This window comes from Pseudomonas sp. SWRI179 (genome assembly GCF_014268705.1).
In the GTDB taxonomy this organism is placed as follows: domain Bacteria; phylum Pseudomonadota; class Gammaproteobacteria; order Pseudomonadales; family Pseudomonadaceae; genus Aquipseudomonas; species Aquipseudomonas zanjanensis.
In genome coordinates this window covers 1-57,671 of record NZ_JABWRA010000015.1, presented here as the reverse complement: position 1 = coordinate 57,671, position 57,671 = coordinate 1, and the positions used below count along the sequence as shown (strand labels likewise).

Annotated in this window: 44 protein-coding genes, 2 tRNA genes and 2 pseudogenes; 29 read left to right on the top strand and 19 right to left on the bottom strand. The window is 61.5% G+C overall.

Going from position 1 to position 57,671, the window contains the following annotated elements; all coding sequences use genetic code 11:
• Positions 1–28 precede the first annotated feature (28 nt).
• From HU767_RS10925 to HU767_RS10885, 9 genes are all read left to right on the top strand, one after another.
• A tRNA-Met gene (locus HU767_RS10925) sits at positions 29–105 on the top strand.
• 140 nt (positions 106–245) lie between these two features.
• Complete coding sequence (gene rimP / locus HU767_RS10920) at positions 246–704, top strand: ribosome maturation factor RimP (RefSeq protein ID WP_053118762.1); 459 nt, start codon at positions 246–248, stop codon at positions 702–704.
• A gap of 59 nt (positions 705–763) precedes the next feature.
• Positions 764–2,245 carry a transcription termination factor NusA gene (gene nusA, locus HU767_RS10915; protein WP_003177868.1) on the top strand — a complete coding sequence of 494 codons (1,482 nt, stop codon included), beginning with the start codon at positions 764–766 and terminating at the stop codon, positions 2,243–2,245.
• A gap of 27 nt (positions 2,246–2,272) precedes the next feature.
• On the top strand, positions 2,273–4,792 hold the full coding sequence (gene infB / locus HU767_RS10910; protein WP_186705986.1) for a translation initiation factor IF-2: 2,520 nt from the start codon (positions 2,273–2,275) through the stop codon (positions 4,790–4,792).
• A 160-nt stretch (positions 4,793–4,952) separates the two neighbouring features.
• Complete coding sequence (rbfA, locus tag HU767_RS10905; protein ID WP_053118363.1) at positions 4,953–5,354, top strand: 30S ribosome-binding factor RbfA; 402 nt, start codon at positions 4,953–4,955, stop codon at positions 5,352–5,354.
• Between the two features lie 3 nt (positions 5,355–5,357).
• Positions 5,358–6,275, top strand: a complete 918-nt coding sequence (gene truB, locus HU767_RS10900; protein WP_186705987.1) for a tRNA pseudouridine(55) synthase TruB — start codon at positions 5,358–5,360, stop codon at positions 6,273–6,275.
• A 142-nt stretch (positions 6,276–6,417) separates the two neighbouring features.
• On the top strand, positions 6,418–6,687 hold the full coding sequence (gene rpsO / locus HU767_RS10895; protein WP_011332409.1) for a 30S ribosomal protein S15: 270 nt from the start codon (positions 6,418–6,420) through the stop codon (positions 6,685–6,687).
• A 195-nt stretch (positions 6,688–6,882) separates the two neighbouring features.
• Entirely contained in the window at positions 6,883–8,988 is a 2,106-nt protein-coding gene (gene pnp / locus HU767_RS10890) for a polyribonucleotide nucleotidyltransferase (protein ID WP_186729522.1), read from the top strand.
• 125 nt (positions 8,989–9,113) lie between these two features.
• Positions 9,114–9,189: transfer RNA gene (locus HU767_RS10885), tRNA-Thr, on the top strand.
• Between the two features lie 10 nt (positions 9,190–9,199).
• Here the strand turns inward: HU767_RS10885 and HU767_RS10880 are convergent.
• Complete coding sequence (locus tag HU767_RS10880; RefSeq protein ID WP_186729521.1) at positions 9,200–9,748, bottom strand: hypothetical protein; 549 nt, start codon at positions 9,746–9,748, stop codon at positions 9,200–9,202.
• Positions 9,749–10,052: 304 nt separating this feature from the next.
• Between HU767_RS10880 and HU767_RS10875 the strand changes: the two genes are divergently transcribed.
• Positions 10,053–10,358 (top strand): DUF6388 family protein, encoded by a 306-nt coding sequence (locus HU767_RS10875; protein ID WP_186729520.1) that lies wholly within the window; start codon positions 10,053–10,055, stop codon positions 10,356–10,358.
• 152 nt (positions 10,359–10,510) lie between these two features.
• On the opposite strand, the gene nadC is transcribed toward HU767_RS10875, so the two are convergent.
• Positions 10,511–11,359, bottom strand: a complete 849-nt coding sequence (gene nadC, locus HU767_RS10870) for a carboxylating nicotinate-nucleotide diphosphorylase (RefSeq protein WP_186705990.1) — start codon at positions 11,357–11,359, stop codon at positions 10,511–10,513.
• Positions 11,360–11,584: 225 nt separating this feature from the next.
• On the opposite strand from nadC, the gene HU767_RS10865 reads away from it, so the two are divergent.
• From HU767_RS10865 to HU767_RS29175, 5 genes and pseudogenes are all read left to right on the top strand, one after another.
• Positions 11,585–13,798, top strand: coding sequence for a DUF1631 domain-containing protein (locus HU767_RS10865; protein WP_186705991.1), 2,214 nt, complete (start codon positions 11,585–11,587; stop codon positions 13,796–13,798).
• 64 nt (positions 13,799–13,862) lie between these two features.
• Positions 13,863–14,423, top strand: coding sequence for a 1,6-anhydro-N-acetylmuramyl-L-alanine amidase AmpD (ampD, locus tag HU767_RS10860; RefSeq protein WP_186729519.1), 561 nt, complete (start codon positions 13,863–13,865; stop codon positions 14,421–14,423).
• Positions 14,420–15,256 carry a regulatory signaling modulator protein AmpE gene (ampE, locus tag HU767_RS10855; protein ID WP_186705993.1) on the top strand — a complete coding sequence of 279 codons (837 nt, stop codon included), beginning with the start codon at positions 14,420–14,422 and terminating at the stop codon, positions 15,254–15,256. Before ampD ends, ampE begins: the two co-directional genes overlap by 4 nt.
• A gap of 302 nt (positions 15,257–15,558) precedes the next feature.
• A complete protein-coding gene (locus tag HU767_RS10850) occupies positions 15,559–17,589 on the top strand; it encodes a methyl-accepting chemotaxis protein (protein WP_186729518.1) in 2,031 nt (676 codons plus the stop codon).
• A 2-nt stretch (positions 17,590–17,591) separates the two neighbouring features.
• Positions 17,592–17,699: pseudogene (locus HU767_RS29175) on the top strand (metal ABC transporter ATP-binding protein); the annotation flags it as partial.
• Positions 17,700–17,705: 6 nt separating this feature from the next.
• On the opposite strand, the gene HU767_RS10845 reads toward HU767_RS29175, so the two are convergent.
• Together HU767_RS10845 and cra are read right to left on the bottom strand one after the other, a co-directional pair.
• The gene (locus HU767_RS10845; protein ID WP_186729517.1) at positions 17,706–18,482 is read right to left on the bottom strand and encodes a TatD family hydrolase; all 777 of its coding nucleotides are present in this window, start codon (positions 18,480–18,482) and stop codon (positions 17,706–17,708) included.
• Positions 18,483–18,502: 20 nt separating this feature from the next.
• On the bottom strand, positions 18,503–19,498 hold the full coding sequence (gene cra / locus HU767_RS10840) for a catabolite repressor/activator (protein WP_186729516.1): 996 nt from the start codon (positions 19,496–19,498) through the stop codon (positions 18,503–18,505).
• 288 nt (positions 19,499–19,786) lie between these two features.
• On the opposite strand from cra, the gene ptsP reads away from it, so the two are divergent.
• From ptsP to HU767_RS10820, 5 genes and pseudogenes are all read left to right on the top strand, one after another.
• Positions 19,787–22,651, top strand: a complete 2,865-nt coding sequence (ptsP, locus tag HU767_RS10835) for a phosphoenolpyruvate--protein phosphotransferase (protein WP_186705997.1) — start codon at positions 19,787–19,789, stop codon at positions 22,649–22,651.
• On the top strand, positions 22,651–23,592 hold the full coding sequence (gene pfkB, locus HU767_RS10830) for a 1-phosphofructokinase (RefSeq protein WP_186705998.1): 942 nt from the start codon (positions 22,651–22,653) through the stop codon (positions 23,590–23,592). Before ptsP ends, pfkB begins: the two co-directional genes overlap by 1 nt.
• 13 nt (positions 23,593–23,605) lie before the next feature.
• A complete protein-coding gene (locus HU767_RS10825; RefSeq protein ID WP_186729515.1) occupies positions 23,606–25,351 on the top strand; it encodes a PTS fructose-like transporter subunit IIB in 1,746 nt (581 codons plus the stop codon).
• A 22-nt stretch (positions 25,352–25,373) separates the two neighbouring features.
• Positions 25,374–25,463 (top strand): annotated as a pseudogene (locus HU767_RS29170) (metal ABC transporter ATP-binding protein); the annotation flags it as partial.
• A gap of 84 nt (positions 25,464–25,547) precedes the next feature.
• Entirely contained in the window at positions 25,548–27,089 is a 1,542-nt protein-coding gene (locus HU767_RS10820; RefSeq protein ID WP_186706000.1) for an alkaline phosphatase D family protein, read from the top strand.
• A gap of 137 nt (positions 27,090–27,226) precedes the next feature.
• On the opposite strand, the gene HU767_RS10815 is transcribed toward HU767_RS10820, so the two are convergent.
• The 6 genes from HU767_RS10815 to HU767_RS10790 form a co-directional block, all read right to left on the bottom strand.
• Positions 27,227–29,752, bottom strand: a complete 2,526-nt coding sequence (locus tag HU767_RS10815; protein ID WP_186729543.1) for a PepSY domain-containing protein — start codon at positions 29,750–29,752, stop codon at positions 27,227–27,229.
• 457 nt (positions 29,753–30,209) lie between these two features.
• Positions 30,210–31,373 carry a type III PLP-dependent enzyme gene (locus HU767_RS10810; protein ID WP_186706001.1) on the bottom strand — a complete coding sequence of 388 codons (1,164 nt, stop codon included), beginning with the start codon at positions 31,371–31,373 and terminating at the stop codon, positions 30,210–30,212.
• 485 nt (positions 31,374–31,858) lie between these two features.
• Positions 31,859–33,016, bottom strand: a complete 1,158-nt coding sequence (locus HU767_RS10805; RefSeq protein WP_186729514.1) for an ABC transporter ATP-binding protein — start codon at positions 33,014–33,016, stop codon at positions 31,859–31,861.
• Positions 33,013–33,666: an ABC transporter permease gene (locus tag HU767_RS10800; protein ID WP_030139812.1), complete on the bottom strand. Its 654-nt coding sequence runs from the start codon at positions 33,664–33,666 to the stop codon at positions 33,013–33,015. Before HU767_RS10800 ends, HU767_RS10805 begins: the two co-directional genes overlap by 4 nt.
• A 15-nt stretch (positions 33,667–33,681) precedes the next feature.
• Positions 33,682–34,584 (bottom strand): glycine betaine ABC transporter substrate-binding protein, encoded by a 903-nt coding sequence (locus HU767_RS10795; protein ID WP_186729513.1) that lies wholly within the window; start codon positions 34,582–34,584, stop codon positions 33,682–33,684.
• Between the two features lie 24 nt (positions 34,585–34,608).
• Complete coding sequence (locus HU767_RS10790; RefSeq protein WP_186729542.1) at positions 34,609–35,298, bottom strand: ABC transporter permease; 690 nt, start codon at positions 35,296–35,298, stop codon at positions 34,609–34,611.
• 381 nt (positions 35,299–35,679) lie between these two features.
• Between HU767_RS10790 and HU767_RS10785 the strand changes: the two genes are divergently transcribed.
• The 4 genes from HU767_RS10785 to HU767_RS10770 all read left to right on the top strand — a co-directional run bounded on the left by HU767_RS10785 (position 35,680) and on the right by HU767_RS10770 (position 38,825).
• A complete protein-coding gene (locus tag HU767_RS10785; RefSeq protein ID WP_346343464.1) occupies positions 35,680–35,901 on the top strand; it encodes a type II toxin-antitoxin system RelE/ParE family toxin in 222 nt (73 codons plus the stop codon).
• 4 nt (positions 35,902–35,905) lie between these two features.
• Positions 35,906–36,235, top strand: coding sequence for an XRE family transcriptional regulator (locus HU767_RS10780; protein ID WP_186729511.1), 330 nt, complete (start codon positions 35,906–35,908; stop codon positions 36,233–36,235).
• A gap of 214 nt (positions 36,236–36,449) precedes the next feature.
• On the top strand, positions 36,450–38,039 hold the full coding sequence (locus tag HU767_RS10775) for a peptide chain release factor 3 (RefSeq protein ID WP_186729510.1): 1,590 nt from the start codon (positions 36,450–36,452) through the stop codon (positions 38,037–38,039).
• Positions 38,040–38,573: 534 nt separating this feature from the next.
• Positions 38,574–38,825 carry a hypothetical protein gene (locus tag HU767_RS10770; protein WP_186729509.1) on the top strand — a complete coding sequence of 84 codons (252 nt, stop codon included), beginning with the start codon at positions 38,574–38,576 and terminating at the stop codon, positions 38,823–38,825.
• Between the two features lie 223 nt (positions 38,826–39,048).
• Here the strand turns inward: HU767_RS10770 and HU767_RS10765 are convergent, their stop codons facing one another.
• The 8 genes from HU767_RS10765 to HU767_RS10730 all read right to left on the bottom strand — a co-directional run bounded on the left by HU767_RS10765 (position 39,049) and on the right by HU767_RS10730 (position 49,895).
• Entirely contained in the window at positions 39,049–40,029 is a 981-nt protein-coding gene (locus tag HU767_RS10765) for a peptide ABC transporter ATP-binding protein (protein ID WP_030139820.1), read from the bottom strand.
• Entirely contained in the window at positions 40,029–40,997 is a 969-nt protein-coding gene (locus HU767_RS10760) for an ABC transporter ATP-binding protein (RefSeq protein ID WP_186729508.1), read from the bottom strand. The genes HU767_RS10765 and HU767_RS10760 overlap by 1 nt, the downstream gene beginning before the upstream one ends.
• 10 nt (positions 40,998–41,007) lie before the next feature.
• Complete coding sequence (locus HU767_RS10755) at positions 41,008–41,919, bottom strand: ABC transporter permease subunit (RefSeq protein ID WP_186706009.1); 912 nt, start codon at positions 41,917–41,919, stop codon at positions 41,008–41,010.
• Positions 41,920–41,929: 10 nt separating this feature from the next.
• Positions 41,930–42,940: an ABC transporter permease subunit gene (locus tag HU767_RS10750; protein WP_030139822.1), complete on the bottom strand. Its 1,011-nt coding sequence runs from the start codon at positions 42,938–42,940 to the stop codon at positions 41,930–41,932.
• Between the two features lie 75 nt (positions 42,941–43,015).
• A complete protein-coding gene (locus HU767_RS10745) occupies positions 43,016–44,611 on the bottom strand; it encodes an ABC transporter substrate-binding protein (RefSeq protein ID WP_186729507.1) in 1,596 nt (531 codons plus the stop codon).
• A gap of 75 nt (positions 44,612–44,686) precedes the next feature.
• Positions 44,687–46,102, bottom strand: a complete 1,416-nt coding sequence (locus tag HU767_RS10740) for an OprD family porin (RefSeq protein ID WP_186729506.1) — start codon at positions 46,100–46,102, stop codon at positions 44,687–44,689.
• Positions 46,103–46,272: 170 nt separating this feature from the next.
• On the bottom strand, positions 46,273–47,874 hold the full coding sequence (locus tag HU767_RS10735) for an ABC transporter substrate-binding protein (RefSeq protein WP_186706012.1): 1,602 nt from the start codon (positions 47,872–47,874) through the stop codon (positions 46,273–46,275).
• Positions 47,875–48,269: 395 nt separating this feature from the next.
• Positions 48,270–49,895, bottom strand: coding sequence for an ABC transporter substrate-binding protein (locus HU767_RS10730; RefSeq protein WP_186729505.1), 1,626 nt, complete (start codon positions 49,893–49,895; stop codon positions 48,270–48,272).
• A gap of 1,374 nt (positions 49,896–51,269) precedes the next feature.
• Here HU767_RS10730 and HU767_RS10725 point away from each other — a divergent pair.
• A complete protein-coding gene (locus HU767_RS10725) occupies positions 51,270–51,653 on the top strand; it encodes a DUF6124 family protein (RefSeq protein ID WP_186710780.1) in 384 nt (127 codons plus the stop codon).
• Positions 51,654–51,839: 186 nt separating this feature from the next.
• Here the strand turns inward: HU767_RS10725 and HU767_RS10720 are convergent, their stop codons facing one another.
• Positions 51,840–52,556 carry an SIMPL domain-containing protein gene (locus HU767_RS10720; RefSeq protein ID WP_186729504.1) on the bottom strand — a complete coding sequence of 239 codons (717 nt, stop codon included), beginning with the start codon at positions 52,554–52,556 and terminating at the stop codon, positions 51,840–51,842.
• 332 nt (positions 52,557–52,888) lie between these two features.
• Here HU767_RS10720 and HU767_RS10715 point away from each other — a divergent pair, with 332 nt between their 5' ends.
• From HU767_RS10715 to HU767_RS10700, 4 genes are all read left to right on the top strand, one after another.
• Positions 52,889–54,148, top strand: coding sequence for an ATP-binding protein (locus HU767_RS10715; protein ID WP_186710791.1), 1,260 nt, complete (start codon positions 52,889–52,891; stop codon positions 54,146–54,148).
• Complete coding sequence (locus HU767_RS10710; protein WP_003177957.1) at positions 54,145–54,705, top strand: response regulator transcription factor; 561 nt, start codon at positions 54,145–54,147, stop codon at positions 54,703–54,705. The genes HU767_RS10715 and HU767_RS10710 overlap by 4 nt, the downstream gene beginning before the upstream one ends.
• A 91-nt stretch (positions 54,706–54,796) precedes the next feature.
• Positions 54,797–56,524 carry an ABC transporter ATP-binding protein/permease gene (locus tag HU767_RS10705; protein WP_186729503.1) on the top strand — a complete coding sequence of 576 codons (1,728 nt, stop codon included), beginning with the start codon at positions 54,797–54,799 and terminating at the stop codon, positions 56,522–56,524.
• Between the two features lie 277 nt (positions 56,525–56,801).
• Positions 56,802–57,548 (top strand): FadR/GntR family transcriptional regulator, encoded by a 747-nt coding sequence (locus HU767_RS10700; protein WP_186710795.1) that lies wholly within the window; start codon positions 56,802–56,804, stop codon positions 57,546–57,548.
• The last annotated feature ends 123 nt before the right edge of the window (positions 57,549–57,671 follow it).

Genomic DNA, 57,671 nt, shown 5'->3' with positions numbered 1-57,671 from the left:
CGGTCGTATACTTCCGCCCCAGCTTTGTCGCGGGATGGAGCAGTCTGGTAGCTCGTCGGGCTCATAACCCGAAGGTCGTCGGTTCAAATCCGGCTCCCGCAACCAGTTTCAGGGGCCCCTTCCAAGGGGCTTTTTGTTAGCTGGACACTTTATAACGCCGCTATTCGACGGCGTTTCAGGGATGGGCGATTCGCCCATTTTTTTTTATTTGCACAGCATGCACAAACATGCACGAGGGGGTTCAGGTGTCGAGCAAGCTAGAACAGTTGCAGGCCTTGTTGGCCCCGGTGGTCGTGGCCCTTGGCTATGAATGCTGGGGTATTGAGTTTTCGGCTCAAGGTCGCCACTCACTGTTGCGCGTTTATATCGATAAGGAAGGCGGCGTGTTGGTGGACGATTGCGCCATCGTCAGCCGTCAGATCAGCGGTGTACTGGATGTTGAAGATCCAATCACCTCCGAGTACACCCTTGAAGTTTCCTCGCCTGGCATGGAGCGCCCCCTGTTCACACTTGAACAGTTCGCTTTGTTTGCCGGTGAACAAGTGAAGATCAAGCTGCGCTCGCCTTTCGAAGGTCGACGCAACTTCCAAGGCCTTCTGCGCGGTGTAGAAGAGCAGGACGTCGTGGTGCAGGTAGATGACCATGAGTTCCTGTTGCCGATCGATATGATCGACAAGGCCAACATTATTCCCAGTTTTGACTGATACGTGCCAGATACTGCGGATCCCGCGGATCCAATGGCTTGCGAAAGGCGAGGCGTACGATGAGCAAAGAAGTACTGCTGGTTGTTGAGTCGGTATCCAATGAAAAGGGCGTACCGGCTAACGTTATTTTTGAAGCGCTGGAGCTGGCTCTGGCCACTGCTACCAAGAAGCGGTTCGAAGACGAAGTTGATTTGCGTGTGGAGATCAATCGCCACACCGGTGCCTACGAGACTTTCCGTCGCTGGACGGTGGTCGAGGAAGCCGACCTGGACGATCCAGCTATCGAAACCTGGCCGAGCAAGGTTGCGGAAACGCACCCGGGCGCCAAGGTCGGTGATGTCGTCGAAGAAAAAATCGAGTCCATCGAATTCGGTCGCATCGCTGCACAGACTGCCAAGCAGGTCATTGTGCAGAAGGTTCGCGAAGCCGAGCGCGCGCAAGTCGTCGACGCTTATCGCGAGCGCCTGGGGGAAATCATCTCCGGCACCGTGAAAAAAGTCACCCGCGACAACGTGATCGTCGACCTGGGCAACAACGCCGAAGCGTTGCTGGCTCGCGAAGACATCATTTCTCGCGAAACTTTCCGGGTTGGCGTGCGTTTGCGTGCGCTGCTCAAGGAAATCCGCACCGAGAACCGGGGCCCGCAGCTGATCCTGTCGCGTACAGCGCCGGAAATGCTGATCGAGTTGTTCCGCATCGAAGTGCCGGAAATTGCTGAAGGCCTGATCGAAGTCATGGCCGCTTCCCGTGATCCGGGTTCGCGCGCCAAGATCGCGGTCCGCTCCAAGGACAAGCGTATCGACCCACAAGGTGCCTGCATCGGCATGCGTGGTTCGCGTGTCCAGGCCGTATCCGGCGAGTTGGGCGGCGAGCGCGTGGACATCGTCCTGTGGGACGACAACCCGGCTCAGTTCGTGATCAATGCCATGTCGCCTGCTGAAGTGGCGGCAATTATCGTCGACGAAGATGCCCACGCCATGGACATCGCCGTTGGCGCAGACAATCTGGCTCAGGCCATCGGTCGCGGTGGTCAGAACGTGCGTCTGGCCAGCCAATTGACTGGCTGGACCCTGAACGTGATGACCGAATCGGACATCCAGGCTAAGCAGCAAGCTGAAACCGGCGACATCCTGCGCAACTTCATCGAAGAGCTTGAAGTCGATGAAGAGCTGGCGCAGGTGCTGGTGGATGAAGGCTTTACCAGCCTGGAAGAGATTGCCTACGTACCGGTGGAGGAAATGCTCAACATCGACGGCTTTGACGAGGAAATCGTCAACGAGCTTCGCGCTCGGGCCAAGGATCGTTTGTTGACCAAAGCCATCGCTACTGAGGAAAAGCTGGCAGACGCCCATCCGGCCGAAGACCTGCTCTCGCTTGAGGGCATGGACAAGGATTTGGCGATGGAACTGGCGGTGCGCGGCGTAATTACCCGCGAAGACCTGGCCGAGCAGTCTATTGACGATCTGCTCGACATCGACGGCATTGACGATGATCGTGCCGGCAAGTTGATCATGGCCGCCCGAGCCCACTGGTTCGAGTAATTAGGCGCGGCCTGAGGAGAGAAGTGCATGACGCAAGTCACGGTGAAACAACTGGCCGATGAGGTCAAAACACCGGTAGAGCGCCTGTTGCAGCAGATGCGTGAGGCAGGTCTGCCGCACACCGCCGCCGAGGAACATGTGACCGACAGTGAAAAGCAGTCCCTGCTGACTCACTTGAAGAGCAGTCACAAGGCAAAAGTGGAAGAACCGCGCAAGATCACTCTGCAGCGTAAAACCACCAGCACCCTGCGTGTTGCCGGTAGCAAAAGCATCAGCGTTGAAGTACGCAAGAAGAAAGTCTTCGTACAGCGCAGCCCGGAAGAAATCGAAGCCGAGCGCAAACGCGAACAGGAAGAACGTCGCGCAGTAGAAAATGCTGCTCGCCAGAAGGCTGAAGAAGAAGCCAAGCGTCGCGCCGAAGAAGAAGCGCGCCGCCAGCCTGCTGCTGCGCAGACCGCTCCGGTAGAAGCCGTCGAGGCTGTTGCCCCGGCCGCCGAACCTGTGCGCGAAGCGGCGCCAGTCGTGGCTGCTGCCCCGGCTCCAGCCGACACTCGCAAGCGCGACGAACAGCGTCGTCCGGACAAGCCACGTGCCGACGACAACCGTCGTGGCAGCGGCGATGGTGAGCGCAAGAACGCGCCTCATCGTGCTTCGGTCAAGGAAAAGGCGCCAGCACCTCGTGTTGCGCCACGTACCACCGACGAAGAAAGCGACGGCTTCCGTCGTGGCGGTCGCGGCAAGGCCAAGCTGAAGAAACGCAACGCCCACGGTTTCCAGAGCCCTACCGGCCCTGTCGTGCGTGAAGTGAAGATCGGCGAGACCATCACTGTGGGCGATCTGGCCCAGCAGATGTCGGTCAAGGCTGCTGAAATCATCAAGTTCATGTTCAAGCTGGGTACGCCAGCCACCATCAACCAGGTACTGGACCAGGAAACTGCCCAACTGGTTGCTGAAGAGCTGGGCCACAAAGTGACCCTGGTCAGCGACACCGCCCTGGAAGATTCCCTGGCCGAGTCCCTGAAGTTCGAAGGCGAGGCGGTTTCCCGTGCTCCGGTCGTGACCGTCATGGGCCACGTCGACCACGGTAAAACGTCCCTGCTCGACTACATTCGTCGCGCCAAGGTGGCGGCCGGTGAAGCGGGTGGTATTACCCAGCACATCGGTGCGTACCACGTTGAAACCGACCGCGGCATGGTGACGTTCCTCGACACCCCGGGTCACGCCGCGTTTACCGCGATGCGTGCCCGTGGTGCCAAGGCGACCGACATCGTGATCCTGGTGGTTGCAGCGGACGACGGCGTGATGCCACAAACCATCGAAGCCGTTCAGCATGCCAAGGCTGCTGGCGTGCCGCTGGTGGTTGCGGTGAACAAGATCGACAAGCCGGGCGCCGATCTCGATCGCATCCGCAGCGAACTGTCGGTCCACGGCGTGACCTCCGAAGAGTGGGGTGGCGACACTCCATTCGTTCCGGTCTCGGCGAAGATGGGTACTGGTGTTGACGAACTGCTCGAAGCCGTTCTGTTGCAAGCCGAGGTTCTCGAACTGACCGCTACGCCTTCGGCACCTGGCCGTGGTGTTGTGGTTGAATCGCGCCTCGACAAGGGCCGTGGCCCGGTTGCAACGGTCCTGGTCCAGGACGGTACGCTGCGTCAAGGCGACATGGTGCTGGTCGGCTCGAACTATGGCCGCGTGCGCGCCATGCTCGACGAGAACGGCAAGCCTATCAAGGAAGCCGGTCCGGCTATCCCGGTCGAGATCCTCGGCCTGGATGGTACCCCGGACGCTGGCGACGAGATGAGCGTTGTGGCTGACGAGAAGAAAGCCCGTGAAGTGGCTCTGTTCCGTCAAGGCAAGTTCCGCGAAGTCAAACTGGCTCGTGCTCACGCTGGCAAGCTGGAAAACATCTTCGAGAACATGGGCCAGGAAGAGAAGAAGACGCTCAACATCGTCCTCAAATCCGACGTCCGTGGTTCCCTGGAAGCGTTGAACGGCGCCTTGAATGGCCTGGGTAACGACGAAGTGCAAGTGCGTGTGGTCGGTGGCGGCGTCGGTGGTATCACCGAGTCCGATGCCAATCTGGCACTGGCTTCCAACGCTGTACTGTTCGGCTTCAACGTGCGTGCCGATGCCGGCGCTCGCAAGATCGTCGAGCAGGAAGGCCTGGATATGCGTTACTACAACGTGATCTACGACATCATCGAAGACGTCAAGAAAGCGTTGACCGGTATGCTGGGCAGCGACGTCCGGGAGAACATCCTGGGCGTGGCCGAAGTTCGCGACGTGTTCCGTTCGCCGAAGTTCGGTGCCATCGCCGGTTGCATGGTGATCGAAGGTGTCGTTCACCGTAACCGTCCGATCCGTGTACTGCGTGAAGACATCGTGATCTTCGAAGGCGAGCTGGAATCCCTGCGTCGCTTCAAGGATGACGCTTCCGAAGTGCGTGCCGGCATGGAATGCGGTATTGGCGTCAAGAGCTACAACGACGTCAAGGTTGGCGACAAGATCGAAGTCTTCGAGAAGGTCCAGGTTGCTCGCAGCCTCTAACTCGCGCACTTCAAGAGCCGCGCCGGGCAGCCGCATGAACATGCGCTGCCTGGCTGGCGGACTCTAAACGCAACGCCCGGTCTGGCTTTTTGCCAGGCCGGGCGTTTGCCGCTTTCAGACCTCACGGGTTTCACCGTGGGGCAGTAACAGGTAACAAGACATGGCAAAAGAATACAGCCGTACCCAACGAATCGGCGATCAGATGCAGCGCGAGCTGGCCCAACTGATCCGTCGCGAAGTCAAAGACCCGCGCGTCGGCCTGGTCACCATCACCGCAGTGGAAGTCAGCCGTGACGTCGGTCACGCCAAGATTTTCATCACCGTGATGGGCCAGGACAGCGCCGAAGAAATCGCCCAGAGCATCAAGGTGCTCAACTCGGCCGCCGGCTTCCTGCGTATGCAGTTGGCTCGGGAGATGAAGCTGCGCAGCGTCCCGCAGTTGCACTTCCATTACGACGAAAGCGTCGCCCGGGGTGCGCATCTGTCGGCACTGATCGAGCGCGCCGTGGCGGAAGACAGCCAGCACCCGGTTGCGGCTGAACCTGAAGACACCAAGGAGTAATCGGTGGCTCAGGTCAAACGTATCCGTCGTAACGTCAGCGGTATCATCCTGCTCGACAAGCCGCTGGGGTTCACCTCCAACGCGGCGTTGCAGAAGGTTCGCTGGTTGCTCAATGCTGAAAAGGCCGGGCACACCGGTAGCCTCGATCCGCTGGCCACTGGCGTGCTGCCACTGTGCTTTGGCGAGGCGACCAAGTTCTCCCAGTACCTGCTCGATTCCGACAAGGGTTACGAAACCCTGGCGCAACTGGGCAAGACGACTACCACGGCGGACGCCGAGGGTGAAGTTTTGCTGGAGCGCCCGGTGACCGTTGGTCAGACGGATGTCGAAGCGGTGTTGCCGAAATTTCGCGGGCAAATCAGTCAGATACCGCCGATGTACTCGGCTCTGAAGCGTGATGGCCAGCCGCTGTATAAACTGGCTCGTGCAGGCGAAGTAGTGGAGCGTGAACCGCGTTCTGTTACTATTGCGCGCTTGGAATTGCTGGCCTTTGACGGTAATACTGCGCGGCTGGCCGTGGATTGCAGCAAGGGCACCTATATCCGCACCCTGGTGGAGGATATTGGCGAGCAGCTCGGCTGTGGCGCGTACGTGGCAGAATTGCGACGGACCCAGGCCGGGCCTTTCACGTTGGCCCAGACGGTCACGCTGGAAGAGCTTGAAGCGGTGCATGCCGAAGGCGGCAACGAAGCGGTCGACCGTTTCCTGATGCCATCGGACAGCGGCCTGCTGGATTGGCCGCTCTTGCAGTTCTCGGAACACAGCGCGTTCTACTGGCTCAACGGCCAGCCGGTACGCGCCCCGGATGCGCCGAAGTTCGGCATGGTCCGGGTACAGGATCATAACGGTCGCTTCATCGGTATCGGTGAAGTGAGCGAAGACGGGCGCATTGCGCCGCGTCGGCTGATTCGGTCGGAATGACCGGAACCAGCCTGCGTAACAGCGGGTTGGCGAGTGTGGCTGTTAACAGGCACGGTCACTACTCATTTATAGATACAGGGATTTGTCCCTGGCCTGTTGAAGCTGTTCCTCGGAACAGTTTCCTGACTAAAAGGATTGCCTCATGGCTCTCGACGTTCAAGAAAAAGCTCAAATCGTAGCTGACTACCAGCAAGCTGTTGGTGACACTGGTTCGCCAGAAGTGCAAGTTGCACTGCTGACCGCCAACATCAACAAACTGCAAGGTCACTTCAAGGCCAACGGTAAAGATCACCACTCCCGTCGTGGTCTGATCCGCATGGTAAACCAGCGTCGCAAGCTGCTGGACTACCTGAAAGGCAAGGACGTGAGCCGTTACAGCGCTCTGATCGCTCGCCTGGGTCTGCGTCGCTAATCAGCGATTGCGCAAGAGGTTGGTGGTCTGTCGTACGTCAGTGGGGTTTCCCGCTGGCGCATGGCAGGCTCCCAGCCTCAAGTTTTATCTGGATACACGTTTTACCCTGGACAGGCGTCGGGCCGATTCCCGTCATTGCCCAAGAATTTCGCAAGAAGACAAGTTCCCCAAGAGCCACAAAGAAGGTAGGACACCGTGAACCCGGTAATCAAAAAATTCCAGTTCGGTCAGTCGACCGTTACCCTCGAGACTGGCCGTATCGCCCGTCAGGCCTCCGGCGCAGTGCTGGTCACCGTTGACGACGACGTCAGCGTATTGGTGACCGTTGTCGGTGCCAAGCAAGCCGATCCAGGCAAGGGCTTCTTCCCTCTGTCTGTTCACTACCAGGAAAAGACTTACGCTGCCGGTAAGATCCCTGGCGGTTTCTTCAAGCGCGAAGGCCGTCCTTCCGAGAAGGAAACCCTGACTTCCCGACTGATCGACCGTCCGATCCGTCCGCTGTTTCCAGAAGGTTTCATGAACGAAGTGCAGGTTGTCTGCACCGTCGTGTCCACCAGCAAGAAAACCGATCCGGACATCGCTGCGATGATCGGTACCTCGGCTGCCCTGGCTATCTCCGGTATTCCTTTCGATGGCCCGATCGGCGCTGCCCGCGTTGCGTTCCACGAAAGCACCGGCTACCTGCTGAACCCGACTTACGAGCAGTTGAAGGCGTCGAGCCTGGACATGGTCGTGGCCGGTACTTCCGAAGCCGTGCTGATGGTTGAATCCGAAGCCAAGGAACTGACCGAAGACCAGATGCTGGGCGCCGTGCTGTTCGCCCACGACGAGTTCCAGGTGGTGATCAACGCCGTCAAGGAACTGGCCGCAGAAGCCGCCAAGCCAACCTGGACCTGGGCACCACAGCCAGAAGCCACCGAGCTGCTGGGCGCGATCCGTGCCGAGTTCGGCGACGCGATCTCCCAGGCCTACACCATCACCATCAAGGCCGACCGCTACGCACGCCTGGGCGAGCTGAAAGACCAGGTCGTTGCCAAGTTCTCCGGCGAAGAAGGCCAGCCATCGGCCAGCGACGTCAAGGCTGCTTTCGGTGAAATCGAATACCGCACCGTTCGCGAAAACATCGTAAACGGCAAGCCGCGTATCGACGGTCGCGACACCCGCACCGTTCGTCCGTTGAACATCGAAGTCGGCGTCCTGCCAAAGACCCACGGTTCGGCCCTGTTCACCCGTGGCGAGACCCAGGCGCTGGTCGTTGCAACACTGGGCACCGCCCGTGACGCGCAACTGCTGGACACCCTGGAAGGCGAAAAGAAAGACCCGTTCATGCTGCACTACAACTTCCCTCCGTTCTCGGTGGGCGAGTGTGGTCGCATGGGTGGCGCCGGTCGTCGCGAAATCGGTCACGGCCGTCTGGCCCGTCGTTCGGTCCAGGCCATGCTGCCAGCCGCTGACGTGTTCCCGTACACCATTCGCGTGGTGTCGGAAATCACCGAGTCCAACGGTTCGAGCTCGATGGCTTCGGTCTGCGGCGCTTCCCTGGCCCTGATGGACGCTGGTGTGCCGATGAAGGCACCGGTTGCGGGTATCGCCATGGGTCTGGTTAAAGAAGGCGACAAGTTCGCCGTCCTGACCGACATCCTGGGTGACGAAGACCACCTGGGCGACATGGACTTCAAGGTGGCCGGTACCGCCAAAGGCGTCACCGCACTGCAGATGGACATCAAGATCAAGGGCATCACCGAAGAAATCATGGAAATCGCCCTGGGCCAAGCCCTGGAAGCGCGCCTGAATATCCTCGGTCAGATGAACCAGATCATCGGTCAGTCCCGTACCGAGCTGTCGGAAAATGCTCCGACCATGATTGCGATGAAAATCGACACCGACAAGATCCGTGATGTCATCGGTAAAGGCGGCGCGACCATCCGTGCGATCTGCGAAGAAACCAAGGCTTCGATCGACATCGAAGACGACGGTTCGATCAAGATCTTCGGCGAAACCAAGGAAGCGGCAGAAGCAGCACGCCAGCGCGTCCTGGGCATCACCGCGGAAGCCGAGATCGGCAAGATCTACGTCGGCAAGGTTGAACGCATCGTCGACTTCGGCGCGTTCGTCAACATCCTGCCGGGCAAGGACGGTCTGGTTCACATCTCCATGCTGAGCGATGCTCGCGTCGAGAAAGTGACCGACATCCTGAAGGAAGGCCAGGAAGTGGAAGTGCTGGTACTGGACGTGGACAACCGCGGCCGTATCAAGCTGTCCATCAAGGACGTCGCGGCAGCCAAGGCATCGGGCGTTTAATCACCCCCTCGCTTAGCTGCTGAACAAGCAAACGCCCCGACTGGTTCGGGGCGTTTTGCTGTGTGGTGAAAATCACCGCCAGGCAGGTTGCCTGGCTACGGGGGACGGTGCTAGTTTTAGCCACCGCCCGTGTAGCTCAGCCGGTAGAGCAGCGCACTCGTAACGCGAAGGTCGCAGGTTCGATTCCTGTCTCGGGCACCATCTCCCCTCGTTATTTCACCTTCCTGCTCAGCTCCTCGACCGTGCGTTTGAGCTGCTCCATCTCGTTGTCCTGATCGCTGAGTTCCCGTTTCAGGGACGAAATCTCGCTGTTGCTCGAACTCGAACTGGAGCCGCTATTGCGCTTGAGTTCTTCCACCTGCTTGCCAAGATCCTTCAGATCGCTTTCCTGTTCCTTGATGGTGCGCTTGAGCTCGTCGATCTCCTTGCTGCTGGAGGTGGAGCTGGACCCGCTGTTGCGCTTGAGTTCTTCGATCTGGCGGGCCTGGTCGCTGAGGGTGCGTTTCTGGTTTTCCAGTTCGTCGGCATTGTTCTTTACGGCTTTTGGCAGGTTTTCCAAGGCGCTGGCGCTGACATTGGTCTTTACGAGTACGTACTTATCGAATTGGTTGTAATGAAGTGCAGGAATGGCGTCGTGGTCAGAGGGACCATCGGAGGAGACTTCAACCGCCGCTTGGGCAACGCCGGCCAAGGTCAGGCTGCCGAGCAGCAAGGTCGCGGTAGCAAGACGGGTCGACGAACGTTTCGAAAAGCTGCGCATCACTGGGGTTCCTTGTGAGATGCCGGAATAGCACATTGCTATGACTGGTTGTTCTGACAGATGTTCCCTAGTCCCCTTAGCTTCGTATGCACATGGTTTTTTGTGGGGTAGATGTAAAGAGCCGTGTAAATCGTTGGCAAAACATCCTATATTCACTGCCTGCATGAGCACCGCCCAGCAGTTTTCAGATGATCCACGAATGGTTCTGAAGGCCAGGTGAACCGGGCTTCTAACGGCTTCCTGCGTCAGAGAGATCCTTGATGATCCAGATCCATCTTCCATTCCCCAGATCAACGAGAACGCCATGACTGTTAAAGCATTGTCCCAGGAAGCCAGGCACGAAGAAGCACTGAAGAAATATGTGCTGGATGCGCCCCAGTTGCTGGAAGAGATCAAGGACTTGTCCGCCGACGATCAGAAAGACCAGATCCAATGGGCATTCGAGGACGAGGCCGAAGCCCAGGGGCTGCAACCCTGGGAGTTGACGCTCAAGTACACCAGCACGCCTGAAGAGTTCGAGGTGCAGCGCCTTGCATTGCACAAGGAAGCGGCCGAGGTGTTGGGTGTGGAATGGGAAGAATACTGCGAGATGAATAATCTGGTGGTCTGAGAACACGCGGTAAGAGCGACACTGTGGCGAGGGAGCTTGCTCCCGCTGGGTTGCGCAGCAGCCCCAAAAAGAGGGGGCCGCTTCGCGGCCCAGCGGGAGCAAGCTCCCTCGCCATGGACTATCTTCGTTTCTGATTGCCCGGCGTCAGCCTGTCAGAGGCTCAGTCGCATCGACAGATCCACCGCCTTCACATCCTTGGTCATCGCCCCGATCGAGATGTAGTCCACCCCGGTCTCGGCTATCGGGCGCAACGTGCTTTCGTTGATGCCGCCGCTGGCCTCCAGTTTCGCCTTGCCGCCATTGAGGCGTACGGCTTCGCGCATGTCGTCCAGGCTCAGTTCGTCGAGCATGATGATGTCGGCACCGGCCGTCAGCGCTTCTTTCAATTCCGCCAGGCTTTCCACTTCGACTTCCACCGGTTTGCCCGGTGCGATCTTATGGGCGGCGGCGATGGCCTGGGCGATCCCGCCGCAAGCGGCGATGTGGTTTTCCTTGATCAGGAAGGCATCGTACAGGCCGATGCGGTGGTTATGGCAGCCGCCGCAGGTGACTGCGTATTTCTGGGCCAGGCGCAGCCCGGGCAGGGTCTTGCGAGTGTCCAGCAACTTCACTTGGGTGCCGGCGACAAAGTCGGCCAGGTAGCGGGCCCGGGTGGCGACGCCCGACAGCATCTGCAGGAAGTTCAGCGCGCTGCGTTCGCCGGTCAAAAGCGAGCGGGCCGGGCCTTCCAGATGGAACAGCACCTGGTCGGGGCTGACCCGGTCGCCATCGCGCACTTGCCAATGCACCGCGACACGCGGATCCAGCTGCCGGAACACGGCATCGACCCAGGCCGTGCCACTGATGATCGCCGCATCGCGGGTGATGATGGTGGCCTTGGCCAGGCGTTCGGCGGGGATCAGTTGCGCGGTGATGTCGCCGCTGCCGACGTCTTCAAGCAACGCGCGGCGCACGTTGGCTTCGATTTCGGCGGTCAGGTCGGCGAGGCGTAGATTCGGCATAACGGGCTCCACAAACAAAGTGGCCTGGATTATAGGGTGTCGAAACCTGCATTTGGTCGCGTCCTCGCAACATTTCCTCATTTCCTCGGTCACTAGTTGCGCCGTATTTCGAGCTGCGTCACAGAGTACCGCTGGTGCGGCGGGGTTCTTTTACCCATAATCCGCCTTTCGATTGACGCCATAGCTTTGACGTCATGAGCCGAAGAACCGTTTCAGGAGGCCAGGATGCACAACGACGGGAATGTAGTGCCTTTGCACAAGGTGTCTACCGATCAGGCGACTCGCTCGCCGCTCGCCCGCCTGCCTGTGATTCTGCTTCAGGTTCGCGACAAGGCCGCCCAGCAGTTGCGCCTGGGCTTGCAGGGGCTGTTCGATAACGCTGACGACACCTTGTTCGAAATGGCCGACCGGGCGCGCGATGACGTCGAGCAGAACCTGTACTTCGAGGCCATGCGGGACCTGCGCCTGAAGCGCAAAAGCATCGAGCGGGAATTCATCGAGCAGTTCTTCGAGACCTTCGTCAACCTGGCCCAGTACGACCTGACCCACGCCACCTTGGCGCCTACCCTGGCGTCGGACGGTCAACCCCGGCGCTCCCAGGACGACCTGGAGCGGCAGTTGGCGGTCGAGGCCATGGTCGCTCGGGTGCTCAGGCGCGATGGCGTGGCGCTGGAGCAACTGACGGCCCGGCTCGGTGTGCTGCTGGCTCGACCGCTGGGCAATCAGCACAATCCCCTGAGCCCGGCACTGCTGTGCGAAAAGTTCTTGCAGGCCGGGCGCAACCTGGGCGTGGGCATCAAGGTCAAGCTGATCCTGCTCAAACTGTTCGAGCGTTATGTGCTCAGCGAGTGCGACCAACTTTATACCGAGGCTAACCAGTTGCTGGCGGCCACGGGGATCCTGCCGGAGCTCAAGGTGACGCCGGCGCGTCGGGTCTCGGATCGCCCCGAGGATAACCCCAGGCCCAACGCCGAAATCGCCGCCAAACCCAGCGATGCCGAAGTTGACGACAGCGTGCAGGAAGTGTTCGCCGCCTTGCAGAAGCTATTGATGCAAGTGCGCGGCAGCGTGGCGCCGACCCTGGAACCCAGTGTGCCGCCCCAGCCAATTTCTACCCGTGACCTGCTGCGGCTGCTCTCGCATTTGCAGCAATACGTGCCGGCGCCTGCCGTGCAGGACGAGTTCGACCTGCGTAGCCAGCTCGAACAACTGCTGACCCGGGTCAGCGTCAGGAGTGGCAAGTCCCGGGTGGTCGACGGCGCGGATGAAGATGTGATCAACCTGATCTCGATGATGTTCGAATTCATCCTCGACGACCATAACCTGCCAGATTCCTTCAAGGCCCTGATCGGTCGCCTGCAAATCCCGATGCTCAAGGTCGCGGTGCAGGACAAGAGCTTTTTCAGCCGCGGTAACCATCCGGCCCGGCGACTGCTCAACGAAATCGCGGCCGCGGCCATGGGGTGGGGCGATTGCGACGATCATCAGCGTGACAGCCTGTACTTGCGCATCGAGCAGGTCGTGCAGCGCTTGCTGAATGACTTCGTCGATGACCCGGCGATTTTCTCCGAACTGCTCGCCGATTTCCTCGCCTTCACCAGTGACGAGCGGCGCCGCAGCGAGTTGCTTGAGCAGCGTATCCGCGACGCCGAAGAGGGGCGGGCCAAGGCCGAACTGGCGCGCCAGCGTGTCGAAGGGGCGCTGAACCAGGTGATGCTGGGCAAAGTCTTGCCACAAGCGGTGGTGGAGTTCGTGCAGCAGGCCTGGAGCCAGGTGTTGTTGCTGACCTGTTTCAAGCACGGCAAGTATTCCGCCGAGTGGCAGGCTGACGTCCTGACCCTGGAGCAATTGATCTGGAGCGTCGAGCCTCACGACGAGCCCGATGCGGGCCTGCGTCTGCTGGCGATGGTGCCGGAACTGCTCAAGGCCCTGCGTGAAGGCCTCAGCCGTTCGGCGTTCGACCCATTCGCCACCAGCGAGTTTTTCAGTGAGCTGGAAGTCCTCCATGTGCAGGCGCTCGAACGCGTGGGCCAGGCAACGGAACAGGTCCAGTCGCTCGATTCGCCGGCCATGGTCGAGGTGTCGGAAAGAATTGTTTTGCGTGCGCCGCAAAAGTCGGCGGGGGAGAGCGTGGCGGTGCATTTGCCGGCGGATGACGTCGGCCTGCTGCAGGTCGACCAACTGCATCTGGGGAGCTGGGTCGAGTTCCAGGAGGACGAGGACAATTCCCTGCGTTGCAAGCTGGCGGCGATCATCGAGGCCACCGGCAAATACGTCTTCGTCAATCGCACTGGCCTCAAGGTGCTGGAGCACAGCCGCACCAGCCTGGCCCTGGAGTTCCGCCGGGGCGCGGCGCGGCTGTTGGACGACACCCTGTTGTTCGACCGGGCGCTGGAGTCGGTGCTGGGCAATCTGCGCCAGCTCAATCGCGGCAAGTGATCGCGCAGCCCGGCCCGATCACGGCATACTGACGGCATTCACCGTCGTCATCGAAGGAACCTGTATGCAGTTGGACTCCGCGAGCGGTTGGTGCGAGGGGGTGCGTCATTGCCCGTCGCCCAACTTCAATGCGCGCCCGGAAGGCGAAATCTCCCTGCTGGTGATCCACAACATCAGCCTGCCACCGGCACAATTCGCCACGGGCAAGGTGCAGGAATTCTTCCAGAATCGTCTGGATGTCACGGAACATCCCTACTTTGCCGGTATCGCCGACTTGCGCGTCTCCGCACATTTCCTGATCGAACGTGACGGCAGCGTGACCCAGTTTGTCTCTTGTCTGGATCGCGCGTGGCATGCGGGCGTCTCGTGCTTCGAGGGGCGTGAGACCTGTAACGATTTTTCCCTGGGCATCGAGTTGGAGGGCACGGATGATCTGCCATTCACCGACGCGCAATATGTCGCATTGGTGGACCTGACCCGGCAGTTGCAAGCGGCGTTCAGGGCGATCACCGTGCAGCGTATCTGCGGGCACAGCGACATCGCTCCAGGGCGCAAGACCGATCCGGGACCGGCATTCGACTGGGCGCGCTATCGCGCGGCCCTGACAGAAGGGGAAGGACAATGAGTTTTCTGGTGTTGCTGCTGGCCGTCTGGATCGAGAAGTTCTCGGCCTTGCGCCTGCGGGTCCAGCGCGACGGCGGTTGGCTGCGCGAGCTGAACAAACTCGAGGCGAGCCCACGGTGGGTCAACCGGCCTTGGCTGGTGTTGACGGCGATGGTCCTGCTGCCCGTGGCCCTGCTGGCGTTGCTTTTGTGGGTGCTGGAGCCAGTGGCCTACGGTTTGCTGGCGCTGCCGGTGCACTTGCTGGTGGTGATTTATAGCCTGGGGCGCGGTGATTTGCTGGCTGCTCTTGGGCCGTTTCGCGACGCCTGGCGGCGGGAAGACCTGCAAGCGGCGGCTCATGTGGCCAAGCGCGACCTGGACATTGAAGCCGATGACGGTGAGCAGTTACTGGAGCGAGTCCAGGGCCATTTGTTGTGGCAGGCCTACCAGAGCTTTTTCGCGGTGATTTTCTGGTACTTCGTGTTGGGCCCGGTCGCGGCCTTGAGCTATCGATTGCTGGCGCTGGCTGCCGAGCACAGCCAGAACCCCGGCGTCGCCGAGCGGGCCGCGCAAATGCGCCATGCCTTCGATTGGGTGCCGGTGCGGTTGCTGGCGGCGAGCTTCGCCCTGGTGGGCAATTTTGTTGCGGTCAGCCGGGTCATGTTGCATGAACTGTTGAACTGGAACATCAGCGCCGCCGACCTCATCGACAAGGTTGGCCTGGTGGCTGGCGAGATCCCCAAGCCCGTCGCCGGGCCGGACGGCATCAACAGCCTGGATCGCCTATGGGAATTGCTGCTGCGTGCGGCGGTGCTCTGGTATGCCGGGTTTGCGTTGTGGACGGTGTTGGCCTGATCAACGTACAAGGTTGTATATAAGCGCTTTTTGTGGCGAGGGAGCTTGCTCCCGCTCGGCTGCGCAGCAGCCGCAAACCCGGACAAAGCGATCTTCCTGAAGGAACCCGGGGGCCAGCTTCGCGGGCCAGCGGGAGCAAGCTCCCTCGCCACAGTGCTGCCGTGGCCAATCTCTCTCGTTAACCTTAAGTTACAAATCTCCCCGCCGATTTAGGCTATACAGGGACAGCGCCCGAATAGTGGCTTTCTGCTGTCTCCGTGCGCGCGCTCATAACAATAAGAACACTACCGGGAGACTTCCTAGTGAAGAGTTTGCTCTGGCCCGCCGTCGCGCTGATGAACCGCCTGAGCTTCGGCATGAAGTTCAGCCTGATCAGCGTGCTGTTCCTGCTGCCCATGCTGGTGACCAACTTCTTTCTGGTGCGTGATTCCTATCGGGAATTCCAGGGCACCCAGGTGGAGCTGCAAAGCCTCGACCTGCTGGGCAGCAGCCTGGCCCTGCGCCGGGACCTGGAAACCCTCAACAACCTGGTGCAGATCAATGCCAGCCTGGGCCAGTCCGGCAAGGCCGGTGATGTGGAGGCGAAAATCGGTAGCCTGGAACAACAGGTCCTCACGCGTCTGCAAGGCATGACCGCCATGGCCATCGAGCCCGAGCAGGTCAGTGCCTTCGAGGCCAAGCGCGACGAGATGATCGGCGCTTTCAAGGCCCAGCAAGCTGAAAGCTCCCTGCAGAGCAAAAGTGCGTTGATCGGCAAATTGCTCAACAGCGCCCAGATGTTCAGCCAGATCATCGCCAGCCAGGCGGGGCTGAGCCGCGACAACCAGAGCGACATCCGCCAGCTCAGCGAACTGATCATCGGCACCACCCCCAAGGTCACCCAGATCCTCGGCGAAGGCCGGGCGCTGGGTGCGTCCTCGTTGGGGCTGGGGTTTCTCAATTCGGCGTCGAGCACCCGCTTCGACGAGTTGCTGGGGCAGATCGAAAAGCTCCAGGGTGAGTACGACTTGAAACTGCAGGACGCCCTCGGTTCCAGCAAAGCGGCTGGGCAAGCCCTTGCCACCCAGGTCGACGGCAGCAAAGGCACCCTGAAAAAAGCCTCGGAACTGATCGAGGAACAGGTGGTGATGGCCGACACCCTCGATGCGCCGTGGCCGGCATTCTTTGATCAGGTCAGCGGCTTGATGGCGCAGACCTATCAATTGAACGAAGCGACCCAGGATTTTCTCGGTGTGCAGTTGCAACAGCGCCTGGAGCAGAATCGCAGCCATATGGTGCTGCAAGCCGTGGCGCTGATGGCGGTGTTCCTGTTGATTTTCTACCTGTACGCCGGCTTCTACGCGTCGACCCGCACCACCCTCCAACACCTGGGCCAGATGATGGATAAGGTGGCGGCGGGGGACATGACGGTCAATTTCGTCGCCCGCAGCCAGGATGAACTGGGCGAATTGGGTGAAGTGTTCAACGGTACGGTGGCGAAGATCCACGACCTGATCGAACAGGTCGGTCGCACCGTCGCGGAAGTCGAACGCCAGGCCGGGCAGGTGGAAACGGTATCGGCCCGGAGCAACCAGGCTGTCGCTGGCCAGCGCAGCCAGATCGAACTGGTGGCCACGGCGATGAACCAGATGTCGGCCACGGCCCAGGAAGTGGCCCGCAGTGCCGCCGCCGCGGTGAGCAGCGCCCACAGCGTGAACGACGAAACCCTCAGCGGGCGCGGGCTGGTGGAGTCCCAGCAGGGCAGCATCGCCCGCTTGGCCAGCGAGATTGACCAGTCGGTGCAGGTGATCAATCAACTGGCGACCGACAGCCAGGCCATCAGCCGCGTGCTGGATGTGATCAAGAGCATCGCCGAACAGACCAACCTGCTGGCCCTCAATGCCGCCATCGAAGCCGCCCGAGCCGGTGAGCAGGGGCGTGGTTTTGCCGTGGTGGCCGATGAAGTCCGGACCCTGGCCAAGCGGACCCAGCAATCGACCGAAGAAATCGAAGCGATGATCACCCGCCTGCACGGCGGTGTCGGTGCCGCCGTCAAGGCGATGGGCACTAGCCACGAGATGGCCAGCGGCACCGTCGGCCAGTCGGAAAAGGTCCAGCAGGCCTTGGAAAATATCCTCGGTGCGGTCGGCATGATCGTCGACCAGAACCAGCAGATCGCCGCCGCTGTGGAACAGCAGACGGCCGTGGCCCATGACATCGACCAGAACATCGTCGAGATCAACCGCGCCGGCGAACGCACCGCCGAAGGCGCCCACCAGACCGAAGACGCCAGCCGTGCGTTGTCCGCCCAAGTGGTGCAGCTCAAGCAGTTGATCAATGCGTTTCGGGTGTAGCTATCGGTCGCCGATCCAATGTGGGAGCGGGCTTGCTCGCGAAAGCGGTGTATCAATCGACAAACAGGTTATCTGACACTCCGCTTTCGCGAGCAAGCCCGCTCCCACAGGAGGAATCACCAGTTGAACAGTTTGCGGGCATTGGCTGTGCTGGCCTCGGCCAGTCGCTCCGGGCTGACCCCCATGATCCCCGCCAATGCCTCGCAAATCGCCGGCAAATGCGCCGGGCTGTTGCGTTGTCCGGGAAACATCGCCGGGGCCATGTCTGGTGAGTCGGTTTCCAGCACCACCGCCTCCAGCGGCAGTTTCGCCAGCACCCGGTGCATGCGCAGGGCCTGGGGCCAGGTCGCGGCGCCGCCGAGGCCGAGTTTGAAGCCGAGCTTGAGGTATTCGCGGGCCTCTTCAAAACTGCCGGCGAAGGCGTGGATGATGCCCGCGCGTGAAGGGCCCATCCGCTTGAGGGTCGCGATCACGTCGGCATGGCTGCGGCGCACGTGGATCAGCGCCGGCAGTTCGAACTCCACGGCCAGTTGCAACTGTGCTTCAAACAGCGTCTGCTGGCGTTCGCGGTCCAGGGTGGGGATGTAGTAATCCAGGCCGATTTCCCCCACGGCACACAATTGCCGGTGCCCGGCCAGGCGACCCAGCCATTCGCGCAACAGCGACACGTCGTCGGGTTGGTGCTGATCGAGGTACACCGGGTGCAGGCCCAAGGCGGCATGCAGGTCCGGGTCGCCTTGCACCAGCTCCCAGACCCGCTGCCAATTGTCCCGGTACACGCCCAGTACCACCATTTGCCGCACGCCCAAGGCGCGGCTTTCGGCCAGCAGGGCCGGGCGATCCGCGTCAAAGTCTGGAAAGTCCAGGTGGGTGTGGGTGTCGATCAACTCCATGCATCAATCCTGAAGAAACGTCAGCCCTGGTGGATCCGCTGCTTGAACGTCCGCGCGATGGCCTGCACGCCTGGCTGGTAATCATCGTTTTCGATGGCCGCCAGGGCCAGTTCCAGGGCCTTGTCGGCGATCAATTGATGTTGCTGGGACATGGCATTGACCGGCAGCGGCAGGAAGTCCAGCAACTGCGTGTCACCGAACGTGCCCAGGCGCAGCGGACGCGCCTTGAGCGGGAAATCGTGCAGGGCGTCGAACACCCCTTGCAGCAGCACGTAGGACGTCGTGATCAACGCATCCGGCAGATGCCCCAGGCGCGCGAGCATTTCCTCCATCAACTGGCGGCCGCACTCACGGCTGAACGACTCGCCGTGTTCGATCAACACCTGGCCCTCGAACCCGGCCAAGGCCTCGCGAAAGCCCGCGGCCCGTTCCTGGCTGATGCTCAGCTCGGGACGGGCGCTGATCAAGGCGATTTGCCGAGGGTGGGTCTCCAGCAGGCTGCGGGTCAGGTGCAGGCTGGCCTGGCGGTCGTCGCTGATCACTGAGCAGAAATGCGCCGGTTCCATCACCCGGTCGATGGCGATGATCGGAATGCCCTTGGCCTGCAACTGCTGGTAGCTGTCGTCGCCGGCCGGCAGGCAACTGGCGACGATCAACGCATCGCAGCGCCGGGCACGGAACAGTTGCAACAGTTGCCGTTCACTCTCAGGTGCATCGTCGGAACTGGCGATCAGCAACTGATAGCCCCGCGCCCGTGCGCCTTGTTCCAGCAACTTGGCGATGCGGGCGTAACTGGGGTTCTCCAGGTCTGGCAGGATGAAGCCCAGGGTCCGGGTGTGCCGGCTGCGCAGTCCGGCGGCCTGGGGGTTGGGCGTGAAGCCGTGTTCCTCGACCACCGCCCGCACCCGTTCGACGGTGGCGCTGCTGATGCGTTGCTGTTCGGCCTTGCCGTTGATCACATAACTGGCGGTGGTCACGGACACACCGGCCAGTTGGGCAATATCACTGAGTTTCAACCCGGTTTTCCTTGTTTTTTCGAGTTAGCCCCGACGATAAGGGCCATCCTACCCGATTCAAGCTGACGGTCACCGTCCAAGCGCTTACGACAAGTTGCACTTCAAGGATGAGAGATTATCGAGTAACGTGCCAATCTTTCTAGATTAAACGTTTCAGCAAGCGTATTTTCAAGGCTAGCAGAATTTTTGGCCGCTCTGCCGCGATACCGCCAAAAGCTGTCCTGCAACGCTAAGCTGATTCATTCAAAACAATACCTGGCGCCAACCGGACGCCAAAAAGGAGAAAGCATGCTCGAGCTCACTCTAGAGCAGATATCCATGGCGCAGACGGCTGTGGATAAAGACGCTGCACTGCAATTGCTCGCCGACAAACTGGTGGCCGATGGCCTGGTAGCCGAGGGTTACCTCGCCGGCTTGCAGGCTCGCGAAGCCCAGGGTTCGACCTTTCTTGGCCAAGGTATTGCCATCCCCCACGGCACCCCGCAGACCCGCGACCTGGTCTACTCCACCGGCGTGCGTCTGCTGCAATTCCCCGAAGGCGTGGACTGGGGCGACGGCCAGATTGTCTACCTGGCCATCGGCATCGCCGCCAAGTCCGACGAACACCTGCGCCTGCTGCAACTGCTGACCCGCGCCCTCGGCGAGACGGACCTGGGCCAGGCCCTGCGCCGTGCCGGTTCCGCCGAAGCCTTGCTGAAGCTGCTGCAAGGCGCGCCCCAGGAATTGGCCCTGGATGCGCAGATGATCGGCCTCGGTGTGTCGGCTGACGATTTTGAAGAACTGGTATGGCGCGGCGCTCGGTTGTTGCGCCAGGCCGACTGCGTGAGCAACGGCTTTGCCGGCGTGTTGCAGCAAGTCGATGCGCTGCCCCTGGGCGATGGCTTGTGGTGGCTGCACAGCGAACAGACCGTCAAGCGCCCGGGCCTGGCGTTCGTTACCCCGGACAAACCCATCCGTTACCTGGGCCAACCGTTGAGCGGTCTGTTCTGCCTCGCCAGCCTCGGCGAGGCCCACCAGGCTTTGCTGGAAAGGCTTTGCGCCCTGCTGATCGAAGGCCGCGGCCACGAATTGGGCCGCGCCACCAGCAGCCGCAAAGTGCTGGAAGTGCTCGGCGGTGAATTACCCGCCGACTGGCCCAGCGCGCGCATCGGCCTGGCCAATGCCCATGGTCTGCATGCACGTCCGGCGAAGATCCTCGCCCAATTGGCGAAAAGCTTCGAAGGCGAGATCCGCGTGCGCATCGTCGACGGCCAGGACAGCGCCGTGTCGGCCAAGAGCCTGAGCAAGTTGCTGAGCCTGGGCGCCCGTCGCGGCCAGGTCCTGGAATTCATCGCCGAACCGAGCATTGCCGCCGATGCCTTGCCGGCGCTGCTGGCGGCCATCGAAGAAGGCCTGGGCGAAGAAGTCGAACCGCTGCCGCCGCCGAGTGCGCCGCGGGAAACCGCAATGGCCGAAGTCGCGACCGTCATGTTGGCGCCCGAAGCCGGCAGCCTGATCCAGGCCGTCGCCGCCGCCCCGGGCATCGCTATCGGCCCGGCCCACATCCAAGTGTTGCAGGCCATCGATTATCCGATGCGCGGTGAGTCGGCAGCCATCGAGCGCGAGCGCCTGCAAAACGCCCTGAACCAGGTGCGCCGCGATATCCAAGGTTTGATCGAACGCGCCAAGGCCAAGGCCATCCGGGAGATTTTCATCACCCACCAGGAAATGCTCGACGACCCGGAACTGACCGACGAAGTCGACACCCGCTTGAAGCTGGGCGAGAGTGCGCAAGCGGCGTGGATGGGCGTGATCGAAGCCGCCGCCAAAGAGCAGGAAGCCTTGCAGGACGCCTTGCTGGCCGAACGTGCCGCCGACCTGCGGGACGTTGGCCGTCGAGTGCTGGCGCAGCTGTGCGGCATCGAAACCCCGGCTGAACCCGAACAACCCTACATCCTGGTGATGGACGAAGTCGGCCCGTCCGATGTCGCCCGTCTGGACCCGGCTCGCGTGGCGGGGATCCTCACCGCCCGTGGTGGCGCCACCGCCCACAGCGCCATTGTCGCCCGCGCCCTGGGCATTCCGGCGCTGGTGGGCGCCGGTGCGGCGGTGTTGCTGCTGGCGCCGGGCACATCGTTGCTGCTGGATGGCCAACGCGGTCGCCTGCACGTGGACCCTGACGCCGCCACTTTGCAGCGCGCCAAGGAAGAACGCGACACCCGCGAACAGCGTCTCAAGATCGCCGCCGAGCAGCGTCACGAACCGGCGGTGACCCGTGACGGTCATGCCGTGGAAGTGTTCGCCAACATTGGCGAAAGCGCCGGCGTCGCCAGCGCGGTGGAGCAGGGCGCCGAAGGCATTGGCCTGTTGCGCACCGAACTGATCTTCATGGCTCACACCCAGGCGCCGGACGAAGCGACCCAGGAAGCCGAATACCGTAAAGTGCTCGATGGCCTGGCCGGTCGGCCGCTGGTGGTGCGCACGCTCGATGTGGGCGGCGATAAGCCGCTGCCGTACTGGCCGATCGCGAAAGAAGAAAACCCGTTCCTCGGCGTGCGTGGGATCCGCCTGACATTGCAGCGCCCGCAGGTCATGGAAGCGCAACTGCGGGCCTTGTTGCGCTCGGCGGACAGCCGTCCGCTGCGGATCATGTTCCCGATGGTGGGCAGCGTCGATGAGTGGCGCCAGGCCCGGGACATGACCGAGCGCCTGCGCCGGGAAATCCCCGTGGCAGACCTGCAACTGGGGATCATGATCGAAGTGCCGTCCGCCGCGTTGCTGGCGCCGGTGCTCGCCAAGGAAGTCGACTTCTTCAGCGTCGGCACCAACGACCTGACGCAATACACCCTGGCGATCGACCGTGGTCACCCGACGCTGTCGGCCCAGGCCGATGGCTTGCACCCGGCCGTGCTGCAACTGATCGACATCACCGTGCGCGCCGCCCATGCCCATGGCAAATGGGTCGGAGTGTGTGGCGAGCTGGCGGCCGATCCGCTGGCGGTGCCGGTGCTGGTGGGCCTGGGTGTGGACGAACTGAGTGTCTCGGCCCGCAGCATTGCCGAGGTCAAGGCGCGGGTCCGCGAATTGAGCCTGGCGCAAGTACAAACCCTGGCCCAAGAGGCTTTGGCCGTGGGCAGCGCCGATGACGTGCGCGCATTAGTGGAGGCGCTGTAATGGCGAAGATTCTTACCCTGACCCTCAACCCGGCGCTCGACCTCACGGTGGAGTTGGCGCGCCTGGAGCCGGGCCAGGTCAACCGCAGCGACGGCATGCATGCCCACGCCGCCGGCAAGGGCGTGAACGTGGCCCAGGTGTTGGCCGATCTTGGCCATACGCTGACGGTCAGTGGTTTTTTGGGCGAAGACAATGCCCAAGTGTTCGAGACGCTGTTTGCCCAGCGTGGTTTTGTCGATGCCTTTATCCGTGTCCCTGGCGAGACTCGCAGCAACATCAAGCTGGCCGAGCAGGACGGACGTATCACCGACCTCAATGGCCCGGGGCCGATGGTCGACGAAGCCGCGCAGCAAGCGTTGCTGGCGCGCCTTGAGCAAATCGCTCCCGGCCACGATGTGGTTGTGGTGGCCGGCAGCCTGCCCCGGGGCGTCAGCCCACAGTGGTTGCAGGCGCTGATCCTGCGCCTGAAAAAACTCGGCCTGAACGTGGCCCTCGACACCAGCGGCGAAGCCTTGCGCGTCGCCCTGGCGGCGGGGCCGTGGCTGATCAAGCCGAACACCGAGGAGCTGGCCGATGCGCTGGGTTGCGAGGTGGTCAGCGAAGCGGCCCAGGCGCAAGCGGCGCAGCGCCTGCATGCCCAGGGTGTCGAACATGTGGTGATTTCCCACGGAGCCGATGGCGTGAACTGGTTCAGTGTCGGTTCGGCGCTGCATGCGTCGCCACCCAAGGTGACGGTTGCCAGCACCGTGGGCGCCGGCGATTCGCTGCTGGCGGGCATGCTGCACGGCCTGCTCAGTGCCGACACCCCGGAGCAGACGCTGCGCACCGCCACGGCCATCGCTGCCATGGCCGTCACGCAGATCGGTTTTGGCATCCACGACACCGCGTTGCTGGCGTCGCTTGAACAGGGTGTGCGCGTGCGCCCCCTGACAGAACAATAAGAGGGTTCGCAAGATGAAATTAGCCATTGTGACGGCCTGCCCGAACGGCATGGTTACCAGTGTGTTGTGCGCCCGCCTGCTGGACGCCGCGGCGCAGCGCCAGGGTTGGAGCACCAGTGTCGAAGTCCATGACGCGGCCCATCCGGAGCGCCAGTTGTCGGCCACGACCCTCGAAGCGGCCGAGTGGGTGTTGCTGGTCGCCAGCGGCCCCGTGGACCTGTCGCGGTTCGTTGGCAAGCGGGTGTTTCGCAGCACGCCGGCCCTGGCCCTCCAGGACGTTGATGCGGTGCTGCGTCGTGGCGCCGAAGAAGCTGAGGTCCTGGGCGAGGCCGACGTGTTCGCGCAAGAACCGGCGACTCCGACCGAGCGCGCTCCACGCCTGGTGGCGATCACGGCTTGCCCGACTGGCGTGGCCCACACTTTCATGGCCGCCGAAGCCTTGCAGCAGGCGGCGGCGCGCTTGGGTTACGACCTGAAGATCGAAACCCAGGGCTCGGTGGGCGCGCGCAATCCGTTGAGCCCCGAGGCGATCGCCGAGGCCGATGTGGTACTGCTGGCGACCGATATCGAAGTCGCCACCGAACGTTTTGCCGGCAAGAAAATTTATCGTTGTGGCACCGGCATTGCCTTGAAACAGGCCGAAGCCACGTTGAAAAAAGCCTTGGCCGAAGGCCGCCAGGAAAGTGGGGCGAGTGGCGCCGCTTCGGGGCCGGCGAAAGCGGAAAAAAGGGGTGCCTATAAGCACTTGCTGACAGGCGTATCGTTCATGCTGCCGATGGTGGTGGCCGGTGGTTTGATGATCGCTTTGTCGTTCGTGTTCGGCATCGAGGCCTTCAAGGAACCTGGAACCCTGGCGGCGGCGCTGATGCAAATCGGCGGCGAAACCGCGTTCAAATTGATGGTGCCGCTGCTGGCCGGCTACATCGCCTATTCCATCGCCGACCGTCCGGGCCTGGCCCCGGGCATGATCGGCGGGATGCTGGCGAGCACCCTCGGCGCCGGCTTCATTGGCGGGATCATCGCCGGGTTCCTGGCCGGCTACGCGGCCAAGGCGATCAACCGCTACGCGCGCTTGCCCCAGAGCCTGGAAGCGCTCAAGCCGATCCTGATCATTCCGCTGCTGGCGAGCCTGTTCACCGGCCTCGTGATGATCTACATCGTCGGCAAACCGGTGGCGGGCATGCTCGAAGCCCTGACCCACTTCCTTGACAGCATGGGCACCACCAATGCGATCCTGTTGGGCGTGTTGCTGGGGGCGATGATGTGCGTCGACCTCGGCGGGCCGATCAACAAGGCCGCCTATGCATTTTCCGTGGGGCTGCTGGCGTCCCAGAGTTATGCACCGATGGCCGCGGCCATGGCTGCTGGCATGGTGCCGCCCATTGGCCTGGGCATCGCCACCTTCATCGCCCGGCGCAAATTCGCCCAGACCGAACGCGAGGCCGGTAAAGCGGCGCTGGTGCTGGGGCTGTGCTTTATCTCCGAAGGTGCGATCCCGTTCGCGGCCAAGGATCCGCTGCGGGTGATCCCGGCCAGCATCGCCGGCGGCGCGCTGACCGGTGCGCTGTCGATGTACTTCGGCTGCAAGCTCATGGCCCCCCACGGCGGCCTGTTCGTGATGCTGATCCCCAACGCCATCAACCATGCGCTGTTGTACCTGCTGGCGATCGTGGCGGGGAGCCTGCTGACGGCGGTGGCGTATGCGCTGCTCAAGCGGCCTGAGGTGGTAGAGATGGCGTTGGAGCCGGCCAAGGCCTGATTTAAGTTACACCACCCTACCTGTGGGAGCGGGCTTGCTCGCGAAAGCGGCGTGTCAGACAACATTTTCGTTGACTGACACACCGCTTTCGCGAGCAAGCCCGCTCCCACAGTGGCTTTTGGGGGGGGCATGAAATTCCTGTCACACCCACTTCACACTCCCATGCTTAAGTTTTCCCATTTCAAGGGAGAACACCATGAGCGAATTCGACCTGGGCCGTCGCCGTGTGATGCAAGCCGTAGGCGCTGGTTTATTGCTGCCCGGGCTAGCCCCGGCGGTGATCGCTTCGGTCAAGGACCGGCCGGTGCTGACCGAAGGCGTGCAGTCCGGCGATTTGCAGGGCGACCGGGCGATGATCTGGAGCCGCAGCGACCGTCCGGCGCGGATGGTGGTGGAATGGGACACCCGCAGCAAGTTCAGCAATCCCCGCCGCTTCGTCTCACCCATGGTCGATGCCCGCAGCGATTTCACCGCTCGGGTCGAACTCACCGGGCTGCCCCGCGACCAGGCGATTTTCTACCGGGTGCATTTCGAAGATGCCCAGAGCGGCGTCGCCAGCGAACCCTGGCTCGGCCACCTGCGCAGCGTGCCGCAGTTCAAGCGCGACATCCGGTTTGTCTGGAGCGGTGACACGGTCGGCCAGGGTTTCGGCATCAACCCGGACATCGGCGGCATGCGCATCTACGAAGCCATGCGCCTGCGCCTGCCGGATTTCTTTATCCACAGTGGCGACACCATCTACGCCGACGGCCCGGTGCCCGCGCAGGTGACCACGGAGGGCGGTCGCATCTGGCGCAACCTCACCACCGAAGCCAAGAGCAAGGTCGCCGAAACCCTGGATGAATATCGTGGCAACTATCGTTACAACCTGATGGACGAAAACGTCCGCCGTTTCAACGCCGAGGTGCCGCAAATCTGGCAGTGGGACGACCATGAGGTGGTCAACAACTGGTCGCCGGGCAAGCAACTGGACGAGCGCTACCAGACCAAGGATATCCACAGCCTCGTGGGCCGTGCGCGCCAGGCCTGGCTGGAATACGCGCCGATGCGCCGGCAGAAGGCCGACGGCGGCGGACGCATCTACCGCAAGCTCGGTTACGGGCCGCTGCTGGATGTGTTCGTGCTGGACATGCGCAGCTACCGCGAAGCCAACGACGCCAACCTCGGCGCGGCCAAACCGTTCCTGGGGCGTGAGCAGTTGAATTGGCTCAAGCGCGAGTTGAAGCAGTCCCGGGCCCAGTGGAAAGTCATCGCCGCCGACATGCCCATCGGCCTCGGTGTGCCGGACGGCGAGGTCAGCCCCGGCGTGCCACGCTGGGAAGCGGTCGCCAATGGTGACCCGGGCGCGGCCCAAGGGCGCGAAGTGGAAATCGCCGAACTGCTCGGTTACCTGCGCAAGCATCAGGTGCGCAACTATGTCTGGCTCACCGCCGACGTTCACTATTGCGCCGCCCATCACTACCACCCTGAACAGGCCGCGTTCCAGGATTTCGAACCGTTCTGGGAGTTCGTCGCCGGGCCATTGAACGCCGGCAGCTTCGGGCCCAACGCCCTGGACAAGACCTTCGGCCCGGAGGTGGTGTTCCAGAAAGCCCCTGCGACCCAGAACACTTCGCCATTCGCCGGGTATCAGTTCTTTGGCGAGGTGAACATCGACGGGCAGAGCGGGGAAATGGGCGTGGTGTTGCGGGATCTGGAGGGCGTGGCGGTGTTCGAGAAGAAGTTGCAGCCGGTGTGAACCAAGGATCACAGAGTTCCCCTGTGGGAGCGGGCTTGCTCGCGAAGGCGGTGTGTCAGTTGGCAGACGTGTTGTCTGACACGCCGCCTTCGCGAGCAAGCCCGCTCCCACAGGATGTTGTGTGTTCTTGAAGTTTGTCAGTAAACATCCCGCCGATACCGCCCCTGCTCGATCAGCCGTTCCACGGCCTCGCGCCCCAGCACGCTGTTGAGCACGTGGTCCACGCCGGAGGCCATGCCCTGCAGGCTGCCGCAGACATAGATCACCGCACCGTCGGCCAGCCATTGCTTGAGCAGCGCGGCCGATTCCAGCAGGCGGTCCTGGACGTAGATCTTCTGCTTCTGATCCCGGGAGAACGCCAGGTCCAGGCGTTCCAGGTCGCCGGAGGTCACCCATTCCTGCAGCTCATCACGGCAGTGGAAATCGTGCTCGCGATTGCGCTCGCCAAACAGCAGCCAGTTGCGCTGCATGCCTTCGGTGACGCGGGCCTTGAGCAGGCTGCGCAGACCCGCCAGGCCGGTGCCGTTGCCCAGCAGGATCATCGGCACGCCCTGGGCCGGTAGGTGGAAGCTGCTGTTGCGGCGCAGTCGCAGGCTGATGGCGCTGCCCAGCGCTGCGTGCTCGGTCAACCAGCCGGAACCGACGCCCAGGCTGCCGTCGGGGTGGCGTTCCTGGCGCACGATCAGCTCCAGCACGCCGTCGGCCGGGATCGAGGCGATGGAATATTCGCGTATCGCCAGCGGTGCCAGCGCATCCACCAGGGCCTGGGCATGCAGGCCGACCAGATGGGCGCGGTTTTCCGGCAACTGGCGGGTCGCCAGGGCCTGGTCGAGGCTCTGGGACAGGTCATCGACCTGCACGCGCGCGTGGCCGGCGAGGCCGAGGCCATCGAGGAAATGTTCGATGGCCGACAGGTCATTGCGCGGCAGGATTTCCACCAGGTCACCGGCCAGCCAACTGCTCGGCCCGGGAGCGGTGAGGCCTAGCAGGTACACGCCCGAGCCGCTGCTGTCGGGGTTGAGCAGGGTGCGTTGGCTCAGCGTCCAGTTTTCGAAGCGGGGGGCCTGCCAGGTCTGCGCGGGCGCGTGTCCGGTCAGTTCGGCCAGTTGTTGTTGCCAGTGACGCAGGGCGTAAGGGTCGCCACTGTCGACTTCCACCGGCGCGAACAGGGTCTTGCCGCCGTGTTCCGCCAGCCAGGCGTGCAGTCGCCGGGCGAAGCCGCAGAAATGTTCATATTGACGGTCGCCCAGGCCCAGCACCGAATACTGCAGGCGCTCCAGGCTCAAGGCTTGGCCCAAGACCTTGCGTTCGAAGCCGCGGGCGCTGTCCGGGCCTTCGCCGTCGCCGAAGGTGCTGACGACAAACAGCGCGTGGGTGGCGTTGTTCAGGTCTTGCTCACGCACACCGGCCAGTGGCTGGACGTTCACGGGCAAGCCGGCGGCCTGGAGTTGGCCGGCGGTCTGCCAGGCCAGTCGCTCGGCGAAACCGCTTTGGCTGGCGAAACCGATCAGCCAGGCCGGCGCATCGGTCGGGTTGGCGCTCAGGGCCTGGCGGGCGTTTCTGGCCTGGCGCTGCTTGCGGCGACGGTCCAGGTACAGCAACCAGCCGGTGATGAAGAACAGCGGCATGGTCAGCGCGGCCACGGTGACCAGGATCCGCCCGACCAAGCCGAAATAGCTACCGATATGCAGGGCATAGACGCTGGTGAGCAACTGTGCCTTGAGGCTCTTGTCGCTGTAGCGGCTGTGCCGGCTGACGACGCCAGTGGCCGGGTCGAGGATGAGCTGGTTCAGTGCCCGGTCGTGGGGCGAACTTTCCAGCAGATAGAACACGGTCGCCGGTTGCCCGGCCACCGGCGGCATGCGCACGTTGTAGGCGGACAGGCCCGGGCCGGCGGCGCTGTAGATGCTGCTCCACATCGCCCGGTAATCAGCCATGGGAAGCGGACCGCTCGGCGCAGGGCCGCGATTGCGCACCCGTTCCTCTTCCGGCGAATCGGAGAGCAGGCGGGTCACGCCTTTGTTGTACCACTCGTAGGACCAGGTCAGTCCGGTGAGTGCCGCCAGCAAATAGAACACCAGGCACCAGGTGCCCGCCACCGAGTGCAGGTCCCAATTGAAGCCGCGGCCTTTTTTTCGCCAATCGAGGGTCAGCCAGGCGCGCCAGTTTTTCCACTGGCGCGGCCAGCGCAGGTACAACCCGGACAGGCAGAAGAACACCAGGATCAGCGTGCAGGCGCCGGTGATCTGCCGACCCACGTCGTCCAGGGTCAGGACGCGGTGCAGCCTGAGCATCAGGCCGAAGAAATCCTGGCCGGTCACCTCACCCATGAACTGTGCGGTGTAGGGGTTGAAATAGCGCATGGCGCCGCGCTTTTCCCCGGGGGGCGCGGCGAAGATCACCCGTGCGGCGTTGCCGCTGTCGGTCTCGACCCAGAGCATGGCGACGGTCTTACCGGCGGCGGCTTCGATCTGTTCCACCAGTTCGGCGGGCGGCAGGACGCCGGCCGGCTGTTTCGCCACCGTCAGCACCTGCGGGTTCAAGGCCCGCAGGATTTCATCCTGGAACGACACCACCGCCCCGGTAACGCCCATCAACGCCAGGACCAGCCCGGCACTGATGCCGAAAAACCAGTGCAACTGGAACAGGGTTTTCTTCAACACGTCGCCTGCCTTGTTCATTTACTGTTCATCACGGCGTGCATTATGCCGTGTGTTATCGAGAAGCATTCATAAACACACCTAAAAGCCTCGATCATTTGCATGAACGGGCAGGCGACGAAATCCTGTGGGAGCGAGCCTGCTCGCGAAGAGGCCGGTACATCCAACATCTTCGCCGACTGGAACACCGCATTCGCGAGCAAGCTCGCTCCCACATTGGATTTTCAGCAGACACAAAACCCATGTGCACCCAATCCCCCCCTGTGGGAGCGAGCCTGCTCGCGAAGAGGCCGGTACATCCAACATCTTCGCCGACTGGGAGATCGCCTTCGCGAGCAGGCTCGCTCCCACGATTGGAGCGGAGTGCGACCGGAAAAAAAACGGCGCCTTCCATTTCTGAAAAGCGCCGTTTTTTATTACGCAACAGGGCAAGCGCTACGAGCTCAAACGCCCAAGCACATCACACGTAAAACGATTTCAGCGGCGGAAAGCCATTGAATTCCACCGCGCTATAGCTGGTGGTATAGGCCCCGGTCGACAGCCAATACAGGCGATCACCAATGGCCAGGTTCAACGGCAACCCGTACTTGTAGTTCTCATACATGATGTCGGCGCTGTCGCAAGTCGGGCCAGCGATGACCACTTCTTCCATCTCGCCTTTCTTCTCGGTCCAGATCGGGAACTTGATGGCTTCGTCCATGGTTTCGATCAGGCCGGAGAACTTGCCCACATCCGTGTACACCCAACGCTCGACAGCGGTACGGGACTTGCGCGCCACCAGCACCACTTCGCTGACCAGGATACCGGCGTTGGCGATCAACGAACGGCCCGGCTCCAGGATGATTTCCGGCAGGTCGTCACCGAAGTCTTCCTTCAGGAAGCGGATGATTTCCTCGGCGTAGGTTTCCAGGCTGTTGGTGCGGGTGATGTAGTTGGCCGGAAAGCCGCCACCCATGTTGATCAGCTTCAGGACGATGCCGTCTTCTTCTTTCAAACGCTCGAAGATCACCTTGACCTTGGCGATGGCCGCGTCCCAGACGCTGATGTCGCGCTGTTGCGAGCCGACGTGGAACGAAATGCCGTACGGCACCAGGCCCAGGTCGCGGGCCAGGATCAGCAGGTCCATGGCCATGTCGGTCTGGCAGCCGAACTTGCGCGACAACGGCCAGTCAGCGGTGGTCGAGCCTTCGGTGAGAATCCGCACATAGACCTTCGAGCCCGGCGCGGCCTTGGCGATGTTGCGCAGGTCGGCTTCGGAGTCGGTGGCGTACAGGCGTACACCCTTCTCGTAGAAGTAGCGAATGTCCTTGGATTTCTTGATGGTGTTGCCGTAGCTGATCTGCTCCGGGCCGACGCCACGGCTCATGACCTTGTCCAGCTCATAGATCGAGGCGATGTCGAAGTTCGAGCCTTTCCCCTTGAGCAGGTCGATGATTTCCACCGCCGGGTTGGCCTTGACGGCGTAGTAGACCTTGGCGAACTCGAAACCGGCGCGCAGGTCGTCATAGGCCTGGGAGATCATCGCGGTGTCGATCACCACGAACGGGGTTTCCTGCTTGTCGGCGAACGCTTTCATTTTCTGGAAAGTTTCGCGCGCGAAATAATCTTCGACCTGGATCGACATACTTGGGACTCCTACTGGCAAACATCAGGATCAATGGGTTTGAGGGCAAGCAGCCCTCGTGAACGTCCTCCGTATCCCCACTTTGGTTCGCCTACTTCCCAAGGCATGTCGCCGAAAGCAAAAAGGCCATGGGATGCATGATTCCCTTGGCCTTGCTGTCTCGTCGTCAGTACTTGAGCCGGATGGATCGTTTCCAGCATGGACGTTCGGCGCGAACTTTAGGGCGTGAGGGGCCTGAGATCAACTAAAAATGTCGCGTTTTTGCACGTCTCCGTCGTGCGGCCCGCGACAGCTCATGATGTAACCGACCGGTGTGACAGGTTGATGTTCCCCCGGATTGGTATTCGAGCCTGCTCGATATGGCTTTTGCCTTTGTGGCGAGGGAGCTTGCTCCCGCTTGAGTGCGAAGCGCTCATCGCTTTTTTGGGGCCGCTGCGCGACCCAGCGGGAGCAAGCTCCCTCGCCACAATGGCAGTCGCCGTTGACTAGGCTGAGGCAGTCTCGGCCGGCGAGACAATGCTGGTCTTGCCCCCGCGCGAACGCCCCGAGCTCAGGTACTCGGCAATCGATTCCTGGGTCACTTCGCCAAGGAACACCCGCTCGGCGTCCAGCACCGGCAGCCACGAGCGGTTGAACTCGTACATGCGCGACAGCAGGATCCGCAGGTGTTCGTCGTAGGCGGCGGTGGCGTTGAATTCCCGCAGGTATTGTCCGCACGTGCCGGTCTGGCGGTGCAGGTCGCGACGGCGGACGTAACCCAGGGCCTTGTTCTCGGCACAGGTGACCACCACGTAGCGCCGGTCGTGTTCGTCCATCAGTTCCAACGCCTCGGCCACCGGCGTCTCGGGGCTGACCGACGGGGCGTTGTCCGCCGCGTCTTCGGCCTTGACCAGCAACAGCCGCTTGAGCGTGCTGTCCTGACCGACGAAGTTGCTGACGAACTCGTCGGCCGGATGCGCCAGCAGCGTGTCCGGGTGATCGCATTGCACCAGCTTGCCGGCGCGGAAGATCGCGATCTTGTCCCCCAGCTTGATGGCCTCGTCGATGTCGTGGCTGACCATGATCACGGTCTTGTTCAGCGCCCGTTGCATCTCGAAGAACTCGTTCTGGATCATCTCTCGGTTGATCGGGTCGACCGCGCCGAACGGTTCATCCATCAGCAGCAGCGGCGCATCGGCCGCCAGGGCGCGGATCACGCCGATTCGTTGTTGCTGGCCGCCGGACAACTCCCGGGGATAGCGATGCAGGTATTGCTTGGGTTCGAGCTTGATCATGCTCATCAATTCGCGGGCGCGGTCGTGGCATTTCTGCTTGTCCCAGCCGAGCAGGCGCGGAACCACGGTGATGTTTTCCTCGATGGTCATGTTCGGGAACAGGCCGATCTGCTGGATCACGTAGCCGATGTTGCGGCGCAGGGTCACTTCGTCGAGGCCGGTGGTGTCTTCGCCGTTGATCAAGACCTTGCCCGAGGTCGGCGGGATCAGCCGGTTGATCATCTTCAGCGTGGTGCTCTTGCCACAGCCCGACGGCCCGAGGAATACGCAGATCTCGCCTTCGTTGACGGTCAGGTTCACCGAGTCCACGGCTTTTACATCCTTGCCGTTGCTCTTGAAGGTTTTGCTGAGGTTTTGAAGTTCGATCATTTGAGAAGTCCTTTAGGAGTCAGCGAGCGTTGCAGCCATTGCAGGAGCAGGTCGGCGAAGATGGCCAGGAGGCTGACCAGCACGGCGCCGACGATCAGCATCGACATATCGCTGCGGCTGATGGAAGCGAGGATGAGCACGCCCAGGCCACCGGCGCCGATGGTGGCGGCGATGGTCATGACGCCGATGTTCATCACCACGGCGGTGCGCACGCCGGCCAGGATCACCGGCACGGCGATGGGCAGTTCGACCATGCGCAGGCGCTGGCCGAAGGTCATGCCGATGCCGCGGGCGGCTTCACGGATGCCCGGTTCGACGCCGGTCAGGGCCAGGTAGGTGTTGCGCATGATCGGCAACAGCGAATAGAGAAACACCGCGGTGATCGCCGGCATTGGCCCCAGGCCTTGGCCGAACTTGGAGTAGAACGGCAAGAGTAGGCCGAACAGCGCGATTGACGGGATCGTCAGCAGCACCGTGGCGCTGGCTTGCAGAGGGCCGGCAAGCGCCGGGAAACGGGTCATGAAAATGCCCAGTGGCACACCGATGACAATCGCCAGGGTCACGGCGATGCCCACCAGGGTGATGTGCTGCCAGGTCAGGTGCAGCACCAGCGGCCAGTCCAGATGGGAAAAGGCGTCAAGAAAATCCATGGCTTTTCCTCCAGGTCATTGGGTTGAGAGCAGCGAATGCTGGCGCAGGAAATCGGCGGCGACGGCCGAGGGGCTTTCGTGATCGACGTCCACCCGGGCGTTGAGCTGGCGCATGGTTGCGTCATCAAACAGCTCGGCCAGCGGCTTGAGCTGCGCGGCCAGCTGCGGGTGCGCGTCGAGGAATGCCTGGCGCACCACCGGCGCGGCGGTGTAGTCGGGGAAGTAATGCTTGTCGTCTTCCAGCAGCTTCAATTTGAACGCATTCAGGCGCCCGTCGGTGGTGTAGACCAGGCCGGCGAAGACTTGGCTGTTGCGCAGGGCGGTATAAACCAGGCCCGCGTCCATCTGCCGAATGTTCTTGCGGGTCAGGTTCATGTCGTACTGTTCGACCATGCCGGCCAGACCGTCGGAGCGATTGGCGAACTCGGTGTCCAGGGCCACCAGATGGTTCTCGTCGGCCTCGGCCTGCAAAACGGTGTTCAACTGGCTGATGGAGTTGATCTGCGGGTACTTCTTCGCGACTTTTTCCGGCAGGGCCAAGGCGTAGGTGTTGCTGAATTTCGACGGTGCGAGCCAGACCAGGCCTTTTTTCGCGTCGAGTTCTTTCACCCGAGCGTAGGACTGGGCGCTGTCGAGTTTCTCGGTGACATGGTTGTAGGCCACCAATGACACGCCGGTGTATTCCCACAGAAGGTCCAACTGCCCGGTTTCATGGGCGCTGCGGGCCAGGTTGCTGCCCAGGCCGCCGGTAATCTGCGCGTCGTAGCCTTTGCTGCGCAGGTATTGGGCGGTGATTTCCGCCAGCAAGGTCTGCTCGGTGAATACGCGGGCGCCGAGGCGGATCAGCGGTTTTTCTGCGGCTTGGGCAAAACCTGCGAACAGCAACAGGCAGCCCAGGATCAAGCTCAACTTCTTCATAACGATTCCTTTATCCAGCCAGGCTCAGGACGGGCGCAAGCCACGTTCCAGCCAGAAGCGGCTGGCGAGTGTCACCAGACCGTCGAGCAGCAATGCCAGCAGCGCCGTGCAAGCGGCGCCGAGCAACAATTGCGGCTGGTTGTTCAAGGCAATGCCGGGGAAGATCAGGCTGCCGAGGCTGTTGGCACCGATCAGGAAAGCCAGCGGGGCGGTGCCGACGTTGATCGCCAACGCTACGCGCACGCCACCGACGATGATCGGCACGGCGTTGGGCAACTCGACTTTCCACAGCACCTGGCGCGGGGTCATGCCGATGCCGACGGCGGCTTCCTTGAGGGAGCCCTGGACGTTTTTCAGGCCTTCATAGGTGTTGCGTACGATGGGCAACAGCGAGGCGAGGAACAGGGCGAAGATGGCGGGCCCGCTGCCGATGCCCAGGATGCCGAGGGCGATGGCCAGCACAGCCAGGGGCGGCACGGTATTGCCGATGTTGAACACTTGCATGAAGCGTTCGGCGCGCCCGACCATGCCGGGGCGGCTAAGGGCGATGCCGGCGGGGATGCCGACCATCAGGGCCGCCAACATGGAAGCCAGTACAAGCATCAGGTGCGCTTGCAGGTAGAACAGCAGATCGTCGCGGTAGCGTTGGATCGTATCGATGCCGATCCAGTGGACCAACAGGGCCAGGAGGGCGACGACGACCGCACCCCCCATAAGCCCTTTGCCATAGCGGATAGCCACAGGCGGACTCCTTTGTCTTTCAGTCGGCGCACGCCTCCCCGGGCGGCAAACCATCACGGATTGCCGGGAAAACGTTCGCGAGAAGCAGCTCTTTTCGAGGCCGGTAAAACGACCGTCGAAGCGAGCCATGAGCGCAGCCTCGTCAGGCTAACTTGCTGATTTTTCAGGCCCTGACGGTTGCTCGTATCAGGGGGGTGGACGTCTCCACCGGGCAAAAGGTTCCCATGCGGGACAGCATTTGGCCACCCCGGATATGCTCAACGGTTCGGTTCCTGGCACAAGTTGAGCTATAGTTTCTGCCCTTTTTTGAGTCACCTGCCAGGCGGTTTCCCGTGATAAAACAGGCCGTATGGAATCACTCTTAACGGCTCAAAGCACGCCAATATGAAAGAGTTGCGTTTCAAGGCTGATAACGGGGTCTGGCGTGTGGCCTTCGCGTTCGATCCAGAAAGGAAAGCCGTCCTGCTGATTGGTGATGACAAGTCAGGCGGAAGCCAGAAGAAGTTCTATAAGGACTTGATCAAGACAGCAGATGTCCGCTTTGACCGACACCTGAGCACACTGAAGAAAGGGTAAGGCAATGGCTAAGTCAATTGACGAGATTATGAAAGGGCTTCCCGCAGCCCGTCGACAAAAGATCGAACAGCGCGGCGCGGAGCTCATTGCAGAACAGATGACCCTGCAGGAACTGCGCAAGGAGCTGAATCTCACGCAGGAGACTATGGCGGGTCTTCTCCACATGAAGCAAGGCAATGTCTCTAAAGTGGAGAAGCGTACCGACATGCTGCTCTCTACGCTGCGCGAATACGTTGAGGCTATGGGAGGGACACTGGAATTGGTTGCCCGGCTTCCCGGTCGTGGCCCCGTGAAGCTGGAAGGTCTTCGTGATTTGAACGCGGACTACAAGTAAGAAAAAAGGCCATCCAGACGGATGGCCTTTTGGTTTTCCAGTCAACCTCTTTCGGCGAGTGCGCAGTTCCAGCCAAGCGCTATCGGGCATCGTACCGAGCACTCCCGTCCGCCCTTTGTTACAATGCGCGGTTCCCTGTACTGGCCTGTGCAATCGGCCAAAAGCAAATTTTTCAGTGTGTGCATAACAGCATGCACAATCGAGATTTTGAACGATGTCCGACAGCAAAATTGTCAATGAAGTCAATGCCAGACGCACGTTTGCCATTATTTCCCACCCCGATGCCGGTAAGACCACCATCACCGAAAAGCTCTTGCTGATGGGCAAGGCGATTGCGGTGGCCGGCACGGTGAAATCCCGCAAGTCCGATCGCCATGCCACCTCCGACTGGATGGAAATGGAAAAACAACGGGGTATTTCCATTACCACGTCGGTCATGCAGTTCCCGTATCGCGAGCACATGATCAACCTGCTCGACACCCCGGGCCACGAAGACTTCTCCGAAGACACCTACCGCACCCTGACCGCGGTGGACTCGGCCTTGATGGTCCTCGACGGCGGCAAGGGCGTCGAGCCACGGACCATTGCGCTGATGGACGTCTGCCGTCTGCGGGACACGCCGATCGTCAGCTTCATCAACAAACTCGACCGTGACATCCGCGACCCCATCGAATTGCTCGACGAGATCGAAGCGGTCCTGAAGATCAAGGCCGCGCCGATCACCTGGCCGATCGGTTGCTATCGCGACTTCAAAGGCGTGTACCACCTGGCCGACGACTACATCATCGTCTACACCGCCGGTCACGGGCACGAGCGCACCGAAACCAAGATCATCGAGAAGCTCGATTCCGACGAGGCCCGCGCGCACCTGGGCGACGAGTACGATCGTTTTGTCGAGCAACTGGAACTGGTGCAGGGCGCCTGCCATGAGTTCAACCAGCAGGAATTCCTCGACGGTCAATTGACCCCGGTGTTCTTCGGGACCGCCCTGGGCAACTTCGGCGTGGACCATGTGCTCGACGCCGTGGTCGACTGGGCCCCGCGTCCGCTGGCCCGTGTCGCCAACGAACGCACCGTGGAGCCGGTGGAAGAGAAGTTCGCCGGCTTCGTGTTCAAGATCCAGGCGAACATGGACCCCAAGCACCGCGACCGCATCGCCTTCATGCGCATCTGCTCCGGCAAATACGAAAAAGGCATGAAGATGCGCCACGTGCGCACCGGCAAGGACGTGCGCATCGGCGACGCCCTGACGTTCTTCTCCTCGGAGCGCGAGCAACTGGAAGAGGCCTTCGCCGGTGACATCATCGGCCTGCACAACCACGGCACTATCCAGATCGGCGACACCTTCACCGAAGGCGAAGCCCTGGGCTTCACCGGCATCCCGCACTTTGCCCCGGAACTGTTCCGCCGCGTGCGCCTGAAGGACCCGCTCAAGTCCAAGCAACTGCGCCAAGGTTTGCAGCAACTGGCCGAAGAAGGCGCCACCCAGGTGTTCTTCCCGGAGCGCAGCAACGACATCATCCTCGGCGCCGTTGGTGTGCTGCAGTTCGACGTCGTCGCCAGTCGCTTGAAAGAGGAATACAAGGTCGAGTGCTCCTATGAGCCGATTACCGTGTATTCGGCGCGTTGGGTCGAATGCGGCGACAAGAAGAAGCTCGAGGAATTCTCCAACAAGGCTGTGGAAAACCTTGCGCTGGATGGCGGTGGACATTTGACCTACCTGGCGCCGACACGGGTCAACCTGGCGCTGATGGAAGAGCGCTGGCCGGACGTGAAATTCCGTGCGACGCGTGAGCATCACTAAACATCAAGTGTGACCCATTGTGGGTGCGAGCTTGCTCGCGAAAGCGGTGGGTCGGCTTGCCTGGATGTTGGATGTGCTGGCCTCTTCGCGAGCAGGCTCGCTCCCACACTGGATCTTCAGTGGGCAAGAAACTTGTGTCCGGCACTGTTTCCTCTGTGGGAGCAAAGCTTGCTCGCGATAGCGGTGGGTCGGCTTGCCAGGATGTTGGATGTGCCGGCCCCTTCGCGAGCAATTCAGAGCACAGAAAATTTGTGTTTGGCGCAGATCCCTCTGTGGGAGCGAGCCTGCTCGCGATAGCGGTGGGTCGGCTTGCCTGGATGTTGAATGTGCCGACGTCATCGCGAGCAAGCTAGCTTCCCACAGGGATTTGCGTGGTTAGTTGGTTTGGAGATAAGTCTTATTCGAAATCAATCTGTAGAACGGCGGCATTTCTGGCTCTTCCGGGGCGTCTTATCTGGTGAACCGAGCTATTCATATATAGGTTCTCTTGAGCGCCGTCGGGCTCTGCTTTACCCGCAAAGAAGGAATTGGGCTATGAATAAGCTGCTGCGCATGATGTTTTTGCTAAAGGTATTGGTGATGCTTTCCTTAGGCTCTACGGCTGCGTGGGCCGAGTGCGATGAGCATGAAAAACATGCATCGAGCGGATCGGTGGTGCAGGGCGAGTTGATGCTTGCCGCGACCGATGCGGATGCAGGCGATCCGGATGATGGCGAGGATGATGATGGTTCGCCAATCGACACGCCGGATGACGATGAGGATGCAGAGGGCGATAGCCAGACGTAGATATCCAACATGAAAAAACCTCCAGCCTTGATCGGACTGGAGGTTTTTTATTGCCCGTGGCGAGGGAGCTTGCTCCCGCTGGGGCGCGTAGCGGCCCTTTTTGGGACTGCTGCGCCCGAAGCGTCGGACCGGTCCAGCGGGAGCAAGCTCCCTCGCCACAAGTGCTTTTCTGCCTTAAGTGCTTTGCTGCCTTTTAGCCTTTTAGCCTTTTAGCCTTTTAGCCTTACGCCGCGCCGTCGAGGAACCGCTCGGCGTAGTGACACGCCACCAGCCGGTTATCCAACGGGCGCAACGCCGGTTCTTCAGTCTTGCAACGCTCGGTCGCGTACGGGCAGCGCTTGTGGAAGGCGCAGCCGGACGGCGGGTTGAGCGGGTTGGGCAGTTCGCCGACGATCTTGATCTTCGGCTTGTTCGGGTCCGGGTGGATGGTCGGGGTGGCCGACAGCAGCGCCTGGGTGTACGGGTGCAGCGGGCGGCTGTAGATGGACTCGTTGGGGCCCATTTCCACTGGGCGGCCGAGGTACATCACCATCACGTCGTCAGCCACATGCTGCACCACCGCCAGGTTGTGGGAAATGAACACGTAGGCGGTGTTGAACTCCTGCTGCAAATCCATGAATAGGTTCAGCACCTGGGCCTGGATCGACACGTCCAGCGCCGACGTTGGCTCATCCGCCACCAGCACCTTGGGTTGCAGCATCATGGCGCGGGCCAGGGCGATGCGCTGGCGCTGGCCGCCGGAGAACATGTGCGGGTAGCGCTGGTAATGCTCGGGACGCAAGCCCACCTGCTTCATCATCGCCTGGACTTTCTCGCGCCGCTCGGTGGCCGACAGGTTGGTGTTGATGAGCAGTGGCTCGGCCAGTTGATCACCGATTTTCTGCCGCGGGTTGAGGGACGCGTAAGGGCTCTGGAAGACCATCTGCACGTCTTTGCGCAGTTGCTTGCGTTCGGCCTTGTTGGCGCCGGCCACTTCCTGGCCAGCGATTTTCAAGGAGCCGGCGGACGGCTCTTCGATCAGCGTCAGGGCCCGGGCGAGGGTGGATTTGCCGCAACCGGATTCACCCACCACGGCCAGGGTCTTGCCGGCTTCCAGTTCGAATGACACGCCGTTGAGGGCGCGCACGGTCGCATGGCCCTTGAACATGCCACGGGACACTTCGTAATGACGGGTCAGGTCACGGGCGGTAAGTACGACGGCCATCACGCCACCTCCTGGTTCAACGGGTAGAAGCAGCGGGCGAGGCTGTTGGATTTCGGATCGAGGGCCGGACGTTGTTGACGGCAGTTGTCCTGCACGTACGGGCAGCGCGGCGACAGCAGGCAGCCTTGCGGACGGTCGTAGCGACCGGGGACGATGCCGGGCAAGGTCGCCAGGCGCTCGGCGCCCATGCTGTGCTCCGGAATCGCCGCCAGCAGCGCTTCGCTGTATGGATGGGCGGGAATGTCGAACAGCTGCGGCACCTGGCCCACTTCCACGGCTTGGCCGGCGTACATCACGCACACGCGCTGGGCGGTTTCAGCGACGACGGCCAAGTCGTGAGTGATCAGCACCAGGCCCATGTTCTGCTCTTTTTGCAGGGCCAGCAGCAGGTCCATGATCTGCGCCTGGATGGTCACGTCCAGGGCGGTGGTCGGTTCGTCGGCGATCAACAGTTTCGGCTCGCCGGCAATCGCCATGGCAATCGCCACGCGCTGGCTCATGCCGCCGGACAGTTGATGCGGGTAGGCGTCCATACGGCTGGCGGCGCCGGGGATCTCGACTTTTTCCAGCAGCTCGATGGCGCGCTTGCGGGCGGCCTTGCCGGACATATTCAAGTGCAGGCGCAGCACTTCTTCGATCTGGAAACCCACGGTGTAGCTGGGGTTGAGCGCGGTCATCGGGTCCTGGAAAACCATCGCCAGGTCCTTGCCGACGATCTGCCGACGCTGGCGGTTGCTCAGCTTGAGCATGTTCTTGCCGTCGAAGTTCAGCGCATCGGCGGTGACGATGCCAGGGTGCTCGATCAGCCCCATCAGCGCCATCATGGTCACGGATTTACCCGAGCCCGATTCGCCGACGATCGCCAGGACTTCGCCTTTGTCTACGCTCAAGTCGAGGCCGTCGACCACCGGCACGGCGGTGGCGTCGCCGAAGCGGACGTTGAGATTCTTGATTTCTAGCAGTGACATGGGAATCTCCTCAGGCGGCATTCTTGAGTTTCGGGTCCAGCGCATCGCGCAGGCCGTCGCCCATCAGGTTGATTGCCAGCACGCTGAGCAAAATGGTCAAGCCAGGCAGGCTCACGACCCACCAGGCGCGTTCGATGTAGTCGCGGGCCGAGGCCAGCATGGTGCCCCACTCAGGGGTCGGTGGCTGGACGCCGAGGCCGAGGAAACCCAGGGCGGCGGCGTCGAGGATCGCCGAGGAAAAGCTCAAGGTCGCCTGGACGATCAGCGGTGCCATGCAGTTGGGCAGCACGGTGATGAACATCAGGCGCGGCAGGCCGGCGCCGGCCAGGCGGGCGGCGGTCACGTAGTCGCGGTTCAGTTCGCCCATCACGGCGGCGCGGGTCAGGCGCACGTAGGACGGCAGCGAGACGATGGCGATGGCGATCACGGTGTTGATCAGGCCTGGGCCGAGGATGGCGACGATCGCCACGGCCAGCAGCAGCGACGGCAGGGCCAGCATGATGTCCATCAGGCGCATGATGGTCGGGCCGAGGATGCGCGGGAAGAACCCGGCGAACAGCCCCAGCAGGATGCCCGGAATCAACGACATCACCACCGACGACAAGCCGATCAGCAGCGACAGCCGCGAGCCCTGGATCAGCCGCGACAGCAGGTCGCGGCCCAGCTCGTCGGTGCCCAGCAGGAATTGCATCTGCCCACCTTCAAGCCACGCCGGCGGCGTGAGCAGGAAGTCGCGGTATTGCTCGCTCGGGTCATGCGGCGCGACCCACGGTGCGAAGATCGCGCAGAACACGATCAGGATCATGAACATCAGCCCGGCGACGGCGCCCTTGTTGCGGGAAAACGCCTGCCAGAATTCTTTGTACGGGGACGGGTACAGCAGGCTTTGATCGACTGCTACCGCGGTAGTTGGAGTACTCATGGTCTTGATCTCAGCGCTGGTGACGGATGCGTGGGTTGGCAAAGCCGTAGAGGATGTCCACGACGAAGTTGACCAGAATCACCAGGCAGGCGATTAACAGGATGCCGTTCTGCACCACGGGGTAGTCCCGGGCGCCGATGGCTTCGATCAGCCACTTGCCGATGCCCGGCCAGGAGAAGATCGTTTCGGTCAGGACCGCACCGGCCAGCAGCGTGCCGACTTGCAGGCCGACCACGGTCAGCACCGGGATCAGCGCGTTGCGCAGGCCATGCACGAACACCACGCGCGACGGCGACAGGCCCTTGGCCTTGGCGGTGCGGATGTAGTCTTCGCGCAACACTTCGAGCATCGAAGAGCGGGTCATGCGGGCGATCACCGCCAGCGGAATGGTGCCCAGCACGATGGCCGGCAGGATCAGGTGATGCAGGGCATCGAGGAACGCGCCCGGCTCATCGGCCAGCAGCGTGTCGATCAGCATGAAGCCGGTTTTCGGTTCGATGTCGTAGAGCAGGTCGATCCGTCCCGACACTGGCGTCCAGCCCAGGGACACCGAGAAGAACATGATCAGGATCAGGCCCCACCAGAAGATCGGCATCGAATACCCCGCCAGGGAGATGCCCATCACCCCATGGTCGAACAGGGATCCTCGCTTGAGTGCCGCGATCACCCCGGCCAGCAGGCCCAGGATACCGGCGAACAACAGGGCGGCCATGGACAGTTCCAGGGTCGCGGGAAACAGGGAGCTGAACTCGGTCCATACGCTTTCACGGGTGCGCAGCGATTCGCCGAGATCGCCATGGGCCAGTTTGCCGATGTAGTCCAGATACTGGGCATACAACGGTTTGTTGAGGCCAAGGCGTTCCATTGCCTGTGCATGCATTTCGGGATCGACCCGACGTTCGCCCATCATCACTTCCACGGGGTCGCCGGGGATCATGCGAATCAACGCGAAGGTCAGCAAGGTGATGCCGAAGAACGTGGGGATCAATAATCCCAGTCGGCGGGCAATAAAACTAAACATCTTCAGGTGTACCTCATCAGCCGGTTAGGCGTGCCCGGCAAGCCCTGGGATCAGGGATGCCGGGCGTTTTCTTATCTACTTCACCTGGGTGGTGGCGAAGTTGTTGGTGGTGAGCGGGCTAATCACGTAGCCCTCTACGTTGTTGCGCATTGCCGTGAACATGCGGGTGTGGGCCATGCTGATCCATGGCTGGTCCTGGTTGAAAATCACCTGGGCCTGCTCATAGAGCTTCGCGCGCTCCTCGGGGTTCACTGTGGCGCGTGCCTGGTCGAGCAGCGCCTGGAATTTCTCGTTGCACCAGCGCGCGTAGTTTTCGCCGTTCTTGGCGGCCTCGCAACTGAGCATAGGCGTCAGGAAGTTATCCGGGTCGCCGTTATCACCCGCCCATCCGGCGGAGACCATGTCGTGCTCGCCGTTTTTCGCGCGCTTGAGCATTTCGCCCCATTCCATCACGCGGATGTCGATCTTGATCCCGACTTTCGCCAGGTCGGCCTGCATCATTTGCGCGCCGAGCATCGGGTTGGGGTTGGTCGGGCCGCCGCCGTTGCGGGTGAACAGGGTGAACACGGTGCCTTCCGGCACGCCGGCTTCCTTGAGCAACTGGCGCGCCTTGTCGAGGTCGCGGGCCGGGTTCTTCAAGTCGTGGTTGAAGCCCAGCAGGGTTGGCGGGTACGGGTTGACCGCCGCGGTGGCGTTGCCCTTGCCGAACAGCGCGTTGACGTAGGCTTCCTTGTCGAAGGCCAGGTCGATGGCTTTGCGCACCCGCACGTCGCTCATGTACTTCTTGCTGGTGTTCAACGCGGTATACGAGACGGTCATCGCGTCCAGCTCGGTGACCTTCAGGTTCGGGTCTTTCTTGATGCTGGGGATGTCATCGGGTTTGGGGTACAGCGCGATCTGGCACTCGTTGGTCTTGAGCTTCTGCATGCGCACGTTGTTGTCGGTGGCGATGGCCAGTACCAGCGCATCGGCCGGCGGCTTGCCACGGAAGTAGTCCGGGTTGGCCTTGAAGCGAACCTGGGCGTCCTTGTTATAGCGCTGGAACACGAACGGGCCGGTGCCGATCGGCTTGCTGTTCAAGTCGCCGGCCTTGCCTGCCTTGAGCAACTGGTCGGCGTATTCAGCCGGGTAGATCGAAGAGAACGCCATGGCGATGTCGGCCAGGAACGGCGCTTCGCGGCGGGTCAGGGTGAACTTGACCGTGTGCTCGTCGACTTTCTCGACGTTTTTCAGCAGCTCCTTGAAGCCCATGCTTTCAAAGTACGGGAAACCCACGCTCGACAGTTTGTGCCAGGGGTGGTTCGGGTCCAGCTGGCGCTGGAAACTCCAGACCACATCGTCGGCGTTCATGTCGCGGGTCGGCTTGAAATAGTCGGTGGTGTGGAACTTGACGCCCTTGCGCAGGTGGAAGGTGTACGTCAGGCCGTCGTCACTGATGTCCCAGGATTCGGCCAGGGCTGGAATCACTTCAGTGGTGCCGGGCTTGAAATCGGCCAGGCGATTGAAAATGGTTTCCGCCACGGCATCGGCGGTGACTGCAGTCGTGTACTGGACCATGTCGAAGCCTTCCGGACTGGCTTCTGTGCAAACCACCAGGGGCTTGGCCGTGGCGCCAACGGCAACGCTCAGCAGCGCGGCGGCGATGGCGGCGCGTAGGGGAATCATGTTCATCGTCAATCCTCTGCAATCGGGTAAATGGCAAAAGACCGGACGGGCGACCTCGTGAGTCGACCGCCCGGTGGCAGTTTAGAGAATGTTGAACGGAATGGTGGTGACCAGGCGGAACTCGTTGAGGCTGCCGTCGGCCTGGTTTTCGCTGGCGCGGTGTGCGGTGTAGGTCGCACGGATCGCGGTGGCTTTCAGAGGACCGCTCTGTACGGCATAGGACGCGCCGACGCCGTATTCGTAGTGGTGCTCACCGTCCATGGCCCGTACGTCGCTATAACCGGTGCTGTTGTAGTGCGTACCGTCGATGCCCCAGCCACGCGCCTGGTAGATGTTGAACTTCAGGCCAGGCACGCCGTATTCGGCCATGTTCAGGCCGTAGGCGATCTGGAAGGATTTCTCGTTCGGGCCGTTGAAGTCCGACAGCAGGGAGTTGGCCAGGTAGATGCCGTTGGTTTCGTGCAGGTAGTCGAAGTACTCGTTACCGTTCACTTCCTGGTACGAGAACGTCAGGCTATGGGCCTGGTGCGTCAGGCCGAACGACAGAGAGTAGGTGTCGTTGTCGATCTCGCCCAGCTTGCTTTTGCCTGAATCCACGGTCTTGTAGTAGTTCAGGCCGGTGGTCAGGCTCAGCACCGAGCTGTCGCCCAGTTCATGGGTGGCGCCGAAGTAGTACTGGTTCCACATGTCCTCGGCTTCGGTCGCCCACAGGCTGGTCTTCAGGCTGGCCAGTGGCTGGTAGGTGATACCGGCCGTGTTGACGTGATCGGTCTCGACGCTGCTGTCACCGTATTCGGAGCGGAACTTGCGCTGGCTCTGTTCGGTACGTGGCGAGTTGCGGTCGAAGGTGGCGATGTCGAACGCCAGGTTTTCGAATTCTTCGCTGTGCAGGCTCACACCCTGGAAGCTGGAAGGCAGGGCACGGTTGCCGATCACGTCGACCATCGGGCTGCTGAAGTTCTGGCGACCGGCGGTCAGGGTGGTGTTGGACACGCGGGCCTTGAGGTTGGCCAGGCCCAGTTTGCTCCACTGGCCCACGGCGTCGCCGCCTTCGCGGGTCAGGGTACGGTTGTTGCCGGCGCCAGGGCGGGTGGTCGGTGCACCGCCGTTGTTGGACGCCAGGTCCTTGCGGTCCTGGTCCAGGGCGATGGCGTTGTAGGCGGCCAGTTCGGTGCTGAAGCCCACAGTGCCTTCAGTGAAGCCCGAGTTGTACTTGATGATGGTGCCTTGCAGCCAGTTGATCCGGCGGTCGGTCTCGCGTGCTTCGCCGTTCTTGCGATAGGTGAGTTTCGTGCCGCGCTTGAATTGCTCGTTGGCGTACCAGTTGCGCGTGCTACCCGTGACGGATTGGCCGTCGATGAAGCCCTTGGCTTCGCTTTGCTCGCTGGTGCTCTTGAGGGTCACCGGGGTGACCGCCTGGCTCTGGGATTCTGCGAAAGCCGTTGCGGTAATGCTGCTGATGGCCAAGGCCAGTATCGCGGTGCTGCTCAGTTTCATCGGTAACGCTCCTTTTTCTTTTTTTTTGTGCCGATCCTTTTGGATGATTCGGCTAACGGTTTACAACTCATTCACAGCTAGCAAACGTTTGCATCGCGCCTGATCGACGAATTCAGGCAAGACGTCTGCGTGAGGGCTTCCAGGGAAGCCCTCGCTGTGCGACTAGACGGTTATGGGTTCAGGCTGACGCCCGAGAACACGTTGCGACCGAAGGGGCTGACTTTGAACCCTTCGACTTTGGCACTCAGCGGCTGGTTGACCGTCGAGTGGGCAACAGGGGTGATCGGCACTTGCTGCTTGAGCAACTGCTGGGCCTGTTTGTAGAGCACGGTGCGCTGGTCGCGGTCGGTGACGACCTTGGCCTGCTTGATCAGCTTGTCGTAATCCTGGTCACACCACATGGAGTAGTTGTTGCCGCCAATGGCATCGCAGCTGTACAGCGTGCCCAGCCAGTTGTCCGGATCACCGTTGTCGCCGGTCCAACCGATCAGGCTGATGTCGTGCTCGCCGTTCTTGGTGCGCTTGATGTACTCGCCCCATTCATAGCTGACGATCTTCACTTTCAGGCCGATCTTCGCCCAATCCGCCTGGAGCATCTCGGCCATCAACTTGGCGTTGGGGTTGTACGGACGTTGCACGGGCATGGCCCAAAGGGTGATTTCGGTGCCTTCCTTGACGCCGGCGGCCTTGAGCAACTCCTTGGCTTTTTCCGGGTTGTAAGGCGTGTCCTTGATGGTGTCGTCGTAGGACCATTGGGTCGGTGGCATGGCGTTCTGAGCCAGTTGCCCCGCGCCCTGGTACACGGCGTTGAGAATGCCTTGCTTGTTCACCGCCATGTCCAGGGCCTGGCGCACTTCGACCTGGTCGAACGGTTTGTGACGGGTGTTGTAGGCGATGTAGCCGAGGTTGAAGCCGGGCTTCTCGATCAACTGCAACTTGGGGTCGTTCTTCAAGGCCGGCACGTCGGCCGGACGTGGATGCAGGGTGACCTGGCATTCGTTGGCCTTGAGCTTCTGTACCCGCACCGAGGCGTCGGTGTTGATGGAGAAAATCAGGTTCTTCAGTTTCACCCGTTCCGGCGCCCAATACTTATCGTTGGCGACGTAGCGGATGTTGGAGTCTTTCTGATAGCTCTTGAATTCGAACGGCCCGGTGCCGATCGGCTTCTGGTTGATGTCGCTCGGCTTGCCGCTCTTGAGCAGTTGGTCGGCGTATTCGGCCGACAGGATCGCGGCGAAGCTCATGGCGATGTTCTGGATGAACGCGGCGTCCACGCTGTTGAGGGTCATCACCACCGTCAGCGGCCCGGTCGCTTCCACCTTGGCGATGTTCTTGTTCAGGCTCATGCCGTTGAAGTACGGGAACTCGGTGGGGTAGGCCTTGCGGAACGGATGCTGCGGATCGAGCATGCGATTGAACGTGAAAAGCACGTCGTCGGCGTTGAAATCCCGGGTCGGCGTGAAGTAATCAGTCGTATGAAACTTCACTCCTTCGCGTAGGTGGAAAGTGTATTTCAAGCCGTCTTCGGAAATGTCCCAGCTCGTCGCCAGGCCCGGGACGACATTGGTCGCGCCTTTTTCGAACTCGGCCAGGCGGTTGTACAGCGGTTCGGCGGCATCGTTATCAGTCGCGGTGGTGTACTGCGCGGTGTCGAAACCGGCGGGGCTGCCTTCGGAACAGAACACCAGGCTGCCGCCGGCGGCTTGGGTGGCGGATGTCGCGGCCAACAGGCCGGTGCCCAGCAATGCGGATAAAACCAAGGTATGGCGCATGACGCTCCCTCTCTCGTTCGGGGTGTTTTACCAGTGAGCCGGTGTCTGTCCGAGGGCAGGTCCGGAGCACTGAGCTCATTCCATTGCGTAGCGATGCCGCAGGATCAGCAAGCCGTCCAGGCCCCGACGGTATGAGTCGTGGGCCTGGGGGTAAATGCGTAATGCCTGAAAGACTTGTGGGAAAAGGCGATACGTCCTAAACCAACTGCTGTGGTACGCAGTGCTTTTGGATGTAGGCGATTTCCTGAGTCTTGGCTTAAAGCAACGGCATGCCGTGGGAGCGAGCCCTGCTCGCGATGGTGTTGTTGGTACACCATCGCGCTTAAAAAAGGGGCCGCTACGCCCGAGGCGTCGGACCGGCCCAGCGGGAGCAAGCTCCCTCGCCACAGGTCACCTTATTTGCTGACGCTGACGCCGTAGAAGGAGTTCAAGCCAAATGGGCTGATCTTGAAGTCCTGCACGTTGGCGCGCATGGGTTGATACACCGTCGAGTGAGCGATAGGTGTCATCGGCACGGCATCCTTGAGGACGTGTTGTGCCTGTTTGTACAGTTCGGTGCGCTTGGCCTGGTCGGTGGTGCGCTTGGCTTCTTTCACGAGGCCGTCGAACTTCTTGTCACACCATTTGGAGAAGTTGTTGCCGGCCAGCGAGTCGCAGCCGAACAGCACGTTGAGCCAGTTGTCCGGGTCACCGTTGTCGCCGCTCCAGCCAATGATCATCGCCTGGTTCTCGCCACCTTTGGAACGCTTGATGTACTCGCCCCATTCGTAGCTGACGATGTTGACGTTCAGGCCGATCTTCTTCCAGTCGGACTGCAGCATCTCGGCCATCAGCTTGGCGTTCGGGTTGTACGGACGCTGTACCGGCATCGCCCACAAGGTGATGTTGGTGCCTTCCTTGACGCCGGCTTCCTTGAGCAGTTCCTTGGCTTTCTCAGGATCGTACTTGGCATCCTTGATGGTGGTGTCGTAGGACCATTGGGTTGGCGGCATGGCGTTGACAGCCAACTGGCCGGCGCCCTGGTAGACCGAATCGATGATCTGCGGCTTGTTGACCGCCATGTCCAACGCCTGGCGGACTTTCAGGTCTGCCAACACGTTCGGCTCGTTGCTGCCCTTGATCTTGTCCATCACGTTGTAGGCGATGTAGCCCAGGTTGAAACCCGCCTGGTCAGGCATCTTCAGTGCCTTGTCTTCCTTCAGGGCCTTGAGGTCGGCCGGGCGTGGGAAGAGGGTGATCTGGCATTCGTTTTTCTTGAGTTTCTGCATGCGCACCGACGGGTCGGTGGTGATGGCGAAGATCAGGTTGTCGATCTTCACGTCTTCAGGCTTCCAGTAGTCCTTGTTCCCGGTGTAGCGGATGTTGGAGTCTTTCTGGTAGCTCTTGAACACGAATGGGCCAGTGCCGACCGGCTTCTGGTTGATGTCCGGGGCCTTGCCATCCTTGAGCAGCTGGGCAGCGTACTCGGCGGACTGGATCGAAGCGAAGCTCATGGCCAGGTTCTGGATGAACGCAGCGTCGACATCTTTGAGGGTGAACTTGACGGTGTGGTCGTCGACTTTATCGATCTTGGTGATGTTGGTGTCCATCCCCATGTCGGTGAAGTACGGGAATTCGGTCGGGTACGCCTTACGGAAAGGGTCGTCCTTGTTGATCATGCGGTTGAACGTGAACAGCACGTCGTCGGCGTTGAATTCGCGGGTCGGCTTGAAGTACGAGGTGGTGTGGAACTTGACGCCTTCACGCAGATGGAAGGTGTAGGTGAGGCCGTCTTCGGAAATGTCCCACTTGGTGGCCAGACCAGGAATCACGGCGGTGCCGCCGCGCTCAAACTGGGTCAGGCGGTTGAACATGGTCTCTGCAGAGGCGTCGAAGTCGGTTCCGGTGGTGTACTGACCAGGGTCGAAGCCGGCCGGGCTGCCTTCGGAGCAGAACACCAGGTTAGTCGCGGCGGAAGCGAAGGGAGCGCTGGCTAACAAGCCTGCACCGACTAAAAACGGAATGACCGCGTGTTTAAGCATGTTGGCCTCATGATTTGTTGTCATTTTTGGATTTGAGGGCGACCTCGTGAGTCGTCCTGCGGATACTTATGCAGGCCCCATACCCAATGCAAGATCCAGAGCGGTTTCAAGTCTGAAACAGTGGCACGAACGTACCTTAATGTCGCATCTGTGTAACTTCTGACGCATTTGATCGTTTGCGCGCGTTTTTTAAGGGCGATTGGCGCCCTTTCCCGGTGCGCCGCGTGGCTTTGGCGCACCGGGAAAGGGCGGGTTTTACCTCTTCAAACCCACGTCGTAGAGGGGGATAGGGCTGAATGGGCTGAGTTTGAGATCCGGCCCCTTTTTGTTTATCGCTGCCGGAGGCGCCGTTATCTTCGGTCCAGGGTTCAATCGATGCACCGGCATTGCCCATGGGTCGAGGGTGGCGCCTGGCGCAACCTCTGGCTTTCTGGAGTGGCGCCTGGGGGTTTTTGCGTATGCTTCGGGGCGAGGTGGCCTGGAAGCTGACCTGGTTCTTCCGGTCGTACACCGTCGGATCTGTGGGAGCAAAGCTTGCTCGCGAGGCGGCCTGGTAGCCGACCTGGCTCTCCCGGTCATATCCCAATCCATTGTGGGAGCGAGCCTGCTCGCGAAGGCGGCCTAGTAGCCGGCCTATCTCTCACGAATGTACTCGATCAGTTGTGTGTGGGTTTGTTCGCGAAGGTGGCCTGAAAGCCCAGGTGTGAAGGCTGGTCATTTCATGCCTAAGAAAAATATTTTGACTTTTCAAGGAGGCCTAATCTTTCGCTGTCCACATTCCATAAAACGTGGACAGTTCTTTCGTGATGTTTTTGGAGATGTCAAAACTATTGTGTAGAGGTCGAAGCAATATGCCTATTTCCCGCCGACCACCAAACCCGTGGCGAGGGAGCTTGCTCCCGCTGGGGCGCGAAGCGGCCCCAACAGCAGCGACTGCATCCATCTGACGTACCGAGGCGTCAGGTTTGGGGGCTGCTTCGCAGCCCAGCGGGAGCAAGCTCCCTCGCCACGGGGGGGCAGCGCCAGTAAGTGTGATGAGTCATGCATTTATGTCGGAAGGATCACCGGCCTCGAAACGAAACATCCCACAACTTTTTAGGGTTGCCGCTCGGAAGTGGGCTCTCTAACCTTTGAATGTCGCTGCCTAATCAGCGACCGGGTGTGGAAACCTGAACCTTTAGCAGTGGCATGGCTGTATTCGTGTTGCCGACGTCTGGTTTCGTCTGCAAACTGCGTCTTGGCGGCTGTGCGTGGGCAGACTTCGGTCTGGCCGGGTCCTGCTAACCGGTATTTCCACCCCGCGTACCGCTGCCACCTTTTGTCGCGTGGAAACGACACAAGAATGGCTCCAACTTTTAAGCAGGAGTATTGAATATGGATAAGTCAGTCCCCGACCCACCCTTCAACAAAACCAACCCCCTTTCCGGCTTCGACTCCATCGAAGACCTACTCAAAGACCGCGCCGCCGCCGAGCGCGCCCTCAATCATTACCTCAACCCCAAACCTCCAGAGCCAAGCACCGATCAGCGCATCGACAGCCTGTTTTCCGTCACCGCCAAAGCCGACGCCGACACACTACTGACCAGCACCTCCGAAACCCTGGCCTCGATAAAAGCCATGGCCGAGGACCTCGCTTTCGAAGTGGAGGGCACGCGGCGCAGCGTGGCGCTGGGGATTCATCAGTTGGTGGAGTTGTGCCAGTTGCTGGTGGACAAGGCGTTGGATCAGCTCGAAGCACCGGCCAGCCCTGCACCGTGACAACCCCCTGTGGCGAGGGAGCTTGCTCCCGCTGGGGCGCGAAGCGGCCCCAACAGCGGCAACTGTATCCATCTGATACACCGAGGTGTCAGGTTTGGGTCTGCTGCGCAGCCCAGCGGGAGCAAGCTCCCTCGCCACAGAGCAGGAGTTTCAGCCAGTAACGAACTGGCTGAAACCCTGCCAACTTTATTGCATCAACACCTCAATCGCCCCATCCGCCGTCATCGTCACCTTGCTGGTGCCCGCTTCCACCTCAGGCGTCACCGACTCGGCATCCATCGACGCCGCTTTCATCATCATCTGCGGGCGCATGTACGGTTGTGGATAACCGGTGGAGTTGAGGTTCAGGTTGACGATCTTATAACCCTTGCCACCCAAGGCTTCAGTGGCCAGTTGGGCGCGGGCCTTGAAGGCGTTGACGGCGTCCTTGAGCAGGGCGTCCTCGCTGGTCTGGCGGGTGGCGGTGGCGATGGCGAAGTCCATGCCGGCCATTTTCATGTCGGTGAGCAATTCGCCGGTGAGTTTGGACAGGGCGGCGAAGTCGGCGCTTTCCAGGCGCAGTTCCGCGCGTTCGCGCCAACCGGTGATTTTCCCACCTTTGTTGTCGTAGATCGGGTAGCTGTTGCGACTGCCCTGGCTCAAGTTGATGCCCTTGACCTGTTTGGCCTGGCCGATGGCTTTGTTCAGGGTGGTGCTGACGGCGGCGGCGAGTTTGGCCGGGTCGGTGTTCTGTTCTTCGGTGTAGAGGGTGACGATCATCAGGTCGCGGGCCACTTCCTGGCTGGCTTCGGCGCGCAGGGAGATCTGGTTGTAGTGCAGCTCATCGGCGCCCAGGGCCGGCAGGCTGGCGACGGTGCCGAGGCTGAGGGCGAGCAGGGCGGCGGGGCGACTGAACGTGTGCATGAAAGCTCCTTGGGATGATGCGCAGGGGTTGGTTCCGGGCCTGCGTGAACGATAAGACTCTAGCGTTTATGGTTGGGTTCGCACAGTTACAACTTCTATACAGATGCGAAGGTTGGTGGAGCTTTTGTGGCGAGGGAGCTTGCTCCCGCTCGGCTGCGTAGCAGTCGTAGTCTTTTGGGCCTGCTGCGCAGTCCAGCGGGAGCAAGCTCCCTCGCCACAGGGGGTTATAGGTAGCATGCGGGGCTGTGGCGCTTTGCCGCATATCTGCCGCTGCAACCCCCGCCTTGGTTATACTCCGTGCGATTCGCCTGGAGCGCTCATCAGGAGAGCTCATGCTCGCCCCCTTGCAAATGACTTCCGCCTCTCGCCAGAACCTCTGGCGCCTGACATTCATCCGCATCCTGGTCCTGGCGGCCCAGGCCGGTTCCGTGGGGCTCGCCTATTGGTTCGACCTGCTGCCGCTGCCCTGGCTGCAACTGGCGATCACCCTGGTCTGTTCCAGCGTGCTGTGCGCGCTGACGGCGATTCGCCTGCGCGCGTCCTGGCCGGTGACCGAGCTTGAATACGCCGTACAGCTGGCCTGCGATCTGTTTATCCACAGTGCGCTGCTGTATTTCTCCGGCGGCTCCACCAATCCTTTTGTCTCCTATTACCTGGTGCCGCTGACCATCGCCGCCGTGACGTTGCCGTGGCGGTATTCGCTCATCCTTTCCGGCATCGCCCTGGCGCTGTACACCTTGCTGCTGGCGCGTTTCTATCCGCTGGAAACCTTCCCCATCGCCCGGGAAAACCTGCAGATCTACGGTATGTGGCTGAGTTTCGCCCTGGCCGCGGCGGTCATCACGTTTTTTGCCGCGCGCATGGCCGAGGAGCTGCGTCGCCAGGAGGAGCTGCGGGCGATCCGCCGCGAAGAAGGCCTGCGGGACGAGCAACTATTGGCCGTAGCGACCCAGGCCGCCGGTGCCGCCCATGAGTTGGGCACGCCGCTGGCGACCATGAGTGTGCTGCTCAAGGAAATGCGCCAGGATCATAAAGACCCGGCGTTGCAGGAAGACCTCGGCGTGTTGCAGGACCAGGTCAAGCTCTGCAAGGAAACCCTGCAATACCTGGTGCGCGCCGCCGAGGCCAACCGCCGGCTGGACATCGACATGCAGGCGGTCACCTTCTGGCTCGATGATGCCCTGAATCGCTGGCATTTGATGCGTCCGGAGGCCAGTTATCGCTTCCAGTGCCTGGGCAAGGGCACGGTGCCACGCATGGCGCCGCCGCCGGATTTGACCCAGGCCTTGCTGAACCTGTTGAACAATGCCGCCGACGCCTGCCCCGAAGGTTTGGAAGTGGTATTGGATTGGGATGCCTATGAATTGACGATCTGTATCCGCGACCACGGCGCCGGTGTGCCGCTGGCGATTGCCGAGCAGATCGGCAAACCGTTTTTCACGACCAAGGGCAAGGGTTTCGGCCTGGGCCTGTTCTTGAGCAAAGCCAGCGTGACACGCGCCGGCGGCTCGGTGAAACTCTACCCCCATGAGGAAGGCGGCACGCTCACCGAGCTGCGCCTGCCCCATGCCGACCGAGGAGACGAAACATGAGTGACGAGATCCAAGTCGACGGCGAAGAACTGCCGCACCTGCTGCTGGTGGACGACGACGCCACCTTCACCCGCGTCATGGCCCGGGCCATGTCCCGTCGCGGTTTTCGCGTGAGCACTGCAGGTTCTGCCGAGGAGGGCCTGACCATCGCCCAGGCCGACTTGCCGGACTACGCCGCCCTCGACCTGAAGATGGACGGCGATTCGGGCCTGGTACTGCTGCCCAAACTGCTGGAGCTGGACCCGGAGATGCGCGTGGTGATCCTCACCGGTTATTCGAGCATCGCCACCGCGGTCGAGGCCATCAAGCGCGGCGCTTGCAATTACCTGTGCAAACCAGCGGATGCCGATGACGTGCTGGCGGCGCTGCTGTCCGAACACGCCGACCTCGACACCCTGGTGCCGGAAAACCCCATGTCGGTGGATCGCCTGCAATGGGAACACATCCAGCGCGTGCTGACCGAGCACGAAGGCAATATCTCCGCCACCGCCCGCGCCTTGGGCATGCATCGGCGGACCTTGCAGCGCAAATTGCAAAAGCGCCCGGTACGTCGCTGAACCTGCGCTGAACAAATGCTGTCCACCCTCGCGACACATCGGGCCGTTGCTTTATGATCGGCCCGAGTTTTTTCTCCTATGAGCCTTAACCATGAATCAGAACGCTGAATATTCCGCGGTCAATGACGCGGTGCGCGGCCAGTTTTTCCGCCGTGTCTGGCAGATGACCACGCCGTACTGGCGCAGTGAGGAGAAGGGCAAGGCCTGGACGCTGTTGATTGCCGTGATCGCGCTGTCGTTGTTCAGCGTGGCAATCTCGGTGTGGGTCAACAGTTGGTACAGGGACTTCTATAACGCCCTCCAAGAGAAGGACACTGCGGCATTCTGGCGGTTGATCCTGTATTTCTGCGGCATTGCGGCGGTGGCGATCCTCGGCGCGGTGTACCGTTTGTACCTCACGCAGATGCTCACCATCCGCTGGCGGGCCTGGCTCACCGAGCAGCATTTTGCCCGCTGGCTCAACAACAAGAATTACTACCGGCTGGAGCAGGGCGGCTATACCGATAACCCCGACCAGCGGATTTCCGAAGACCTCAACAGTTTCACCTCCAACACACTGGAACTGGGCTTGGGGCTGCTTCGCACGGTCGTCAGCCTAGTGTCGTTCTCGATTATCTTGTGGGGCGTGTCAGGCAGCATCGAAGTGTTCGGCTACACCATCCCCGGCTACATGTTCTGGGCTGCGTTGGTGTATGCGGCGGTGGGCAGTTGGCTGACGCACCTGATCGGCCGTCGCCTGATCGGCCTGAACAACAACCAGCAGCGTTTCGAAGCCGACCTGCGTTTCTCCATGGTGCGGGTGCGCGAGAACGCCGAGAGCATTGCGCTGTATGGCGGCGAGCCCAACGAGAATCGTCGCCTGAGCGGTCGTTTCGGCCTGGTCTGGCACAACTTCTGGGACATCATGCGCGTGTCCAAGCGCCTGACGTTCTTCACGTCCGGCTACGGCCAGATCGCGATCATCTTCCCGTTCATCGTCGCCGCGCCGCGTTATTTCGCGGGCAAGATCCAGCTGGGCGAGCTCATGCAGATCAACTCCGCGTTCGGTAACGTGCAGGAGAACTTCAGTTGGTTCATCACCGCCTACGCCAACCTCGCCGCGTGGCGTGCCACCTGTGATCGTCTGCTGAGTTTCCGCCAGGCGATGAGTGACAACGAAGACCGCGTGCCGGCCATCGATGTGCAGAACCAGGGCGACGCGTTGGCGGTCCGCAACCTCGGGTTGGACTTGGCTGACGGGCGTCATCTGCTCGACAACGCCGATATGAATGTGGAATCTGGCGAGCGGGTCATGCTCAGCGGTCGTTCCGGCAGCGGCAAATCCACCCTGTTGCGCGCAATGGGGCATTTGTGGCCTGCGGGGCACGGGATGATCCGGCTTCCGGCGGCGCGCTACTTGTTCCTGCCGCAAAAACCCTACCTGCCGATTGGCAGCCTGCGGGAAGTGTTGAGTTATCCACAGGCCGGCGACGTCTACCCCAACGAACGTTATGCACAGGTGCTGGAAACCTGCCGCCTGCCGCACCTGATCCCGCGCCTGGACGAAAGCAACCACTGGCAGCGCATGCTCTCGCCTGGCGAGCAACAACGCCTGGCCTTTGCCCGCGCATTGCTTTATGCGCCGCTTTGGTTGTACATGGACGAAGCGACCTCGGCGATGGATGAAGAAGACGAGGCGACGCTGTATCAGGCGCTTATCGACCAGTTGCCGGGGCTGAGCATTGTCAGCGTTGGTCACCGAAGCAGTTTGAAACGGTTCCATCCGCGACATGTGCGTATCGAAAATGGCCAACTGGTGGAGCGCACCGTAACCGCCTGACCACCGAAAAACCTGTGGGAGCGGGCTTGCTCGCGAAGGCGGGGTGTCAGTTGACATTGATGTATCTGACCCGCCGCCTTCGCGAGCAAGCCCGCTCCCACAAGGGTTTGGGGTGAACCGGGTGTTTAGCTCTACAACCGATCCCATGTGGGAGCGAGCCCGCTCGCGATGCAGCCGACTCGGTGCCAGCACCCGACTCGCCACTGCACCCCCGGTGATCGTACAACCACGTTGCGCTATGATGTTGCCATTCAGCCGTTTACCGAGACACAGCCCCATGGAAACCCCGATCGAAGTACCACGCTTTCCCCGCAAGCGCCGCAGCCTGGCGCAGGAGCTGGTGACGGTGCTGACCGAGCAGATTCGCGACGGTCTGCTCAAGCGCGGTGATAAATTGCCCACCGAGTCGGCGATCATGGAAGCCCATGGCGTCAGCCGCACCGTGGTGCGCGAGGCGATTTCCCGGTTGCAGGCGGCCGGCCAGGTGGAAACTCGCCATGGCATCGGCACCTTCGTGCTGGACACGCCCAGCCCGAGCGGTTTCCGCATCGACCCGGCTACCGTGGTTACCTTGCGGGACGTGCTGGCGATCCTGGAATTGCGCATCAGCCTGGAAGTGGAATCCGCTGGGCTCGCGGCGCAGCGTCGCAGCGACGAGCAACTCGCGGCGATGCGGGCGGCGCTCGACGCCTTGAACGAAAGCGCGGCCCATGCCAGCGACGCGGTGGCCTCGGACTTCGCCTTCCACCTGGAAATCGCCCTGTCCACCGGCAACCGCTACTTCACCGACATCATGACCCACCTGGGCACCAGCATCATCCCGCGTACCCGGCTGAACTCGGCGCGCCTGGCCCATGACGACCACCAGCACTACATGGATCGCCTGAGCCGCGAGCACGAGGAAATCTACGAAGCCATCGCTCGCCAGGACTCCGACGCGGCCCGTGCGGCCATGCGTTTGCACCTGACCAACAGCCGCGAACGGCTGCGCCAGGCCCATGAAGAGGCGCAGGCGCAGGGTTAAGGCGCTTCGCTATTCTATGTGGCAGGGGCGTTTTTGTGGCGAGGGAGCTTGCTCCCGCTGGGCTGCGCAGCAGACCCAAACCTGACTCCTCGATGGATCAGATAAATTGCAGTCGCTGCTGTC

What these genes read in the sequence shown, in the direction of transcription:
- HU767_RS10865 (WP_186705991.1), top strand. Translation starts at nt 11,585, where the DNA reads ATGCACAACGACGGGAATGTAGTGCCTTTGCACAAGGTGTCTACCGAT.
- HU767_RS10820 (WP_186706000.1), top strand. Translation starts at nt 25,548, where the DNA reads ATGAGCGAATTCGACCTGGGCCGTCGCCGTGTGATGCAAGCCGTAGGC.
- HU767_RS10745 (WP_186729507.1), bottom strand. Translation starts at nt 44,611, where the DNA reads ATGAACATGATTCCCCTACGCGCCGCCATCGCCGCCGCGCTGCTGAGC.
- ampE (WP_186705993.1), top strand. Translation starts at nt 14,420, where the DNA reads ATGAGTTTTCTGGTGTTGCTGCTGGCCGTCTGGATCGAGAAGTTCTCG.
- HU767_RS10755 (WP_186706009.1), bottom strand. Translation starts at nt 41,919, where the DNA reads ATGAGTACTCCAACTACCGCGGTAGCAGTCGATCAAAGCCTGCTGTAC.
- infB (WP_186705986.1), top strand. Translation starts at nt 2,273, where the DNA reads ATGACGCAAGTCACGGTGAAACAACTGGCCGATGAGGTCAAAACACCG.
- HU767_RS10705 (WP_186729503.1), top strand. Translation starts at nt 54,797, where the DNA reads ATGAATCAGAACGCTGAATATTCCGCGGTCAATGACGCGGTGCGCGGC.
- HU767_RS10765 (WP_030139820.1), bottom strand. Translation starts at nt 40,029, where the DNA reads ATGGCCGTCGTACTTACCGCCCGTGACCTGACCCGTCATTACGAAGTG.
- HU767_RS10795 (WP_186729513.1), bottom strand. Translation starts at nt 34,584, where the DNA reads ATGAAGAAGTTGAGCTTGATCCTGGGCTGCCTGTTGCTGTTCGCAGGT.
- HU767_RS10780 (WP_186729511.1), top strand. Translation starts at nt 35,906, where the DNA reads ATGGCTAAGTCAATTGACGAGATTATGAAAGGGCTTCCCGCAGCCCGT.
- HU767_RS10845 (WP_186729517.1), bottom strand. Translation starts at nt 18,482, where the DNA reads ATGGAGTTGATCGACACCCACACCCACCTGGACTTTCCAGACTTTGAC.
- HU767_RS10735 (WP_186706012.1), bottom strand. Translation starts at nt 47,874, where the DNA reads ATGCGCCATACCTTGGTTTTATCCGCATTGCTGGGCACCGGCCTGTTG.
- HU767_RS10720 (WP_186729504.1), bottom strand. Translation starts at nt 52,556, where the DNA reads ATGCACACGTTCAGTCGCCCCGCCGCCCTGCTCGCCCTCAGCCTCGGC.
- HU767_RS10825 (WP_186729515.1), top strand. Translation starts at nt 23,606, where the DNA reads ATGAAATTAGCCATTGTGACGGCCTGCCCGAACGGCATGGTTACCAGT.
- HU767_RS10750 (WP_030139822.1), bottom strand. Translation starts at nt 42,940, where the DNA reads ATGTTTAGTTTTATTGCCCGCCGACTGGGATTATTGATCCCCACGTTC.
- HU767_RS10715 (WP_186710791.1), top strand. Translation starts at nt 52,889, where the DNA reads ATGCTCGCCCCCTTGCAAATGACTTCCGCCTCTCGCCAGAACCTCTGG.
- HU767_RS10760 (WP_186729508.1), bottom strand. Translation starts at nt 40,997, where the DNA reads ATGTCACTGCTAGAAATCAAGAATCTCAACGTCCGCTTCGGCGACGCC.
- HU767_RS10740 (WP_186729506.1), bottom strand. Translation starts at nt 46,102, where the DNA reads ATGAAACTGAGCAGCACCGCGATACTGGCCTTGGCCATCAGCAGCATT.
- HU767_RS10810 (WP_186706001.1), bottom strand. Translation starts at nt 31,373, where the DNA reads ATGTCGATCCAGGTCGAAGATTATTTCGCGCGCGAAACTTTCCAGAAA.
- ampD (WP_186729519.1), top strand. Translation starts at nt 13,863, where the DNA reads ATGCAGTTGGACTCCGCGAGCGGTTGGTGCGAGGGGGTGCGTCATTGC.
- ptsP (WP_186705997.1), top strand. Translation starts at nt 19,787, where the DNA reads ATGCTCGAGCTCACTCTAGAGCAGATATCCATGGCGCAGACGGCTGTG.
- nusA (WP_003177868.1), top strand. Translation starts at nt 764, where the DNA reads ATGAGCAAAGAAGTACTGCTGGTTGTTGAGTCGGTATCCAATGAAAAG.
- HU767_RS10805 (WP_186729514.1), bottom strand. Translation starts at nt 33,016, where the DNA reads ATGATCGAACTTCAAAACCTCAGCAAAACCTTCAAGAGCAACGGCAAG.
- pfkB (WP_186705998.1), top strand. Translation starts at nt 22,651, where the DNA reads ATGGCGAAGATTCTTACCCTGACCCTCAACCCGGCGCTCGACCTCACG.
- HU767_RS10800 (WP_030139812.1), bottom strand. Translation starts at nt 33,666, where the DNA reads ATGGATTTTCTTGACGCCTTTTCCCATCTGGACTGGCCGCTGGTGCTG.
- HU767_RS10775 (WP_186729510.1), top strand. Translation starts at nt 36,450, where the DNA reads ATGTCCGACAGCAAAATTGTCAATGAAGTCAATGCCAGACGCACGTTT.
- rpsO (WP_011332409.1), top strand. Translation starts at nt 6,418, where the DNA reads ATGGCTCTCGACGTTCAAGAAAAAGCTCAAATCGTAGCTGACTACCAG.
- HU767_RS10790 (WP_186729542.1), bottom strand. Translation starts at nt 35,298, where the DNA reads ATGGGGGGTGCGGTCGTCGTCGCCCTCCTGGCCCTGTTGGTCCACTGG.
- HU767_RS10875 (WP_186729520.1), top strand. Translation starts at nt 10,053, where the DNA reads ATGACTGTTAAAGCATTGTCCCAGGAAGCCAGGCACGAAGAAGCACTG.
- HU767_RS10770 (WP_186729509.1), top strand. Translation starts at nt 38,574, where the DNA reads ATGAATAAGCTGCTGCGCATGATGTTTTTGCTAAAGGTATTGGTGATG.
- HU767_RS10880 (WP_186729521.1), bottom strand. Translation starts at nt 9,748, where the DNA reads ATGCGCAGCTTTTCGAAACGTTCGTCGACCCGTCTTGCTACCGCGACC.
- HU767_RS10700 (WP_186710795.1), top strand. Translation starts at nt 56,802, where the DNA reads ATGGAAACCCCGATCGAAGTACCACGCTTTCCCCGCAAGCGCCGCAGC.
- HU767_RS10725 (WP_186710780.1), top strand. Translation starts at nt 51,270, where the DNA reads ATGGATAAGTCAGTCCCCGACCCACCCTTCAACAAAACCAACCCCCTT.
- HU767_RS10710 (WP_003177957.1), top strand. Translation starts at nt 54,145, where the DNA reads ATGAGTGACGAGATCCAAGTCGACGGCGAAGAACTGCCGCACCTGCTG.
- rbfA (WP_053118363.1), top strand. Translation starts at nt 4,953, where the DNA reads ATGGCAAAAGAATACAGCCGTACCCAACGAATCGGCGATCAGATGCAG.
- HU767_RS10730 (WP_186729505.1), bottom strand. Translation starts at nt 49,895, where the DNA reads ATGCTTAAACACGCGGTCATTCCGTTTTTAGTCGGTGCAGGCTTGTTA.
- nadC (WP_186705990.1), bottom strand. Translation starts at nt 11,359, where the DNA reads ATGCCGAATCTACGCCTCGCCGACCTGACCGCCGAAATCGAAGCCAAC.